The sequence below is a fragment of the Nocardia sp. NPDC050435 genome (genome assembly GCF_040655395.1).
GTDB lineage: Bacteria > Actinomycetota > Actinomycetes > Mycobacteriales > Mycobacteriaceae > Nocardia.
This window is the reverse complement of record NZ_JBFAJW010000004.1, coordinates 512,660-566,327: the sequence shown is the minus strand read 5'-3', so window position 1 is coordinate 566,327 and position 53,668 is coordinate 512,660. Positions and strand designations below refer to the sequence as shown.

Here is a 53,668-nt window from a genome sequence, read left to right as displayed (position 1 = left end):
GGCCACTCGGCGATCAGCACGGTGACCCGGCGTTCGCGTTCGGTGTGGCGCAGATAGCTGAAATCGACGTCGAAATGCTCGACCAGTTTGGCCAGCACGCGTTCGCTCGCCGCCACCATGGTCGTGGCGTCGACGCCCATCAACTCGGCGGCGACTTCGGTCACCAACGAGTCGAGCGTTCGGCGAGGCACCCTGTCTCCGATCGTGCTAGCGGCGGTCGCCCGCGCCCGGCTTGTCCGACCCGCCCCACCGCCGGCTGCCATCCCCGAAGGGAAGCCGCCTGCTGCGGACCGTGGCTGCTGCCGCGTAGCTCAGGCGAAGCACCAATGCCATGATCTCATGCTCCGGCACTCCCAGCAGGTCCTGGAAACGGCCCTGAAGTGAAGTCAGTGTATCCGCGAAATCGGGGGAAATCGCGATCAACTCTTCGGGACGCCGCGCGTAGAGGAATACGGGCGAGACCGGCTGCACCGCCAGACCGCGCCGGCCCGCCTCCAACCACACCCGTTGCGTGGCCGCCCCGGCCCGGGCGTAGTCGGCCGGGCCGGGCACCCGGCCCGGGCACGGGAGGGTCACCGCGAGCACCGCGGAGCTGGAGAGCACCCGGTCGCGGGTGTATTCGCCGAGGGCGTTGCCGGCCGACCACTCGTGCAGCCGGGCCATCACGTCGGTGCGCCGGGCCATGCGCATTTTCGCCTGTTCGACCGGGGAAAGTTCGAGACTGCGGATGTCTATACCGGTGAGCGGGTCGTCACCGGGAAACCGTAATTCCCCGAATAGCTCCTCGTGTAAGCGCGGCGTCAGATAGCGGATCCGGTCGGAGTTGCCGAGGATGTCGGCGGCTTCGGCGATATCGGCCGGTGCGGTGACATAGCGGACGTTCCCCTCCTCGACCCGCGCGGCCGCCGCCAGGGCGGCGAGCACATGGTCCGACAGCGCCCCGCCGTTGCCCAGGCGCCGGTTGGTCTCTCGGGTCAGCGCGGCCGGGTAGTCCCGGGCGAGCACCGGGTCCGCGCCGGAGTCGAAACGTAACCGCGCGCTCAATGCTCCGGCATCGTCGTCGACGACCTCGTGCGGGCCCAGGATGCCGTGCGCGGCCGCGGCGGCGCGGGCGTTGTGCAGGGCCGCGCCGATCGCGACGGCGCTGCCGCGGTAGCCGATGTCCAGCGCCGAGGATCTGGTGCGCACCAGATCCATCCGGAGACCGCCGTCGTCCTCGCGCAGCACCCACGGCTGGGTGTTGCCGCCCGAGGGTGCCCGCTGCGCGCATTGCAGGACGCGTTCGATCGCCGTCGTGGCCGGGCTGTCGCCGCCGGGCTCGCTCGCCTCGGCGGCCGTTTCCTCCACCGGCTCCGGCTCGGCCAGCGCGTCCAGGCCGCGCTCCAGATCGATGCGCACCCGGCCGGAGGACAGCTTCTGGCCCAGGCCGATCCGCCGCACCGCGCCCGCCACGATGGCCGCGCCCAGCTGCACCTCGCTGCCCAGTTGCGGCCAGGTGGTGACGGTTTCGTCGATCTCGACCAGGCTGGCGGCCATCCGGGCGGACAGTTCGCCCGGGTCGAGGATGCGCATGACGTGCGGGGCCTTGTCCTTGGTGCTGAGCCCGCGCAGATCCGCGCCGGTGGTCGCCCCGAGCAGGCCGTGGAAGGGCAGCCGCCCGGGTTCCAGGTCGTAGCGCTCGACGTCGAACAGGCCGCGGTCGCTGGTCTCCATGAGCAGCGGGACGCGGTGCCGGCGCGCGCCCTCGCGGACCGCGAATTTGATGTCGAGCGAATCGCATTCCTCGACGACGAGGGTCAGGCCGTCGAGGAACTCGTCCACCGACTCCTCGGTGACCCCGGCCGTGCACACCTCCACCGGCAGGTACGGATCGAGTTCGGCGATCCGGCGCGCGGTGACGATCGATTTGTTCACGCCGATGTCGAAGATGTTGCCCGGCACCCGGTTCAGGTTGGACAGCTCGATCTCGTCGAAGTCGGCCAGCCGCAGCATGCCGCAACCGCCCTCCAGGGCGATGGTGTAGGCGCAGGCGTGGCCGACGCTCTGCCCGACGACGCCGATGCGCAGCTCGCCGAGCCGTTCCTGTTCGGCGCGGGTGAGTTTGTTGCGGTTGCGGTCGAGCCGGATGGCGCGATAGGAGACCTCGTCCAGCAGACCCACCAGCGCGCGCCGCCACGGGTAGTAGACCCACCGATCGGAGCTGGTCGCGGTGGGTGGCTCGGTGATCTTGCCGAGTTCCAGGCGCAGCATGTCGCGCAGGTCGACGATCCGGACGCGCGGGGATTTCCGCAGCTGTGCGAGCACGGCGAGATCTTCCGGGGCCGACTCGTCGAGGATCAGCGGCCGATAGTCCACACCGGGACCAAGGTCACCGTTCATGCCTGCGCACGTCCTCCGATCCATGGCTGCCGGGTGTGGTGAATCCGCAGCGCACGAGTTTGCCTAGGGCAGTATCCGTCATCCGACAGGAATTGACCAGGCGTCTGGCTAATCTTCCGAAAACTCATCGCGGGACCGGAAATCCCTGCAGGTCAAACGATCATGGACGAACCGGGGCCGGAATCGAGAGACCAGTCGGTTCCAATTAGGTTAACTTTTGGCTATGTCCAGCGGGGCCCGCGGGCGCTCGGCGCTAGATCAGAATGGAGATGAACAGCTCCACCGACTGCGGACCGCGCCAGATCTCGATCTCCTCGCGGTAGGCGCGGGTGATCTCGGCGGAGGCCGTCGCGTCGTCGACCTGAGCCCAGACGTCCTCGACCGGATCGTGGTAATCGCCGTTGGGCTCGAAGCGCGCGTACACGCCCTTGGGCACCGAGACCAGCAGGTCACCGACCGGAACCTCGTCCGGCGCAGGGTATTCGAAGCTCACGATGGCGTTGTAGTTGCCGGCCGGATCGGGCACGTACACCGTGTACATCGGATGCTTGTCACCGGAGCGCTCGCGCAGCCGGTCCTTGAGGAACTCGATCAGATCGCTGTTGCTGACCTTGAAGCTCGGGCGCACCCGCGGCACCACCAGACCGCCGTAGATCGCCGCGTTGCGCACCGCGATGGTGTATGTCATGACCCCTCGACCGCGAGGTAGAGCTCGATCTTGTAAGCGTGCGGGTAACACTCGAAATCGCCGCTGTGCGTGCGCCGGATCTGCTTGTGCTCCTCGGCGTAGGCGATCTGCGTCCACAGGTCGGTCATCACCTGGGGGAAGTTACCCACTGAGGAGAAGCGCGCGTAGGTGCCGCGCGGCAGCCGGGCCACCAGGTGGCCGCGGGTGACCTCCGCGAACGAGCTGCACTGATACCCGACGATCTGGGTGTTGTAGGTGCCGAGCTCGCCGGTGTAATCGGTGAAGGCACTGGCCAGCGGGCCGCCGAGATCCTGGTGCAGGATCGCCGCCCAGGCCGCCTCGAGATCGTGATCGCGCAGTTCCCCGAGCGCGCGCTTGGGGCTGCGGACCGGCAATCCGGCGACCCACGTCTCGTCCCGCTCGACGATTTCAAACTGCATGGAAAGGACTCTCTCGCGGTGGCATTCCGGTCGCTGCCCGCATCCGGTCGGCTGGAAAGGCCATGCTATCAACCCGGGCCGACACGCAGTGTTCGCCGCCACGCCGCGTCGCCGAGTCGGCACCGGCGCTGAACTGGACGAATGTCCGGCAGAGGCTCCGGCGGCCCGCCGGCAACCGCTCCGGCGGACCCGCGGCCGACCGCCCCGATACGAATAGTCCTGGGGCAGAGGCAAATTCACGGCTATCGCCGATCGCGCCGGATTTTCCGCCGCGCCGTTGTGTCCCAGGCCACACTCGGGTACCTTCCGTAATTCGAGACTGAATAGTTTCACAAATTGCCGGGCCCCGCCGGGGCGCGATGGACAAGGTGGTCCAGATCATGAAATTTCGCGTGCTGCTGCGCCGGGCGACGGCCGCGGCGCTGACCGCTGTCGCGGTCTGTGCCCTGGCCGCCACGGCCACGGCGGACGACCTCGCTCCCGGCACCACGGCGCAGCGCCTTTTCGGCGGCCCCGGCCCACATCCGGTCGCCACCACGGTGCGGACGAACTCCTGCCAGGACTCGGTCTTCGGCATGATCCAGCACATCGCCGTGCACCTGTTCGGCAATCGCGACAGCCCGACCTGCACCCAGGCGTTCCCCAACGGACTGGAGTCGCCGATCGGCGTGAACACCTACTACCCGGGCGATCTCACCGCGCCCGCACCGCTGCTGGTGTTCACCCCGGGCATCAACTCCAACCCCGGCATGTACGACGCGCTCGCCCGGCAGTGGGCGAGCCACGGCTTCGTGGTGGTGCTGCCCTACGACTACGTCAACTCGCTCGCCCACGTGCCCACGCTGGGCCTGGCCACGGCGGTGCTCGCCGCCCGGGACCCGAACTCACCGCTCTACGGCCGGATCGACCTGAGCCGCACCGTCTTCGGCGGGCACTCCGCGGGCGGTCAGGCCGCGTTGCAGGCCGGGGCGCTGTTTCCCGGCGTCGCCGCCGCCATCGATCCGGCGCTGCGGATCGCCGGCGTGCTGGCCATCCAGCCCGGCCCCCTGGCCCTGGGCACGCTGCTCGAGGTGCCCACGCTGTTCCTCACCGGCTTCAACGACTGGGTGGTGCCCGATTTCGCCTGGGTGCGCTGGTGGCAGTACAACCTGACCGGCCGGGCGCCGGCCTGGATCGCCAATGCCCGTGGCGTCAGCCACTTCTCGCCGGTCGACGGCCTGGACGCCTACCTCTCCGCGGGCACAGCGCTGGCCTACCTGCGCTACCTCGCCTACGGCGACGACACCGCCGCGCGGTTCTTCACCGGATCGGATTGGCTGCTGCCCCAGGACAAGACGTACTTCAGCGTGCAGCGCAACGCCGCCGCCGCGGCCCTGGACTAGCCGGCCCGCAGCCGGCGCACCGCGCCCGGCGAGGTGCCGACCACCCGCTTGAACGCGCGGCTGAACGCCGCCTCGGAGTGATACCCGAGACGGTGCGCCAGCTCCGCGACCCCGATGTCCTCGCGCTCCAGGCTGGTGCGCGCGACATGCATCCGCCAGCGCGTCAGATACTGCATGGCCGGCTCACCGACCAGCTCGGTGAACCGGGCGGCGAACGCCGAGCGGGACATCACGGCCTCGGCCGCGAGCGCCGACAACGTCCAGGCGCGGGCCGGATCCCGATGGATCAGCGCGATGGCCGGGCCGATGCGCGGATCCCGCAGGGCGCCGAGCCATCCGGTCCGGGCCGCCGGATCCTGCTCCAGCCAGGAGCGGATGGCCTGGATGACCAGGATGTCGGCCAGCCGCGTGATCACCGTCTCCCCGCCGGGGCGCAGCTGTCTGGCCTCGTCGGCGATGAAGCGCACCGTCGCGTCGATCCAGGCGCCCTGCGGCGAATCGGTGCGCCCGACCCGGATCACCTCCGGCAGCAGCTCGAGCAGGTGCCGGGCCGCGGGATCGTCGAAGCGCACGGCGCCGCAGATCACCGTCGCGGGCGTGCCGCCGCCCCCGTGCCGCAGGATCTCGTAGCGCTCGCTCACGAGTTCGCGCGGCAGCGCGTCCAGCGGGGTGGCGTGCACACCGGGCGCGCTGGTCAGCAGGTGCCCGGCGCCGTGCGGCACCAGCGCCAGATCACCCGCGGAAAGCCACTGGCCCGCACCGGGTTCCACCTCCAGCCAGCAGGCGCCCGCCGCCACGAAGTGGAACATCACGCAATCCGGCCAGACCGGCAGCGCGACGCCCCACGGCTCGGTGAAATCCGAACGGCCGTAGAACACGCCGCTCATGCGCAGCAGGTGCAGCGCCTGGCCGAGCGCGTCGTCGGAGCGCCACAGAGGTTCGACCACCATGCTCACCAGTATGTGAACGTGCGCAGCGGCCGTCCACGGCGCTGGACGATCGGGCAGGAACCTTCGACGGGAGGGCATGGTTCGTCCCGGTTCCGGATTCGAGACTGGATGTCGAGCAACACATCTCAACTCGAAGGAGTCTCCGATGCAGGTTCTGGTAGTCGGTTCGACCGGTGGATCCGGCCGTGCCGCCATCGATCAACTGCTGGCCGCGGGCCACGAGGTCACCGCGTTCACCCGGACGCCGGGCGGCGCGCGGCGGCCGGGATTGCGCTACGCGATCGGCGACGCGCTCGCGGCCGGCGACGTCGACCGGGCGGTCGCCGGGCACGACGCGGTGGTCGTCACCCTCGGCATCAGCGAAAACCCGCTGCGGGTCCGGCTGCTCGGGCCGGCCGGGACGCCGATGGCGGTGCGCTCGCGCGGCACCGCGAACGTCGTCGCCGCCATGCGGCGGTACGGGGTCCGGAAACTGGTGGTGCTGAGCGCCTTCGGGGTCGGCGACTCCGCACCCGGTCTGACGCTGACGAATCGGCTGTTCTACCGGGTGATCCTGGCGCCGCAGATCGCCGACACCGAACGCCAGGAGGCCCTGGTGCGGAGCAGCGGGCTGGACTGGGTGCTGGCGCGGCCGGTCAACCTGACCGACGAACCACACGACGCCATGCCCGCCACCGCCGACCGACCGGCGGTGCACACGGTGCCCCGGGCGGGCGTCGGCCGGTTCCTGGCCCGCGCCGTCGCGGACGCGGCGCTGGTCGGGCAGGCGGTGACGCTGTCCACCCCCGGCTAGTCCCGGGATTCCACCGTCGTGCAGATGCCCTCGATGAAGTCGCCGAGGTCGCCCGGATTGCGCGAGGTGATCAGCGGCCAGCCGTCCTCGTCGGACCGGACCATCGACTCGTCGACCCATTTGCCGCCGGCATTGGTGATGTCGGTGCGCAGCGACGGGTAGGAGGTCAGGGTCTTGCCGGGCAGCAGCCCGGCCTCCACCAGCAGCCACGGGCCGTGGCAGATCGCCGCGATCGGCTTGCCCGCGCCGGCGAAATCCTTGGCCAGGGCCAGCGCGTGCTCCTCGATCCGGAGTTTGTCGGCGTTCACGGTGCCGCCGGGCACCACCAGCACCTCGAAGTTCCCGACCTCGACGTCGGCGAGGGTGGTGTCCGGCTGCAGCACCTCGTCCGGCTGGGTGTCGTGCCGGAAGGTCTGCACGCCTTCGTTCTTCGGCGCCGCGTGGATCACCTGGGCGCCGAGGGCGCGCAGCTGCCCCAGGGGCACCACCAGTTCGTCACGTTCCACCCCGGTGTTCGAGGTGGCGATCAGCACTCGGACGCCTGCCAGCCGATCCGCCATGGGAGCTCCTTCCGTCGCGAACATGTCTCCTGTCGAGCATGCCGCGATCGGCGGCGGCTAAACCTGCCGGACGCGATGGCACTGCCTGGGGCCGGTGTCCTAGCCGTAGTGGCAGACGTAGTGCACGGTGTCGAGGACCTCGATCTGGAAGGAGCTGTCGCCCGGCACGCTGAAGGACTCGCCGCCGCGGTAGGTGACCGGCTCGGTCTCGCCCGCGAGGGTGACCTTGCACTCCCCCTCGACCAGCTCCATCACCTCGGGCACGCCGGTGCCGAAGGTGAGCGTCGCGGGCAGGATGACGCCGACCGACTTGCTGGTGCCGTCGGCCAGGGTCAGCGCGTGGCTGACGCACTTCCCGTCGAAGTACACATTGGCCTTCTTCGCCACGCTGACGTTCTCGAACTGCGCCATGATCTCTTTCCCGAGGTTGAGGTGGAGCCGTCAGCTTACTGAGGCGCCCGGCCGGGCCGAACGTACCCTGATGTATGGCTTTGTCACGGCGTGCGCTGCTGGCGTTCGGGGTCGCCGGGCTGGCGGGCGCGGCGACGGCCTCCAGCGCGGTGTTCCCGGCGCCGCGCTGGCGCGGCACCTACCCGTTCGCGCTCGGCGTCGCCTCGGGCGATCCGCGGCCGGACGGCGTCGTGCTGTGGACGCGGCTGGCGCCGGAGCCGCTCGCGCCGGACGGGCTGGGCGGGATGCCGCGGCACCCGGTGTCGGTGGACTACGAGGTGGCCCACGACGCGAATTTCGAGCGGATCGTCACCCGCGGCGCGGCCGTCGCGACGCGCGAGCTCGGCCACAGCGTGCATCCGGAGGTGCACGGGCTGGAACCGGATCGGTGGTACTTCTACCGGTTCCGCGCGGGCTCGGCGATCTCGCCGACCGGACGCACGCGCACCGCCCCGGCGGCGGGCTCGCCGCTGGCCCGGCTGCGGCTGGGCGTCGCCTCCTGCCAGTCCTGGGCCTCGGGCTACTACACCGCCTACGAGCACCTGAGCCGCGAGGATCTGGATCTGGTGCTGCATCTGGGCGATTACATCTACGAGCGGGCCTGGAACCATCGCCGGGAAGGCACACCGCCGCACGCCTTTCCGCGCGGCGAGGCCGTCGACCTCGAGGGCTACCGCCTGCGCTATGCCCAGGCCAAGGCCGAGCTGCCGCTGCAGGCCGCGCACGCCGCGTTCCCGTGGCTGATCACGATGGACGATCATGAGGTCGACAACAACTGGGCGGGCGACAATCCCGGCCTCGGCTTCGACATCGCGCTGCTGCGCCCGCTGTTCCTGCGCCGCCGCGCCGCCGCGTTCCAGGCCCTGTACGAGCACCAGCCGCTGCGTCTGGAACAGCTGCCCAAGGGCCCGGACATGCGGCTGCACCGCCGCTACCGCTTCGGCGATCTCGCCGACCTGACCATGCTCGACACCCGCCAGTACCGCACCGCGATCCCGTGCAGTCAGACCCCGGTCGCGGGCTGCGACGAACGCTTCGCCACCGACCGCACCATTCTCGGTGCGCCGCAGCGGGATTGGCTGCTCGACGGCTTCACCGACTCCCCCGCGCGCTGGCAGGTTCTGGGCAATCAGGTGGCGATGGGCGAGGTCGACACCGATCCCGGGCCGGAGATCCGGGTGTCCACCGACGCCTGGGACGGCTATGTCGCCGATCGCAACATCGTGCTGGGCGCGGCGGCGCAACGGCAGGTCGGCAACCTGATCGTGCTCACCGGCGACAAGCACGAGCACTGCGCGAGCGATCTGCGCAGTGATTTCGCCCGGCCCGAGGCGCCGGTGGTGGGCGCGGAGTTCGTCGGGACCTCGATCACCACCAATGGCGACGGCGCCGAGATGACCGAGCACGGGCGGCGGCTGCTGGCGGCGAACCCGGACCTGAAGTTCTTCAACGCCCAGCGCGGCTATCTCCGGCTCACCCTGGACAACACGCTGTGCCGCACGGATTTCCGGGTGGTCCCCTATGTGACCCGCCCCGGCGCGCCGGTGCTGACGCGAGCGAGTTACGTCGTCGAAGACGGAATCCCCGGCACCACCGAGGCCTGACAAATCGTTTCCCCTTCTAAAGATATAGCGCACCCGGGGGCTTGCGGCAAGACCCGGTTCATCCCGCAGAATTGCCCGCCTACGGCTGAACAGCCACCGTGGAGATTGGGAGAACAGCTTGTCCGACATCGACGTGATCATCGTGGGCGCGGGCCCGGCGGGCCTGACCCTCGCCGCCGAACTGGCCCTGGCGGGCGTGCGGCCGCTGGTGCTGGAGAAGCATGCCCTCCCCCGCGACGTGCCCAAGGCCAGCGGGCTGGCGGGCCAGATCCTGGAGGTGCTGCACTACCGCGGCATCCTGGACCGCTTCGAGGCCGCGAGCAGCAATCCGCACCTGGCCGCCAAGTTCCCCTTCGGCGGCACCCATCTGGACCTGACCGAGCTGCCGGATCCGCCGCTGCGGGCGATTCCCTTGCCGCAGCGCGAAATCGAGCGACTACTCGGCGAGCGGGCGCTCGAGCTCGGCGCGGAGATCCGGCGGGGCCACCAGGTCACCGGCCTCGGCCAGGACGCCGCCGCGGTGACCGCGCAGGTGCAGGGGCCCGACGGCGAGTACGAACTGCGGGCGAAGTACCTGGTCGGCTGCGACGGCGGGCGCAGCCGGATCCGTGAGCTGGCGGGCATCGATTTCCCCGGCACCACCTATCCGGAGGTCAACCGGGTCGCCCAGGTCAGCGTGCCCGACTCGGTGCGGCTGCCCGACGGCGATCTGGAGGTGCCCGGACTGGGCCGGGTGCGGGCCGGATTCACCCGGACCGAGCGCGGCATGTTCGCCTTCGCCGCCAACCCGGGCGGGGTGTTCCTGCAGACCGTCGAGGACGAGACCGCCGATTACGACGACGACGTGCCGCTGACGCTGAGCGAGCTCGCCGACAGCGTGCGGCGCGTGCTCGGCGCCGAACTGCCGATGTCGGATCCGACGCGGCTGTCCCGCTTCACCTTCAAGGACCGGCAGGCCGAACGCTACCGCGCGGGCCGGGTCCTGCTGGCCGGTGACGCCGCGCACCTGCTGCCCGCCACCGGCACCGCCCTGAACGTGGGCATGATGGACTCGGTGAACCTGGCGTGGAAACTGGCCGCCGAGGTCCGGGGCTGGGCTCCGGCCGGCCTGCTGGACACCTACCACCAGGAGCGCTACTTCGCCGGGGCCCGGGCCCGGCTGCAGACCCGGGCACAGGTCGCGCTGCGCCGCGGCATCGATGACGCCGCCGACGCCTTGCGCGAGATCTTCCAGGAACTGCTCGCCGACGCGCCCGCGGCCCGGCGGGTGGGCGCGATGATCGCGGGCACCGACGTGCACTATCCGCTGCCCGGCATCGAAACGCAGCCGCTGATCGGCACTTTCGTCCCCGATCTCACTCTGCATACCGAATCCGGGACGACCAGCGTGGCCGCGCTGCTGCCCGCCGGCCGTGCGGTCTTCCTCGACCTGGCCGGCCATCCGGAACTGCGCGAGCTCGTCGCGCAGTGGAGCGCCCGCGTCGATGTCCACGCGGGTATGAGCGACGATCAGCCCGCCAACGCCCTGCTGATCCGCCCGGACGGGCAGATCGCCTGGGCGGCGACGGGCGACGGGGCCGCCGACACCGCGACCCTGCGCACGGCCCTGGCGCACTGGTTCGGCACCCCGTCCGTCTCGTAAAACGTCCGGGCCGGCCTGTTCGGCGCGATCGTGCCGAGCGGGCGTTCAACCGGGCGCGGCGGCGTGGACCGCGTCGGCGATCGCCGCGGGCCAGGCCCTGGCGGCGGTGCCGTCGGGGTGTTTAGGCCAGGGCCGAATGGTGGTGCGGGAGTAGCTCGCCGATTCCTACGCTGATCATCGCAAGCTGACCCAGGAGGCTGACGATGATGAACCAGGCAACCGTGCGTGCCGACGGGATGGCCCCGCTGGTGCTCGCGGACGGAATCGCCCAGGCGTGGCGGCGCGGCCGGGAGTGGTTGCGGGAGGCGCATTTCCCCCGCACCACCACCTCCGGCGCGGCGGAACCGCGATCGGTGCCCGAGATGCTGGTGGCGCTGGATCCGTTCAATCCCGCGCCGGGCCGCGGCCGGCGCTGAGCGCGCGTACCGTGACCAGGAAGAGATTGCGAGGCCCCGGATGAAGCGGCTGCACTTCACGCCCGAAGACTTGTCGCGGGTCCGGATCGGCGCGCCGCTGGGCGCGCTCGGCGAGACGCTGCTGGCCACCCGGACGGTCCAGCGCGGTCGCGCACCGCTGTTCGACGGCTGGCGGTCCCAGGTCGTCACCCGCATGCCCGAGAACTTCGGCGTGCTCGCCGATCTCGCGCCCGCCGACGGCTGTTTTCTAGACCTGATCACCCCGACCCGCGGTGCGCGGACCATGTCCGAGGGCATCACGGCACTGCACCTGGCCTCGCGCGAGGAGTTGCGCCGCGAGGTCGCGTGCCTGGCGACCAGCGAATGGGCCTCGCCCACCGCGCCTTTGCCGGCCTGGGCGGCCAACCTGCCGGACCGCGACAACCGCACCGTGGGCGAGGTCGCGGCCGCGTTCCAGTCGTTCCACTCGGTCGCCTTCGCCGACCGCTGGACGCATGTGGAGTCCTATCTCGACGTCGCCGTGGACCGGATGGCGCGCACCATGGCCACCGAGGGCGTGGAGGGCCTTTTCGCCGGCCTCGCGCCCTACGCCCGCTGGCGCGCACCGGTTCTCGAGGCCGTCAGCAGCATGAGCCACGAGGACCGGCACCTGCGCGGCCGCGGTCTGGTGCTGGTGCCCGCCCTGTTCGTCTGGCCGGAGCCGGTACTGCTGCGCTCCGCGATCGACGAGTCCGCGCCGCTAACCATGATCGTCCCGGCCATCCGGGATATCGGCGATTTCGCCGCCGCCTGGGGACCGCGCACACCCAACGAAGCGCTCAACGCGCTGCTCGGGCGCACCCGCGCCGCGGCGCTGCAGGAGATCGCCGAGGGTTGCAGCACAACCGAACTCGCGCGCCGGCTCGGCGTCAGCCCGGCGACCGCGAGCGAGCACGCCTCGATCCTGCGCGAGGCCGGCCTGATCGACAGTCGGCGCGAACGCAACGCCATGCGGCACCGCGTGACCACGCTCGGCGCGGCGCTGCTCGACGGCGATCTCGACACCGGCCTGCGAATCGCCTGAACTACGTCGCTGCCCCCGATTACCCAGGTCGACGGCCATAGTGTGAAGCCATGGGCAACACAGCGACCGTCGCCGAGACGTTGGAGCCCCTGCTCCGGACCGCGCTCGGAGACCAGCCGGCGATCACCTTCGAGTTCTGGGACGGCAGTTCGATCGTTTCGGGTCCGGACTGCCGGGGCGTGATGCGGGTGCGTTCCCGTGACGCGCTGAGCTATCTGGTCTGGGCGCCGGGCGAACTCGGCTTGGCCCGCGCCTATGTCTCGGGTGAACTGGAATTCGAAGGCGATGTCTTCACCGTGCTGCGCACGCTGCAGCAGTCGGCGCCGCACGACGCCGACCTCGGCTGGGACGCCGCGCTGCGCGCGGTCGGCGCCGCCGGGCGGCTCGGCGCGCTCGCCCATCACCCGAAGCCGCCGCCGGAGGAGGTGCGCCCGCTGCGCGGCGGGCTGCACACCAGGCGCCGCGACGCGGCCGCGATCAGTCACCACTACGACGTCGGCAACGATTTCTATCGCCTGGTCCTGGGCGCGAGCATGACCTACTCCTGCGCCCGCTTCGTGCGCCCCGACGACCGCGGCGCCGAGCCCGCGAACCCGACCGTGGCGCTGGCCGACGCCCAGCGCGCCAAGCACGATCTGATCTGCCGCAAGCTCGGTCTGCGGCCCGGGATGCGGTTGCTCGACGTGGGCTGCGGGTGGGGCTCGATGGCGCTGCACGCCGCGGCGGCCTACGGCGCGCAGGTCGTGGGCGTCACCATCAGTCAGGAGCAGGCCGAGCTGGCCCGGGAGCGGGTGATCGAGGCCGGGCTGCGCGGCGAGATCGAGATCCGGCTCTCGGATTACCGCGATCTGCGCGGCGAGCAGTTCGACGCGATCTCCTCCATCGGCATGTTCGAGCACGTCGGCACGAAACGCACCGGCGAATACTTCGACACGCTGCGCGCGCTGCTGCGGCCCGAGGGCCGGCTGCTCAATCACGCCATCTCCTCGATCGGCGGGTCCCGCATGCAGCATCGCTCGTTCATCGGCCGCTACGTCTTCCCCGACGGCGAACTGATCGATGTCGGCGCGGTCGTGCTGGCCATGGAGCGCGCGGGTTTCGAGGTGCGAGACGTGGAATCGCTGCGCGAGCACTACGCGCTGACCCTGCGGCACTGGGTCGCCAATCTCGAAAACCACTGGGATCGCGCGGTTTCCATGGTCGGTCCCGGCCGGGCCCGGATCTGGCGGCTCTACATGGCCGCCTCGGCGCTGGGTTTCGAGGACGGCGGGCTGGGCCTGCACCAGATCCTCGGCGTCGTCCCCGACGCGCACGGCCACGCGGGGATGCCGGGCACCCGGCGCGCCTGGCACTGATCGCGGCTGTCGGCGCACTGTCGGCGGGCTGTCAGCGCACCTCGGCATCGTGTGTTCATCGGGCAACCCGCCCGGTGCACAACGAGAGGAAAAGCCATGTCGGACACCGCATTGCAGGAGATCGCCACCGCCACCGCCACCGAGTTCGGCATCCCCGGCCTCGCGATCGGGGTGTGGGCCGGCGGCCGGGAGCGCTTCGCCTGCCACGGCGTCACCAGCGTCGAGAACCCGCTGCCGGTCACCACGGACACCCTGTTCCAGCTGGGTTCGGTGACCAAGCCGCTGACCGCGACCGTCATCATGCGCCTGGTCGCCGACGGCCTGCTGCGACTGGACGCCCCGGTGCGCGACTACCTGCCCGAATTCGTGCTCTCCGACGAGGCCGCCGCCGCGCGAATCACCGTGGCGCAGTTGCTCAACCACACCTCCGGGATGGACTGGAGCATTATCAACGACACCGGCGAGGGCCCGGACGCGCTGGCCGCGTTCGTGGCGACGCTGGCCGAACTGCCGATGATCGCCGCGCCCGGCGAACGCGCCTCCTACAGCCAGGCCGGGTACAACGTGCTGGGCCGGATCATCGAGAAGGTCACCGGCCAGAGCTACGAGCAGGCCGTCGCCTCGATCGTGCTGGAACCGCTGGGCCTGCGCGACACCGTGTTCACCGAACGCGAGGCGATGACCCGCCGCTTCGCGGTCGGGCACGACATCGGCGCGGACGGCGCGCTGAGCGTCGCGCGGCCCTGGAAGCCGACCCGCGCCAACAACGCCGGCGGCGGCGTCGCCTCCAGCGTGGCCGACCAGTTGCGCTGGGCCCGTTATCATCTCGGCGACGGCGCGCCGATCCTGCCGGCCGGCGTGCTGGACCGGATGCGGCAGCCGACGGCGCCGCTGCGCGGCAGCTCGCTGGGCGACGCCTTCGGCATCTGCTGGTTCCTACGCGAGATCGACGGAGTGGCCACCCTCGGGCACGGCGGTTCCAGCATCGGCCAGTTCAGCGAACTGCTGCTCGTGCCCGAGCGCGACTTCGCCCTGATCGTGGTGGCCAACGCGGGACCGGACGGCATTCCGGCGAACCAGGCCGTGGTGCGCTGGGCCCTGGAGCACTACCTCGGCCTGCTCGACCGCGACCCCGAGCCGATGGCCTTCGATGCCACCCGCGCCGCCGAGGTGATCGGCCACTACGAAAGTGACGCCATGACCTTCGACATCACCGCCGACGCCGCCACGCTGACCCTGGAGGTGCTGATCAAACCGGAGATCCGCGCCACCTCCGCCGAGGAACTGCCCGCCGATCACGCCCCCTTCGACTTCGGCCTGCTGCCCGGCCCGGGCGACGAGTACATCATCACCAGCGGCGCGTTCACCGGTCAGCGCGGCTTCTTCAGCCGTGACGAACAGGGCGCGGTGGTGGGCGTCGATCTGGCGGGCCGCCTGTTCAGCCGAGTGCGCTGAGCGGCGATGAGTTCGGCGGCGTCGCGCCGTCTGCACCGACGACACCACCGCGACGATGCGCGGCGGACCGACGACATCAGGAGAAGTCATGAGGAAGATCACCGCGGGCCTGTTCATCTCGGTCGACGGCGTCATCGCCGACCCGCAGGACTGGCACTTCCCGTACTTCGACGAGGAGATGGGCGAGGCGGTCGGCGCCCAGCTCGGCGCGGCCGACACCGTGCTGCTGGGCCGGGTCACCTACGACAGCTTCGCCGGCGCCTGGCCGGAGCGCGAGGCCGCCAGCGAGGAAGACGCCGCCATGGCCAAGGCGCTGGGCGACGCCCGCAAGATCGTGGTCTCGCGGCAGCGACTCGAGTTCACCTGGCGTAATTCCGAGCAGTTGCACGGCGATCTGCTCGAGGCGGTGGCGGCGCTCAAGCAGGAGCCGGGCGGCACCGATATCGCGATGAGCGGCTCGCCCTCGATCGTGCGGCAGTTGCTCGCCGCGGGTCTGATCGACGAGCTGCATCTGCTGGTGCACCCGATCGCGGTGCGCACCGGCGAGCGCCTGTTCGACGCGGGCGAGCCGATTCCGCTGACCCTGCTCTCGGCCCGGGCTTTCCGGACCGGGGTCATCCACACCGTCTACGGTCCGGGGCAGACCGAAACCGGCGGCTACGACGAGGCCAAGGTGCATCTGCCGCAGGCCGGGAGCTGAGCGCGGTTCAGACGGCGCCGCGCTCGCGCACCTCGGGGTACCGCGCGCGCAACTGCTCCAGGCAGCGCCGCACCTCCCGCAGTTCCCGTTGCAGCAGCTGGGATTCGGTGCTGGAGCGGGGCTGCCCCCGCTTGGTGAGCCGGGCCTCGACCGCGGCGCTCAGCACCGCGGCCTCCGCGCTGAGCAAGTCGTAGAACACCTGGGCCTGGGCCACATCCGATTCGTCCCGCACCGCGTCACACCGCCCGCGCCGGTCCGGTCGTTAGCCGGTTGTACACCGTGTTGTTGCCCATGGTTCATCGTTACCGGCCACGGGCGAATCGTCAATCGTGCGCGATGGTTCAGCTCGCGGCGACGGTCTCGTGCACAGAACGCCAGGACAGGGCGTTGCGGGCCGCCGGATCCGGCAGCAGCAGCGCCGTGGTCCAGCGGGCGGCGGGCCCCGCCGGGGTGTGATGCACCTCCCGGAACCGCGCCACGACGGACTCGGCGGTGTCGGCCAGGACCTCGACATCGGTGATATCGATCATCAGGCCCGGCAGGGAGTGGCCCGCGCCGCTCAGCCCGACCAGCAGCCCCGACCTGGGCACCAGCACCCCGTCGACGGTCACCATCGAGAAATCCGGGTGCAGCTGTGCGACGAAGCGCTCCAGCGCGCCGACCGCGTCCGCGGTGCCCAGCCACCGGGCCAGGTCTTCGTGCTGGTCGTGTATCTCACCGACGACGGTCTCGTATCCGATGCTCACCAGGGCAAGCTACCGGACCGGCCCGGAACTAACCGGGTACCGGCGCTGTTGTAAGTGGAGTACCGGACTCACTTCACCGAGGAGGAAGCGTGACCGACACGCGCAAAGCGATCCTGGCCGGCGGCTGCTTCTGGGGCATGCAGGACCTGATCCGCAAGCAGCCCGGAGTGCTCTCGACCCGGGTCGGCTACACCGGCGGCAGCAACGACAACCCCACCTACCGCAACCATCCGGGCCACGCGGAGGCCGTGGAGATCGTCTACGACCCCGCGGTCACCGACTACCGGGCCCTGCTGGAGTTCCTGTTCCAGATCCACGACCCGACCACCAAGGACCGCCAGGGCAACGACATCGGCAGCAGCTACCGGTCGGCCATCTTCTACCTCGACGACGAGCAGAAGCGGGTCGCGCTGGAGACCATCGTCGACGTCGAGGACTCGGGCCTGTGGCCCGGCAAGGTCGTCACCGAGGTGACCCCGGCGAGCGCGTTCTGGGAGGCCGAGCCCGAGCATCAGGACTATCTGGAGCGCTACCCCGACGGCTACACCTGCCATTACCCGCGCCCGGGGTGGAAGCTGCCGAAGCGGCAGAACGCCCAGTAGCGGTTTCCCCGGCGTTCACGCGCCGGTCCGATTGCCCGGTTAGTTTGGCGCGCATGCGAAGTCATGGGCCCCTGCTGTTGCTCCTCGCGTGCGCGCTGACCGCGGCCGCCGCGCCCGCCGGCGCGGCGCCGGACGCACCGGTCCGGCTGCTCGGCGAACGGATCGTCCCGTTCGGCTACGAGTTCCAGGGCACAACCGTCGGCGGGCTCTCCGGCCTCGACGCCCTGGCTACACCCGGCGAATACGTCCTGATCAGCGACGACCGTTCGGCGATGCAGCCCGCGCGGTTCTACACCGCGCGGATCGCGGTGGGCGACAACGGCATCGGCCCGATCGAGTTCACCGGCACCCGGCCGCTGCGCGGCGCGGACGGCGCGACCTACCCGCTGAACACCGTCGACCCCGAGGACATCCGGGTCGATCCCTGGACCGGCGACTACTTCTGGACCCAGGAGGGCGAGCGCGCCCCGGCCGCGCTGCTGGACCCGTCGGTCCGGGTCGCGGGCCGCGACGGCGCGTTCCGCGCGGAGCTGCCGATCCCCGCCAACGAGCGGATGCGGCCGGAGACGGGCCCGCAGCGCAACGGCGCCCTGGAGGCCGCGACCTTCGCCGCGGGCGGGACGCTGTTCGTCACCGCGCTGGAGGCGCCGCTGCTGCCGGACGGCCCGATGCCCACCGCGACCACCGGCGCGCCGACCCGGATCACCGTGCAGGCCCGCAGCGGCCAGCTGCTCGCCCAGTACGCGTATCCGCTCGACCCGGTCTTCACCACGGGAACCGGCAGCAACGGCATCACCGCCATTCTCGCCGCGGACCCGCTGGACCCGGCGAAATACCTGGTCGTCGAGCGCAGTTTCGTCGAGGGCGCGGGCAACCGGATCCGGATCTACGAGGCCGACCTCGGCGCGGCCACCAATGTCCTGGACGCCCCGCTGGGCGACGCCCGCCCGGTCGCCAAGCGGCTGCTCGCCGACCTGAACGACTTCGGCCTCAGCACCGTGGACAATATCGAGGGCATCACCTGGGGCCCGCGCCTGCCGTCCGGCGAACGCACCCTGCTGCTGGTCAGCGACGACAACTTCAGCGATCGGCAGAGCACCCAGTTCGTCGCGCTCGCCCTGCGCTGAGCCGCGGCGGATACGCTGGGAGAATGCGGATCGGACAACGGCTTTCCGGTTTCCTGGCGTTCGCGGTGCTGGTGCTGGTGGCCGTCGCCACCGCCTGGGAGCAGCAACCGCACGGCCATCGCGACGAGTCCGCGCCAGCCGAGGTGTTCAGCGCCGGGCGGGCCCTGCGCGTCGTGGAATCCATCGCTCGGCAGCCGCATCCGGTCGGCACCGCCGAACATGCCCGCGTGCGTGACGATCTCGTGCGGCGGCTGCGAGACCTGGGGCTGCAGACCGAGATCCAGTCCGGTGTCGGCCGCTATCCCGGCGCGCTCGTGCGCGATGTGGTCGGCATGGCACGGGTCGACAACATCGTCGCCCGGCTACCCGGCACGAATTCGACCGGGACGATCTACCTTTCGGCGCACTACGATTCCGTCCCCTCCGGTCCGGGCGCGAACGACGACGGCGTCGGCGTCGCCGCGGTGCTCGAAACCGTGCGGGCCCTGCGCGCGAGCGGCGCGCTCCGCAACGACGTGGTGGCGCTGCTGACCGACGCCGAGGAACCCGGCCTGCTCGGCGCGGAGGCCTTCGCCGCCGCGCACCCGGACCTGCGCGGCAGCGTCATCCTCAACCACGAGGCGCGCGGCGCGGGCGGCCCCGTCCTGATGTGGCGCTCCACCCGGCCCGACGGCGGGCTGATCCGCGCGCTCACCGTCGTCCCGGATCCGAACTCCGACTCACTGTCCACGGCCCTGATCGACACCCAGACCTCCAGCAATACCGATTTCGCCGCCTTCGAGCAATCCGGGCCGCAGGTCATGGATTTCGCCTACGCGGGCCGGAGCGCCTACTACCACAACCGGCTGGACGACCCGGCCCATGTCAGCCTGGCCACACTGCAGCAGATGGGCGACAACAGCGTCGCCCTGACCCGCGAACTGGCCGGACGCGATCTGACCGCCCCGATCGCGGACGACGACCCCGCCTATTTCCCCTTACCTTTCGGCACCTTGGTGGTCCTGCCGATCTGGGTGATCGTCGCGTGCGCGGTACTCAGCGTCTTGGCGGCCGGCTGGGTCCTGTGGCGCGTCCGCCGGACCGGTGCGACCAGCCTGAAGCGGGTATTCGGTTCCGCCGCACTGCTGTTCGCCGCGGTACCGGGCGCGATGGCCGCGGTCTACGGGCTCTGGGAACTCGTGCTGGTCCTGCGGCCGGAGTACCAGCCGCTGTTCGTCGATCCGTACCGGCCGGAGTTCTACTACGCGGCCGTGCTCACGCTCTGCGTCACGGTCCTGGCCGTCTGGTTCGCGCTGTCGCGCCGCTGGTTCGGCGGCGCCGCGACCGCCGCCGGCGCGCTGTGCTGCCTGAGCGTGCTCGGCATACTGTTCGCGGTGCTCGCGCCCGCCGCCGCGCAGGTGATGGTGATCCCCACCGTCGCTGCCGCCCTGGGTGTTTCGGCGGGGTTCGCGGTGCCGGACCGCTGGCGATTGCCCGCGCTCACGCTGTCGCTGGTCCCCGCGGCCGTCTTCCTCGGCAGCAACGTCTGGGCGGCGCTGCAAGTCGGTGTCGCCACGGCCCCGTTCCTGGTCGTTCCCATCACGGTGCTGCTCGGCGCCCTGCTCACCCTCGTGCTCGCCCACGTGTGGCCGTCCCGGCGCGGCTGGCTGGTCCCCGGGACCGCCCTCGCGCTCACCGCCGCGCTCACCGTGGCCGGACTGACGGTGGACCGCTTCGACGCCGAGCACCCGCTGCCCGCGCAACTCATCTACGCGCTCGACGCGGATCGCGCCCAGGCGCAATGGATCTCGCGGACGCCGCCCGACCGGTGGACCGAGAACTTCGTGCGGCCCACCGCACCCGGCGCGCCCTACGCCGCCCTCTGGCCGGACGCCGTCGCCAGCGGCACGGCCCCGGCACAGGCGATTCCGGCTCCGACGGCCGAAATCCTCTCCGACACCACCGAATCCGGAATCCGCACGATCCGCCTGCGGCTGCGTTCCCCGCGCGGCGCGCCAGGCATCGCTCTGCGCTACCCGGCCGCGCCGAAGACCCTGCGGGTGGCGGGGCGCGAACTCACCCCGGTGCCGGACCTGGGCGTCATGTTCCACGCGCCGCCACCCGAGGGCCTGGAGGTGGAGCTGACCACGGCGCCCGGACCGCTCGAGCTGACCGTGGCCGACTACACCTTCCTCGCCGATTCCGGCATCGAGTCCTACCGCGGCCAGCCCGCCGACATCTACCTGCGCCAGGACAGCACCGGTGCGGTGTTCGCCCGGGTGCCGGGGCTGTGATCAGTCGTCGGCGATCAGATCGAATTCCTTCATCAGCTCGCCGATCTCGGTCGCGTCGAGCTTGGCGACCAGCTTCTTGCGCACCAGCTTCGGCACCGGCAGCCGCAATTCCTTGCCGTCGCGCAGCCGGCTCGTCGCCGCCAGCAGCTTGCGGACGTCATAGGTGGAGTTGAAGACCTCGGGCACGCCGCGCTCGACGCCGAGCAGTTGATACGCCGCCTCCATGCCCGTGCGCACCGAGTACTCGGTGGTGAAGATGCAGTCGCGGGTGGTCTCGGCGAACTGGCCGATGAAGGCGAAATTCGTTGCGCCTTCGGGCACCACATTCGGGCGGTCACCGGCTTGACGCGGCATGAAGAACGCCGTCACGTAGGGCATCATGCACGGCACCGTCTTCGCGCCCGTCGCGGCGAGCTCGGCGATATCGGCCTCGGGGACGCCCAGGTGATACAGCCACTCCTGGGTGATCTCCTCGCCCGTGCACTCCTGCATCGGCTTCTTCACGTAGTCGCCCGGCTTGTCGACGAACAGCGAGTACACCCACACCACGATCTGATCTTTGGGCTGCTGCTTGAAGTGCGGCTGCCGATTGACCGTCCAGCTCATCAGCCACGCCGAATCCCGCACCGTGACAATGCCGCCCGTGACGACCTTGCCGCTGAACGGGTCGCGCTTACAGATCTTCTGGATGTAGCGCGGGATGCGCTCGTCGACGGTGGTGACGGTGGCCGACTCCCACTTGGTCTTCGAGATGTCGCCCGCGAACACCTCCGGGCGGCCGAAGGCCCTGTCCTTGGCCGAGATCCGCCGCCACAGGTCCCACGCCGGCGCGGGGCCCTCGTTCAGCCGCGCCGGCGTGTGATGGTCGCCCTCGTCGGAGTTCTCGGTGAGCGAGCCGATGGTCATGAACAGCAGATCGTCCGGGCTCAGATCGACGCCGCCGGTCTCGCCCTCGGAGACCCAGTGCAGGCGGGTGGCCTGCTTGCGGTCGGCGGTCAGGTCGAAGTCGACATCGGTCACCGTGGTGTCGAAACGGAACGTCACGCCCTGGTCGAGCAGCCAGCGGTAGAGCGGCAGGACCAGGGACTCGTACTGGTTGTACTTGGTGAACTTGAGCGCCGAGAAGTCGGGCAGGCCGCCGATGTGGTGGATGAAGCGGTGCAGATACAGCTTCATCTCCAGGGCGCTGTGCCACTCCTCGAAGGCGAACATGGTGCGCCAGTACATCCAGAAGTTGCTCTCCAGGAAGTTCTTCGAGAACACCTCGTCGATCCGCTTGTTCTCCATCTCCTCGCGGGTGGCGAGGAAGACCTTGACGATGTCCTTCTGCGCGTGGTCGTCGAGGGCGAACAGGCCGTCGGTGTGCGCGTCCTCGCCGCGTTTCACGGTGGCGCGCTGCAGCGAGAAGTTCGGGTCGTCCTTGTTCAGCCAGTAGAACTCGTCGAGCACGCTGGCGTCGTCGACCTCCATCGACGGAATCGAGCGGAACAGATCCCACAGGCACTCGAAGTGGTTTTCCATCTCGCGGCCGCCGCGGATCACGAACCCCTTCTTCGGCTCCTTGATGCCGTCGAGGGCGCCGCCGGGCAGCTTCAGCTCCTCGAAGATCGTGATCTTGTCACCGGCCATCCGCCCGTCCCGGATGAGGAACGCCGCACCGGACATCGAAGCCAGCCCCGCCCCGACGAACCAGGCCCGCTTGTCCTCGACGCCGTCGGGTTTGCGCGGTCTGGCGAAGGCCTCGTAGTTCCCGCTGCTGTAGTACATAGGACTCCTCTTCCGAAACAGTCGAAGTACGCAGAGATCCCTCCACCTTGCTACAGAAGCAGCGATTAGCCAAGAAATAGCTATCGGTCAGGTCTGGCGGCGCACCATCTCGGCGATCCAGACGGGCGCGAACGGCGAGGTGCAGTTCGGCGGCGTCGGGTAGTCCTTCAGCACCTCCAGCCGCTCACCGATGTCGACGGCCCGGGCGCGATACTCCGGGTGCTCGATCCCGATCTGGGCCAGGCAGTGGTTCATCGCCCACTGCAACCGCTCCGGCGCGGCCCGCATGTCCGCCTCGATGGCATCCAGCAGGCCCGGCAGATCCAGGCCCTCGGGCCGCTTGGCCACGCGCTCGGTGGTCAGCGCCCACCCGGCGCTCGCCACCACCGGATCCGGATCGGCGAACCAGGCCCGCCGCAGCTCTTCCGCGTGCGGACCCTTCTTCACCACGTAGTTCACCAGCCAGTCGTGCACCTTGGGCGTGCGCGCCCGCCGCAGCATGCCGTCCAGCTCGTCCCGCTCGAAGGCCTTCGGCCGGCAGATCAGCAACGCCAGCAGTTTCGCCGCCGTGTCGTCGGTCGCCCACAGCTCGCGCGCGAGTTCCTGCTGGGTCTTCAACCGCTTCGCGACCGCCCGCAGCGCGGTGAGGTTCACCTCGTGATCGTCACCGTGCTTGGCGTTGACCGCCCCGATCTTCGGATCCCGCAGCGCGTCCAGCTCGGCCAGCACCTCGGCCACCGTCGTCTCGGGCATCGTGGCCTCCTGTCCGTGGTATCCGGACCAGCCTACGGACGCCCCGCGCCCACCACGAATTGCTGCATGATTGCTTCGACCCACCCTGCCGGCCGCCCCGTGTCGGGCAGGCCAGGTTGCCGTCCGGTCGGTACGCTCGCGCCTGACCGTCGGAAGGAGCGTTCATGAATATCGCCGGCACCGTGGACCGGTTGGCAGACATCGCGTTTCCGCTGCCTGCCTGCGGCGACGAGAGCCGCGCCTTCCACGAGCAGTGGCCGGTGCGGCTCGGCGACACCGACGGCGCGCAGCGGCTGCGGCTGGACGCCATCGCGCGCTACCTCCAGGACATCGGCTACGACCATCTCGAGGCCGTCGAGGAGGGTGACCTGCACCCCGGCTGGATCGTGCGCCGCACCGTGATCGACGTGCTGCGCCCGATCGAATTCGGCGATCAGGTGCACCTGCGCCGCTGGCCCGCCGCCCTGTCCAACCGCTGGTGCAACATGCGCATCAAGGTGGACAGCGAGAACGGCGGCCTGGTCGAGACCGAGATGTTCCTCATCCACGTCGACATCGAAGCCGGCCGCCCGGCCCGCATGAGCGACCGCTTCATGGCCCCCATGCTCGCCGCCACCACCGACCACCGGCTGCGCTGGCGAGCCGCCCTCGCCGAACACAGCAACGCCGACGCCACGCGGCAACCCTTCCCGCTCCGGGTCACCGACGTCGACCACTACGGCCACGTCAACAATGCCGTGCACTGGGAGGCGGTCGAGGAGGCCCTCGCCCACCACCCCGACCTGCGGGCCCGGCCGTACCGCGTCATCGTCGAGCACGCCGGACCGGTCATGGGCGGCGACCAAGTCGAGATCCGCTTCTGGCGCACCGGCCCCGCCCTGCACGTGCAACTCGAAGTCGACGGCGGCGCACGCACCTTGGCGCGGGTGACACCGCTCTAGCCTGCGTACCACCAGGATTCGATCGGGTCGTCGTCGTAGTACTCCGGCGGCGGCCGCAGCCCGTCCGGCAGGTCGTAAACGGCCGCACCGGTGCGATGGGCGATGTCGTGAATCTCCCGGACCGCCGGAGTCTCCCGCGGTTCCTCGACCCAGACATCCGCCAGCACCTGGTAGCCGAGCGCGTGCCACATCGCGATCAGCTCGACGTCCCGCACCTTTTCCGCGGCGCGCACCACCTCGAGCACCACCTGCGCCAGCGGCACCCGCCGCAGCGGCTCGTCACCGACCATGGTGCGCCACAGCGCTGTTCCGGCATCACAGTAGAGGTGCGGCGGGTCGACATACCCCTGATCCAGCCAGTCCGCGTCGCCCTCGCCCAGGGCCGTGAAATCGGTCAGACCATCGAAAAACGCACGGCGCGAATCATATTCGGGATGCTCGGACACCGCGAAGCGATAGCTGAACCGCCGCGCCAGCAGAATCTCCATCACCCGAAAATGCGTGAACGAGCAGTCGTAGCCGTCCTGGAAGTCGTACAGCACCGCGATCCGGTCGCGCACGCCACCGTCCGGCGCCGGCGCCACGGCATGCAACACCCGGATCGATCCCTCGACCAGATCCTCTATCACGTGCATGGACACGGCGCACTCCTCGATCAACTCCGGCCGAGCGTAGCCGCGCACTCCGACATCCCGCGCCGCACGCTGTCCCGAAGACCACGACATACTGGGCCGATGCCCGGAAACCCCGATGTTCGACGGCGCACGCAGCAGGAGCGGCGCGAGGCGACGATCGCCAAGCTGATCGACGCCACCATCGAGTCGATCGTCGAGGACGGCTACTACCGCACCTCGGTGGCGGCGATCAGCGAGCGCGCGGGCCTGTCCGGCGGCGCGATGTTCCGGCATTTCAGCACCCGCATGGAATTGATGGCCCGGGTCGCCGAGGAGATCAGCGAGCGGGCGCTGACGGCCGCGCACGCCATGGTCGAACCGGTGCGGTCGGCCGCGGACCCCCTGCACGCCGCCACCGAACTGCTGGCCGGACTCACCCGCTCGCCGCTGGTCGCGGCGTGGCACGAACTCATGGTGGCGGCGCGCACCGACGCCGAGCTGCGCGCCCAGATCGCGCCGGCACTGCCGAAGTTCTACGACGCGATCTACCGCATCGCCGACTCGCTCGGCGTCCTGGAACCGCTTCCGGAGCCGATGCGCGAGATCGCCCTGTTCTCGATGGTGCACATGTTCTCCGGGGCCGCCCTCACCGGCAGCGTGCACCCCCGCCCGGACCTGGACGCCCAGCGAATTCCCTTGGCCGCCTGGTACTTCCAGCACACGCCGGACCTGTGACCGGTCAGGCCGGGGTGTCGACCCATGCGCCCGGGCAGCGATCGTGCAGCGCGTCCACGATCGCGGCGATCACCACCGGGTTCTTCGGTTCGTCGGCATGCGGACCACCATCGATGCCGTTCGCCACACAGGACCGGCCCTCCAGCGCGCGACTGTCCCGGGGCGAGTGCAGCGGCCCCGCGTCGTCGGCGATGGCACGCAGCGTGGTGTAGGCGACCTCCCCAGGAGTGTCGTCCCCCTCGTTCAGCGTGGTGAGGAACCGGCTGGCCGGGCACATCTCCCCGCCGCCGTCCAACGGCAGGACGCAGGTCGGCGCATAGCCGTACTGCCCCGTCCCGATCGATACGTAATGCTCCGTGAATTCCTGCCCGCCAAGATATTTGACGAAGTACCGCGCCGAGAGCCCGCCCATACTGTGCCCCACCACATCGATCGCGCGACCACCGTGCTCCCGCGACGCCTGCCGCGCCACCGCTGCGATCGCCTCCGCGTTCGGCACATTCCGCTCCCCCGGCAGATCCACGACATACACCGGATGCCCCTTCGCCTCCAGCGCGTCCCGCAGCGCATCGGCCCAGTCCGCGTCCACCGGCAGCAACCCGTTCGCCGTCCAACCATGCACCAGCAGCACCGGATTCGCCGCAGGCGCGGCCTCCGCCACCACCGGCACACCCAGCACCGCCGCACCCCCCACCGCCACCGCGCCCACACCCCGCGCCACCCTGCTCCGGACTCCGATCATCAGCCGCTCCCTCGATTCTCGCTCCGACCCGGACTCCCGGAACGCTACCCACCCCGGCTGCCCGAAGCGCGGAACGACGCCTGCGCAAAAGGGACTCAGGTCGCTCGCACCTCGGCCGGCCTCGGCAGTTCACGCTGCTCGCTGTGTGCGACAACCCCGTCCGCCCAGGAACGGAGAAGCTCGTCCACCGGCTGGTGAGTAATGCCGAGAGCGCTCGCGACCGCGTCCGCCGCGCTGGTGTCGTACCGATCTCCGGCGATGAAGGCCAGCGATTCGGGGTCAGCCTTGGTCAAGGCGCGCGGCAGCAGACGGAGCACGGGCACCGGAATGCTGAAGCGGGGCGCACGAACACCCAGGTGATCCGCGATCAGCCGCGTCAGATCGGGGAGGTCGGGGGTGGCGGGGTCCAGGAGCGTGTACGCCTGACCCGCGGTGTCCGGCAATCCGGGCACCGCGGCCAGAAACCGTGCCACATAATCGATTCCGACGACCGGAACGAAGGTATCCCGCCGTCCCGGCAGCGCCGGGAGCTTGCCGCGCCACAGCTGCTCGACGATGTCGGCGAGCCCGAAATACTGCCCCGGCCCCAGCACCGACGCCGGGTTGGCGACGGTCAGCGGCACTTCCAGCTCAGCGGCGAGCGCGCGCACCGCCGAATCGGCATCGGCCTTCGACGCCTCATACGCCCCGGACCGATAGTCGCCCTTCGCGCCACCGCTGACGCGATACCCGCTGATGTGAACCAGCCGTCGCAGTTCCGGCTGTGCGCTCGCCCAGCGCACCACCGCCAGCGCCCCGGTGAGATTGACCCGCTGCGCCTGCCCGGCATCCAGACCGAACTTCATCAGGGCCGCGGTGTTGTAGACATCCCGGATACCCGAGAATTCCTCCGCGAGCCCGAGATCCGGCTCGGTGATATCGGCGTCGACGATCCGCAACCGTTCCTGGTCCACCCCTTGCTCGGCGAGCCAGGGGACCAGGCGTTCGCGCCCGCCGGCCCGCACCGCGGCGATCACCGCCCGCCCGTCCCGCAGCAGTTCGGCGACCAACGCGCGTCCGATGAATCCGGCAGCGCCGAAAACGATCGAGTCGGCATGCATCACAACCCTCTTCTTTCAGTAGACCGATTTACATATTTTCTAGATCTGACACGAGCAGCAGCGCTCGCGCACCTTCACACCAGAGTCGCCATCGTGTCCGAAACCCGCCGCAACGGCCCCCGATCCCGATAGGTCCGGCTCAAGATCATCCCGCCCTCGACCAACGCCAGCACCGCCGTAGCCACCCGCTCGGGCTCCGGATGCCCATACCCCGCCAGCCGCCCCCGCAGTAACGCCTCCCACTCCCGATACACCCCCGAACACACCCGCTGCACAGCATCATTCGACGAAGCCGCATCCAAGGCGACCCCCGCCACCGGACACCCCGCCGTCCACCCCGACCCCTCCAGCCGATCCCCGAGCAACTCCACCAACCGCTCCAAATACTCCCGAGCATCCCCACCCTCGGCCCCCTGAATCACCGCCCCGATCTCCACCCCCGCCTCTTCCACAGCCGCCGCCACCAACTGATCCTTCCCGCCGGGAAAATGAAAATACAACGACCCCCGCGGCGCCCCACCAACTTCCAGCACCTGATTCAGCCCGGTCCCGTAATACCCCCGCGACTCGATCAACGACCGCGCCGCCGCCACCAACCGAAACCGCGTCTCCGCACCCTTCTTACCCACGTCTCAAACAATAGACCGATCTTCATATTCCTGCCACCGCAGAGTGCCGACTCGATCGACCTAGCACCGCTGCCCGGGAAGCTGCTGGTGGATTCGCCCTCCGCATTCCCGTGTCGGCAATAAGCGCACAGTAGTAGCGGCAGAACGCGCACAGCCTCTGCGGCAGAACGCGCACTCCCTGTGCACTTGCGCGCGAGCGCACACGACGTTCCCAGTTCTCCACCCGGGCGGGCGGGCACTGTTCGGACTTCCGCGCCGACACGGTCCGATCCCGCCGGGTCCGAGTGCAGTCTGCGCGCATTCCGATCCCGTCATCTTGGCAACCATCCAACGCCGGGCCACTCGTCATGGTCGATCCATGGAAGCCGAAGTGCGAGACATCCTCACTCGCGCCGCCACCGACGACGACACTCCGACAACCAACCCCCTGTCCGGGGCCGCCCTCTTCATCCGGCTCGCCGAACTTCGACAGGGCCTTGATGATAATGTGCCGGAAATCGGTGTACGCCAAAAGAATTCGAAGCAGTGATCACTGCGGCGATGATACGGAAAAGTATCCGATCGTCGCCGCTTGGCCGGTCACCCAGCCGAACGTCTACACCACTTCCGTGACGGTCATAGAGACCCTCAACGGCATCTACGCGCTCGACACGGGCAAGAAGCGCGCCGCACTCGATGTCGCGGCGGATGCAGTGTTCGCCCCCTCCAGGCAGCCGGCCGGGTACTGACATTCGACTACACCGCCGCCTTCTACTACGCGACATTGATGGTCAAGCGCCCCAAACCTACAGCGGGGAGGTCCTCGATCGCGGCTATCGCCCTGGCCCACGACGCGCCCCTGGCAACCCAGAATGTGAAGGACTTCGCGGGCAAGGGTGTGAAGGTGCTCGCCCCGTCCACGGGCACCCAGCACAGATAGACACATCTCGAACGGACACAACTCGACTCCTCGGCGTCGAGACGAATATGGAGAAGTCTGGGATTGGCGACCCAGCAGGGTGAGGCGGGAAGGCGAAGCAGCAGCGGGATAGGCGAGCAAGCAGGGGTCCGGGGGCGAAGCCCGCTGGGTGAGGCTGCGCCCCAAGTGGCGCCAGAACAGGGCAGGTGAAACGGTGGCCGCACAGGCCGGGGGCGCTAGCCGCGCTGTAGGCCGGCGGCAGGCGTAAGCGGATCGTCGCCGGGTAAAACGGCCTCTCCGAATCGTCAGAATCCGTGTCCCACTGCCAGCGACGACGGCGTCTCGCCCATGTTTTGCGCGTCCTGCCGTGGGCACGAAAAGCGACTACGGCGACAGATATATGGCACGCGCAACCGCACGGACCCAACAAACCCTGAACCAAAGCGGGAGTAGGCACGGGGCCAGACACAAATAGCACATCAGGCCCGGTCGGAGACCGGGCCTGATGTGCTATTTCTGTGGAGCTAAGGGGAATCGAACCCCTGACCTTCTCGATGCGAACGAGACGCGCTACCAACTGCGCTATAGCCCCGTGCGATTCCCTGGGGAACCGCGCTGGAACACTGTATCAGGCCGGTACCCGAGATACCGAATCGCGCATCTGAGCTGGGAAGATGTCAGCCGACGGCGCGGCGGTAGTCGCCGGCTCCGTGGCGGTCGCGCAGGGCGCGGGCGGTGGCCGGATCGAAGGTCTCCAGGTGTTCGAACATGGGGTCTTCGTCGTCGGCTTCCAGGAGGGTGGAGCGGCGGCGCAGGGCGCGCGCGGTCTCCCGGTCGATATTGCGCCGGTGCGCACGGGCCTCGGCCTGGCGCGGATCTTCGGCGGGGGTTTCGCCGCGCTGCTGGGCGCGGGTGAGGCGGGCGGCGCGGCGGCGGCGGATGTCTTCTTCGATCCGGACCTGCTTGCGTAGGTAGCCCAGGTAGCCGGCCAGGACCAGGGTGCACAGGCCGGAGAGCCACCAGCAGGCGGGGGTCAGGACGATGCCCAGGGCGCCGGTGGCGATGGCGCCGAGCAGCAGGCCGAGCACGGCGCGCTGGCGGAAGGTGTAGCGGGCGGCGCGGGCGATGGCGTCGGCTTCGGGGTCGAAGCCGCCGCGGCCGCGGCGCGAGGGCACGAAATCGGGATCGGCGTCCTCGGATTCGGCCTCGTCGTAGTCGAAGTCCTCCAGGCGGGCAGGCGGCATGGCGACCGTCTCCGGCTCGCCGCGCTCATCGCCCACGTCGTCATCATCGGCCGAATCGGCGACATCCGCAGCGGTTCCGGCCGTTATGGTCCGCGCGGAGTCGAATTCTTCCGCGTCGTCCTCGAATTCGACGGTCTCGGCCGCGAGGGTTTCCTCGGCCGATTCGACCTCGGTGCGGTCGGATTCTTCGGCCGAGCTCGGGCCGGCCTCGAGTTCTGGTGTGGCACCGGCCAACTCGTCCTCTAGGTCGGTGACTTGCTCGGCCGGGTTCATCCGGTGCTCCGCATCATCGCTGGGGAAGAACTTTCTTTTGGCACGGCTGGGTCTGTGGCGCAGTCTGCTCCGGCGGCTGGCTTTCATACGCCGCTTGGAACCACCTCTGTGCAGCACTCTGGTGGCCAGCGCCGCATCGGTGGTCTGGCGGATGCGCGGGTGGCGGTCGGCGAGGATCGGGAACAGCACGAACACCCACAGCACCACCAACCCGATCCACAGAATCGAATTCGGCATGTCCCGTCTCACCTCCGTCCCGCTCGTTTTCCGTTGGCGCAGGGCGCACCACTGACGTCCGTAGGTTAATTCGGGGACGCATCAACATCCGGCAGGCGCGCCGTGCACATACGCCACACCTGTCACAACATTCCCCATTTTCGCGCGTTTCTCACCGTTATATTGGGATCGCGGGGATATCTTGTGCGGTTACGAGCAGTCCGAGTTCGATGTCAGGGCAGGATGACCCGGCCGTCACGCGCCAGCCGATCGATGACGGTGCCCGCCACTTCCTCGATGGTGAGGCCGACCAGCAGGTGATCCCGCCAGGCCCCGTCGACATCGAGATACTTACGCAGCAGGCCCTCTTCGCGGAACCCGGCGTTGCGCAGCACGGCCTGGCTGGCCAGGTTCTCCGGCCGCACGGTGGCCTCCACGCGGTGCAGGCCGACGGGCCCGAAGCAGTGGTCGAGCCCGAGCCCCAGGGCGGCGGTCGCCACACCCTTCCCGCTCAGATCCTTGGCGACCCAATAGCCGATCCAGGCCGAACGCAGCGCGCCGCGCACGATATTGCCGACCGTCAACTGCCCGCTGAAGGCGCCGTCGACCTCGATCACCAACGGGATCATCGCGCCCCGCCGCGCCTCGGCCTTCAGGCTCGACCACAGCGCCGGCCAATTCGAGGCGTGATTACGCGCCTCCCAGGCGCCCCGTCCGGTCGGCTCCCAGGGTTCGAGATGATCGCGGTCGCGCAACCGAAGCCGGCTCCACGCCGCGGCGTCACGCAGGCGCACCGGCCGCAACGTCACCGCGCCGGCCGCGCAGCGCACCGGGCCCAGGCGCGCGGGCCACCCCGGATGCTGCGTGACCCGGAAAACGTTCATCGACTCCATCAGCTCCCCAGTCGCGCCGCGAGCTCAACGCCCACGGGAGGCAGGACAGCGTAACCACGCCGGGCGTTGCGCGGGGCGTGAATCGGATACCCCATCAGCCACGCTGGGCGAGGAACGCGACCCGGACCTCGTCACCGGTCCGGATTTCGGTGTCGTCCGGGTCGATCATGATCAGGCTGTTGGCCTCGGCCAGGGTGGCCAGCAGATGCGACGAGGAACCCGCCGCGCCACCCAGCGGCTGCACCAGGTAATCGCCGGTCGTCTCGTCCCGCATCAGCTGGGCGCGCAGATAACCCTTGCGACCCGCCATCGAGGAGATGGGCGTGATGGTGCGGGCCCGGATGACCCGCCGCATCGGGTGCCTGCGGCCCAGCGCGATCCGGATCAGCGGCCGCACCATGACCTCGAACACCACTAGCGCGCCAACCGGATTGGACGGTAGTAGGAAGGTCGGGACCTCGTCCCGCCCGAGCCGGCCGAAACCCTGCACGGAACCGGGGTGCATGGCCACCCGCGCGATCTCCAGCTCGCCCAGCCCCTCCAGCGCCTCCCGGACCTGCTCGGAGGCCCAGCCGCCGACCGCGCCCGCGATCACCACCACCTCCGAGCGCACCAGCTGACCCTCGACCACGTCGCGCAGCTGACCCGGATCGGTGCTGATGATGCCGACGCGGTTCACATCGGCCCCCGCGTCGCGCGCGGCGGCGGCCAGCGCGTAGGAGTTCACGTCGTAGACCTGGCCGGGACCGGGCGTGCGATCGATATCGATGAGCTCGCCGCCGACCGAGATGACCGAGAGCCGGGGCCGCGGATGCACCAGCACCTTGTCCTGCCCGACCGCGGCCAGCAGGCCGACCTGCGCGGGCCCGATGATGGTGCCCGCGCGCACCGCGACATCGCCGGGCTGCACGTCGTCGCCGATCCGGCGCACGTAATCGCCGGAGCGCACCGTCTCGTAGACCTTGATCCGGGCCCGGCCGCCGTCGGTGAAATCCAGCGGCAGAACGGCATCCGCCAGCGTCGGCAGCGGCGCGCCAGTATCCACCCGCACGGTCTGGCGCGGCTGCAGGCGGATCGGCTGCCGCGAACCCGCGACCACCTCGCCCACCACCGGCAGCGTGAGATCGACGAGTTCGCCGTCCTCGTTGCGAATGTCGGTGCCCGCGGCGGCGACGTCGACGCTGCGCACCGCGTAGCCGTCGATCGCGGCCTGATCGAAGCCGGGCAGCGGCCGTTCGGTCACCACGTCTTCGGCGCACAGCAGGCCCTGAGCCTCGGAGATCGCGACCCGGACCGGCCGGGGCGCGACCGCCGCCGCGGTCACCTTGATCTGCTGATCCTCAACCGAGCGCATCGAGCCCTTCCCTGATCTGGCGTCGCCGATCCCGCCGCGCCATCCGATGGTGTCACCGCGGCACCACGAAAGCGGTCCGGCGCGCGGACGGGTGAACTTTCATTCGTACCCGACCGCGCGCCGACAGTCGAAACCGACGAGCAGCAGCGCGTCGGGCTCCAGTATCAGTCGTAGGGCGTCAGTTGCGGATCCCACTCCGCACTCAGCCGGTGCTGCAACCACTCCCGCAGGGCCGGGCCGTATTCCTCACGTTCCAAAGCGAAATCGACCGCAGCTCGAAGATAGCCGCCCGGGTTGCCCAGATCGTGGCGCGACCCACGGTGCACCACCACATGCACCGGATGACCCTCGGCGATGAGCAGCGCGATGGCGTCGGTGAGCTGCAATTCGCCGCCCGCGCCCGGTTCGATCCGGCGCAGCGCGTCGAAGATGGCCCGGTCCAGCAGGTATCGGCCGGCGGCCGCGTAGGTGGAGGGCGCGTCCGCGAGGGCGGGCTTCTCGACCATCCCGTTGACCCGCAGCACATTCGGGTTGACCGCGTCCGGCACGGTGGCCACGTCGAAGACGCCGTAGGCGCTGACCTGGTCCTTGGGCACGTCGATCGCGCACAGCACGGTGCCGCCGCGCTTGCGCCGCACCCGGCTCATCACATCGAGCACGCCGGACGGCTGCACGAGGTCGTCGGGCAGCAGCACCGCGACGGCGTCCTCGTCGTCGTCGAGCACGCTCTCGGCCTGCGCGACCGCATGCCCGAGGCCCAGCGGCTCCTCCTGGATGACCGAGACGACGTCCAGCAGCCCGGGCGCCTTGCGCACCTTCTCCAGCAGCTGGAACTTGCCGCGCTCGGCGAGGGTGCTCTCCAGCACCAAATCCTCGACGAAGTGCGCGACGACACCGTCTTTGCCGGGCGAGGTCACGATCACCAGCCGGTCGGCGCCGGAGTCGGCGGCCTCGGCCGCCACCAGCTCGATACCCGGGGTATCCACGACCGGCAGCAATTCCTTGGGCACGGTCTTGGTGGCGGGTAGGAATCGCGTCCCCAGTCCGGCCGCGGGCACGATGGCCGTGCGGAAGCACGACACCGCACCGTTCGCGGATTGTCCGGTATTCGCTGTCATGGGCATACCCTATCCATCCATCACATGGCCCCAACGCCTTCGGGCGGTGGGGCATTGGGCGTGAGCATATGGTGATCACCATGGAGATGCCCGGTGAGGCCGATAAACATGCATGGCGCTCCGAAATTCTCAGCCGACGGAGTGCCCTGCCCGCTACCGAGCATGCCGAAGAGGCTCGCCTGCTCGCGGAAACCGCGGGCAAACTTCTGGTGACCGGGTGGGTGTGCGCCTATGTGCCGGTGCGCGGCGAACCGGGTTCGCGCGCGCTGCTCGACGCGCTGTGCGTGGGCGGGGCGCGGGTCCTGCTGCCGGTCACCGGGCCGCCCGGCCCACTGCACTGGGCCGAGTACACCGGGCCGGACAGCCTGCGGCCCGCGCGATTCGGGTTGCTCGAACCCACGGGCGAGGTACTCGAGCCGGCGGCGGTGGCGCGAGCGGAGTTGGTCCTGGTGCCCGCGCTGGCGGTGGATCTGCGCGGCGTGCGGCTCGGGCGTGGCGCGGGGTACTACGACCGCACCTTGGCCGCTGCGCGACCCGACGCCCGGCTGACGGCCGTGGTGCGCGACACCGAGCTCGTGCCCCGGCTGCCCGAGGAGGCGCATGACCTGCGCATGGGCTGGGCGCTCACGCCGCACGGTGGCCTGCGGCGGCTCGGTGCCCCGGAATGAATGCAGGATTGGCGATGTTGGCACTGTCGCCTGTAGAGTGCCAGTCTGACGAGACCAGCGGAGGATCCTGTGCCAACTTATTCGTACGCGTGCACCCAGTGTGACAACCGCTTCGACATCGTGCAGTCCTTCAGCGACGATGCGCTGACCGTGTGCCCCGAGTGCTCGGGCAAGCTGCGCAAGCTGTTCAACTCGGTCGGCATCGTGTTCAAGGGCAGCGGCTTCTACCGCACCGACAGCCGCGGCGGCGCCAGCACCGCGAGCGAGCCCGCCAAGTCCGAAGGCAACGGCTCGAGCAAGCCTGCCGAAACGAGCTCGTCGTCGAGCAACGATTCCGCGAGCAGCACCACCAGCAGCAGCCCCGCGGCCGCCGCCAGCTGAGTTATCCACAGCTCGCACGTTCTCCACAGGTAGAACTTTTCCCGGGCGTGGCGGGCTCGCCGCGACCCTAGGCTCCGGCTCATGAAGTCGCGCACCGATCTCGGCCGGGAGAACCCGCTGCGCGCGGTCCTGGACAACCGCCCGCCCTGGCTCGATCTCCTGCTGGTCCGCCGACTGCTCGCCGCGGCCCTCGCCGTGCTGGCGGTGGTGCTGTATCTCCGGGGCGATCCCGATTCCCGCGCGGCCGAGGTGGTGGTCGCCCGCCATGATTTGGCTCCGGGCCGGTTGCTCACCGCCGATGATCTCGGCACCGCCCCGCACGCCGCGGGCACCCTGCCCGCCGGTGCGGTGCAGGACTCCGCCGAACTCCTCGGCACCACCCTGACGGGCGCGATGCGCGCCGGAGAGGTGTTCACCGATCTACGCGTCCTCGGGCCACGCCTGGCCGCCGTGGCCGCAGGTGCGACCGATGCCCGCATCGTGCCGGTGCGCTTGGCCGATACCGCTGTCGCCGAGCTGCTGCGCCCCGGTGATCGCGTCGACGTGGTGGGCGGCGCGGCCGAGGGCCCGGCCCAGGTGCTCGCCAAAGACGCTGCGGTGGTCCTGGTTTCCCGCCCCGCCGACCGACGCGGGCAATCGGAACCGGTACTGCTCGTCGCCCTGGCGGCCCAGCACGCCATCGCCGTCGCAGCCGCCTCGCTGCACAGCACCCTGACGGTCGTGCTGCGCTGAGGCCCACCTTGTGCGGATGGCACTACCCGCCGGTGCGGTCGCCACGCGGCGTTGGTTTCGCACTGCGGTCGAGCGGCTAAACCGACGAGAGCCGGTGCTCCCGGTCACCACACGCTGCCATTGTGGGGGCGGCTCGCGGGCCCGGCTCCGGCTGTCGTGCCGTACGGGGTGCCGCTAGCATCGGCTACCGATCGCGGCTCCCCACAGCCACTCAGTTCATCCGACCAGGAGAAATTCGGGCATGCTCAAAGGGTTCAAAGACTTCATCTTTCGCGGCAACGTTCTCGACCTGGCCGTGGCCGTGGTCATCGGCACCGCGTTCACCGCCATCGTGAACGCCTTCACCAACGGGTTCGTCAAACCGCTGCTCGCCGTGTTCGGCGGTACCGAGGAACTCGGCTGGGGTTTCCGGCTGGTGCCGAGCAAGCCCGCCACCTTCGTCGAACTGGGCACCATCGTGGGCGCGGTCATCGACTTCCTGCTCATCGCGGCCGTGCTGTACTTCGTGCTGGTGACGCCGGCCAACCGGGTGATGGCGCGCTTCGGCTCCAAGCAGGCCGCGGCCACCGAGATCGCGCTGCTCACCGAGATTCGTGATCTGCTCGCGGCGCGTGAGGCGGAAACCGCTTCCGCCACCGGCGCGGGGACCACGACCGGAGGGCACAGCACCGGCACGGCGGCTGGAGCGGCGATCAGCACCGACACCGGGCGCGAGGCGTAAACGCTGGTGTGACAAGACAAAAGAACGGGCCCGCCGCGAAAGCGACGGGCCCGTTCCGGTATTCGTCTCCGGTGAGCCGAATCAGCCGATGCTGAAGGGCTGGCCCCAGATCGTCACGTAGGACATGACGTTGTCGGTCTCGACCTTGACCTTCACGAAGGTCCGCGCCTGCGCGTAGCCCGCGCAGCCGTTGACGGCGATCGTGGCATCGGACCAGCTCACCGAACCGGTGTTGCCCTTGAACCGGTTGTTGGTGGAGTGATCCTCGTTGCCGTAGTCGTCAGCGACCTCGCGGTCGAGGACGTAGATGGCACCGGCCTGGCCGGGGCCGAGCGACAGGCTGCCGCCGCCGTTGGCGCTGGGGCTGGCCTTGGCAACGCTCTCGCCGTTCGGGCCGGTACCGCCCGGCTCGAAGTCGACACCGGCGCCGCCGTCGACGCCGAAGCCGCCGATGTTGACCTGGCAGCCCACGATGTAGCCGGGGTAGATACGGCCACCGGCCGCATTGTCACCCGACAGCTCCACGGAAACCGTGCCCGAGCCCCACGCGTTGCGGTGCATCGGGGTGGCGCCCATGGACGGGTTGATGTTGGCGGATTCGCCGGACAGGTTGATGTTGACCACGGTCCCGTCGGACAGGGTCTTGGTCAGGGCAGCACCGGGCAGCGGGACAAAAGTATCCGCGTTGGCGGCACCGGTGGAGAACAGGCCCATGGCGACGGTGGCAGCGGCGCCGACACCGGCCACCCGCGCCAGGTTCTTGCGGTTGATCATGTTTTTTCCCTCAGAGGTTTGAAGTTGACTTCAGCGAGAAGAGGATTCGACGATTCGAAGACGTCAGCCGATGCTGAAGGGCTGGCCGTACAGGGTGGTCTTCGAGTAGTGATCGCCGATGATCTCGACCACGGTGTAGGAGCGCGCCTGGGCGTAGCCTGCGCAGCCCTGAATCTCCATCTGCATGTCCTGGTACTCGATCGAGTAGACGCCGGGCTTCAGGATGTCCTTCAACTCGATGGCAACCCACTTCACCTCGCCGGGGCCAAGGCCGAGGCTGAAACCGCCGGAGAGGCCGAGGCTGTCGGGCTTGACGCTCACGCTGCCGCTCAGGCTGACGGCCTCGTCGCTGATGCTGACCTGGCAGCCCACGATGTAACCGGTCGTGAGGACCGAGGAGCCGTGCGTCGACGAGTTGTTCGAGCCGGGAGCGTTGGACGGGCCGTTCCAAGGACCGGGCGAGCCCTCGGGCGTCACGGTCACGTCGGCGGTCGCGTTACCCGAAACCCAGACGACGCGGCCCGCGCCATTGGCGGCCAGCGACGGCGAAACGACAGCGTGCTCACCCGTGCGGGTAATGGTCACGCCCGGACCCGTCTTCTGACCGTCCGGCAACGGTACGAAGACATCGGCGTTGGCAGCACCGGTCGAAAACAGACCCATGGCAACGGCTGCGGCGGCGGTGACGGCGCCCGCGGCACCGGCACTGCGACGCAGACCGTTGGTGCGGTTCTCGCTCATACTTCCCCTCATCAGGTTCTAACAGTCAACCTCGACCATCGAGGCTGGATGGTCCTCTCAGGCCCAGCTCAGTTTGTCGCCCCTTTGTTGCCGATGTGTAACCGGCCGTTATTTCGGCGCAACGGCCTCAGCTGGCAACGGATCCCGAGCCAGGGTTCCGCCGGGTCGGCAACGTTCGTGACGTACCCGGGCCTGTGTGGTCCATTGTTGGGTGGCTCTCGGCGAAGATTAAACCGTAGGTAACAGCGCTGCAACGCGGGCTTTGGTAAAGAGCAATGTGATGTAGATCACATGGTGAAACATCGTCATATCACTTGACGTGCATAGATGCAGGAGGGGAGCCTCCCTCGACTACTTATTGATCGACGCGCGGCACAAGAAGGCCATTCGCGGATACGAGTCAGCCCCGTAACGAAATGGCTTGGATCACAGTCGAAATAGAAAAACGGTGAGGGTGGCACTGCCATTTATCCGCGCGTTATACGGAGCGCGACCGTAGATAAAAGCTCAACCGTGGTGCGGAGGCACCTGGGAGCGCAGCCAGTCATCGCCGGAACCCGGCGCATCGGAATCGTCACCGCGCTCGTCGCGCGTGGTCTCGGGCAACGCGTCGCCGAAGATCTCGGCCAGACGCGCGGCGTCCCTCGCCCGGCTGCGCGCCGGGCGAGGGTCGTCGGAAGAACTAGCGCCGCTGATTATTCGGCCAATCCGGAGAGCTCGTCGATCGCCTTGCTGGCGAGCGGGCCGAGGGTTGCCATGCCGTCGCGGACCGCGGCCCGCGTGCCCGGCAGATTCACGACCAGGGTGCTGCCGGAGATGCCCGCCAGCCCGCGCGAGAGGCCCGCGTCCAGCGACCCGGCCACCCGGCCGGAGGCGCGCAACGCCTCGGTGATGCCGAGCAATTCGCGATCGAGCACCTGGGCGGTGGCCTCCGGGGTGACATCGCGCGGGGACATGCCGGTGCCGCCCACCGAGATGACCAGATCGACACCGCCGATCACCGCCGTGTTCAGCGCGTTGCGGATCTCCACCTCGTCGGCCTGCACCGACACCGATGCGTCGACTAGGAAACCCGCCTCGGTGAGCAACTCGGTGACCAGCGGGCCGAGCGAATCCACACCTCCATGCGCCGTTCGATCGTCGACGACCACCACCAGTGCACGCCCCGCCACAGGAGCATCGATTTCCATGCTGCTCACCGTAGCGCCTGCGGCCGTCAGCTCGACGGCTGAGTTGGCAACAGCACTGAGGTCCGAAGCTGACATCATCATGATCATCCGGCCTTACGCGGGCGCGCCGCTGAGCGTGACCTCGACGGTCTTGGGATTGTTGCCCTGCTCGTCGGTGTAGGTGACCTTCACCCTGTCGCCGGGTTGGTGCGAACGCACCGCCGCGATCAGCGAGTCGCCGGAGTCGATCACCCGATCATCGATCTTGGTGATGACCACGCCCGCCGGAATACCGGCCTTGGCGGCCGGGCCGTCCGGCGTCGCTTCCAGCACCAGCGCCTGATCGCCCTGCGGGCGCAGCTTGATGCCGATCTGGGCGTAGGTGGCGTGCCCGGTCTTGACCAGCTGGTCGGCGACCCGGCGCGCCTGATCCACCGGGATGGCGAACCCCAGGCCGATGGAACCGGTCTGCTGACCGGTCATCTCGCCGCCGAGGCTGGCGATGGCGGTATTGATGCCGATCAGCTTGCCGCTGGAATCGACCAGCGCGCCACCGGAATTGCCGGGGTTGATGGCGGCGTCGGTCTGGACGGCGTCGATCACCGGGTTGGGCACGTTGGGGTTCTGGTTGCCCTCGCCGCTGGTGGAGACCGGGCGATTGAGCGCGGACACGATGCCGGTGGTGACCGTGCCGGCCAGGCCGAGCGGCGAGCCGATCGCGATGACCGGCTGACCGACCTGCAGATCCGCCGAACTGCCCAGTTCGATCGGGGTCAGACCGGTCTTCTCGGCCTTGATGACGGCGAGGTCGGAGACCGGGTCGGTGCCGACGATGGTGGCCGGGGCGGTGCTGCCGTCGCTGAAGACGACCTGCATCTTCGAGCCCGCGCCCGCGCCCGCGGCGACATGGTTGTTGGTCAGGATCAGCCCGTCGGAGGACAGCACGACGCCGGAGCCCTCGCCCTCGGCGCGGTTGCTCGCGACCTTGATCATCACCACGCTCGGCAGCACCTTCTGCGCCACCGCCTGGGTCGAGCCCGCGGGCGCGTTGGCGACGTCCTTGACCTTGGGGCGCGGGGCGTCCAGCGCGTTGGTCACCGAGGCGCCGGAGCCGTTGTTGTCGCTGACCGCCGCGCCGACCACGCCGCCGATGCCGCCGCTGACCAGTGCCAGCGCCACCGCGCCCGCAACCAGGCCGGTGCGGATCGGCTTGCGGGGCGGCTGCTGGGGCTGCTGCACGCCGTAGGGGGCGCCGGGCGGCGGATAACCGCCCCCGCCGTAGCCGACGGCGTATTCGGGACCGGATTCCGGGCCCGGGAATGGCTGGCCCTGGTAATGCGGCGTCGAATAGCCGCCCGTGGAATGGGCTGCGGTGGAATAGGGCCCGGTATGCGCATACGGCTGTGCGGGGGCGTCCCAGCCGGCCTGACCCGAATTCTCCGGATGTGCGGCCGGGCGCTGTTCCGCCGACTGCGGGCCGTCGGCACCGGGGGTGCCGCCCGCCTTTTCCTGGTCCCCTTGGCGTCCGTGGAATTCCTCGGTCATGGCTTCTCGTTTCTCCCTAGCGTCTGCGACCTACCTTGGCGGCGACGGATAAGAGTGGACTGAGATCCTGCTTTGACCCTGCTTTCAGTTTTCCGGGAGCTCCGCGGCGGCCTCGTCGATTTCCGGAAGCACACCGGGCGCGGCGCCCTCACCAGGTAACACAATACGGATCCGGGCGCCGCCGCGATCGGAGGTGTCGATGGTGATGGTGCCGCCGTGTTTGGTGACGACCTGTTTGACGATCGCCAATCCGAGGCCCGACCCGGGCATCGAGCGCGCCGCGGTGGTCCGGTAGAAGCGCTCGAAAACCAGCTCGCGCTCCGGGGCCGGAATGCCGGGACCGGCGTCGTCGACCTCCAGCTCCAGCAGGCCGCGCCCGGTCTCGCGCATGGCGACGTGCACCTGCGCCCCGGCTGGGCTCCATTTCGCGGCGTTGTCGAGCACGTTGAGCACCGCGCGCTCCAGCCCCGCCTCGTGGCCGTACATGAACCACGGGCGCAGCTCGGCCACGAACTCGATGGACCCGCGCCGCCGCCGGGCCCGCTCCAGCGCGCGCTCGGTCACCTCGCCCAGGTCGATCCGGTCGTAGACCGTTTCCGGGGCGTCCTCGCGCGCGAGGTCGACCAGGTCGCCGACCAGCTGGGACAGTTCCTCGATCTGGGCCACCACGTCCGAGCGCAGCTCGGCCATGTCCTCCTCGGGGATGCTCGGGGCGCCCGGGCGGCTGGAGGCGATCAGCAGCTCCATATTGGTGCGCAGCGAGGTGAGCGGCGTCTTCAGCTCGTGGCCGGCATCGGCGACCAGCCGGCGCTGCCGGTCCCGGGATTCCGCGAGCGCGCGCAGCATGGTGTTGAAACTGTCGGTGAGCCTGGCCAATTCGTCGTCACCGGTGACCGGGATGGGGGTCAGGTCGTCGGTGCGGGCGATCCGCTCGGTGGCCGAGGTGAGCCGGGCGATGGGCCGTAAGCCGGTGCGGCCCACGGCGGTTCCGGCCGCGGCCGCCAGCACGACGCCGCACCCGCCGACCACGAACAGCAGCCAGGCCAGCCGGTCGAGCACCTCGCGGGTGGGTTCCAGGCGCTGCGAGATGATCAGCGTCGCACCGGAATGCGTCGGCATGGCCAGCACGCGCTGGTTGTGCACGGTGCGCAGCGAGGAGGGCAGCTTGCCGTCGGCGACCGCGAGTTCCTGATTGCCGACCGGCGGAATGGTCTGCTGCGGCGGCATATACGGCTTGTGGTCGGCGAATATCAGTGCCACGCCGACGTCGTTGGAGAACAGGCCGGCCAGCACGATGGACTGGAAGCCCAGATTCTCGAAGTTGTTCGTGATCATCGTCTCCGCGCGCGCTTTGAGCTGGGAGTCGACGTCGTTGTAGAGGGCCCGCTCCACCATCGCGTAGGCGGCGATGGAGGTGACGGCGACCGCGATGGCCACCACCGAGGCGGCGAGCAGGGTCACCCGCCAGCGCAGCGACACCGAGCGGGTGAGCGGCATCGGCGGGCGCATCTCGGCGTCGGTCGGGCGCTGGCCGAGCGTGGCCACCACCGGGCGCCGGGGCGTACTTCGTGCCATGTCTCCCGGCCTACGGAGGGGTCTCGCGTAACACGTAGCCGACGCCACGCACGGTGTGGATCAGCCGCGGCTCGCCCTCGGCCTCGGTCTTGCGGCGCAGATAGCCGATGTAGACCTCGAGCGCGTTACCGGAAGTGGGGAAGTCGTATCCCCAGACCTCCTCCAGGATCCGGCTGCGGGTCAGCACCCGGCGCGGATTGGCCATCAGCATCTCCAGCAACGAGAACTCGGTGCGGGTCAGGCTGATCGAGCGGCTCTCGCGCCACACCTCCCTGGTCACCGGGTCCAGCGAGAGATCGGCGAACCGCATGGCCTCCGAGGCGTCCTCGCTGTCGGTGGCACGCCGGCGCAGCAGCGCGCGCAGCCGGGCCAGCAGTTCCTCCAGCGCGAACGGCTTGGGCAGGTAGTCGTCGGCGCCGGCGTCCAGGCCCGCGACCCGCTCGGAGACCGAATCGCGGGCCGTCAGAACCAGAATCGGCAGGTCGTCACCGGTGCTGCGCAGACGACGGCACACCTCGAGGCCGTCCATGCGCGGCATCATCACGTCCAGGACGAGCGCGTCGGGACGCTGCGCGGCGACCTTCTCCAGGGCGTCGACCCCGTCCACCGCGAGGTCGACGGAGTAGCCGTTGAAGGTCAGCGACCGGCGCAGCGATTCCCGGACGGCGCGATCGTCGTCGACTACCAGAATGCGCATGCGACCAGTCTGGCCCTATCGACTGAGAGTGCACTGAGAGGGGCGGTCGCGACACGCCGGACGGCATTGGCCACTATCCAGCAATCTGTCGTATTTCGGGGCTGAACTGCGCACGCGGCACGGCGGGACGAAAGCGGAACTCCATGGCAATTGAGGAGCGAAAAGCACTCTGCCCGTGCGAGATTGCCAGCGGGTGCACGCTCCCGGTTTCAATTGCCGCCACCCACCGGACACGGTATGTTTCACGTGCCATTTAACAAGACCTCTGGTTGGTTATGGACTAGGCATCGCGGCCGAGCGCGAGCCGGTGGACACAATCGAGAGAGCTGAGGGATAGAGGCGGGATGGAAGCTGCACCGCGATCCTGGCAGACAATTTTCTCCAACTGGTCAGTTGCCCGCAAAGTCGCCATCGCGCTGCTCCCCCCTGTGATCCTGGCCATGTCCTTCGCCGTCCTGCGCGTCGACAACCACCTCGACGGCATGGAGCAGGTGCGGCAGGCCAGCGAATACAACGCCGCCGTCCACCAGATCATCGAATTCGCTGGCGCGACCACGGAATTGGCCGTCACCGCGGTGAACACGGTGGGTGTCGAGGCGACCGATCCGCGGATCGGCAAGTCCAACACCCGATTCGATCGCGCGGTCGCCGATCTGGAGTCGGTGCTGCGCTTACCGAAGACCGATCCCGGGCTGCTGCGCGAGATGAATCAGGCGATCGCGGGCGCGAAGACGATGCGCGACAAGGCCCGCACCACCGCGCCGCCGGAGCTGACCACCCAGCTCGACAGCGTGCTGGGCTTCGTCGACAAGGCCATGGCCTCCTCCGACGGCGTCGCCTCGGCCTACAACGGTGTGCAGCGCTACATGCTGCAGGTCACCGCGATCATGGTGGCCCGGCGCGCGTTCGCCCAGGAACAGATGATCATCGGCATGATGACCTCGGGCAAGAACAACGCCTCCCAGCAGGAACAGCTGGCGGCCCGGGTGCTCACCGTGAGCGGCTCGGAACTGGCGCTGATCCAGGTCTACGACCAGGTCATGCCGACCGACTCACCCTTCAAGGAGCCGCTGATCGCCGGCGCGACGGCCCGGATGGCGGCCGTCGCCGACCCGACCAGAGCGGCGGACCTGGTGGAATCGATGCGTACCAGCATCGCCACCTACGACCTGGTCGCCACCGATCGGGCCCGCGCCGTGGAGCGGGTGCTCGGCGCCGCGCTGACGGTCGCGCGCAAGGACGCGATGCGTGACACCTCGATCATCATCGGCACCCTGCTGGCCGGCCTGGTGCTCGCGCTGTGGGTGGCCCAGGCGCTGGTCATGTCGATCCGGCGGCTCCGGCACGACGTGCTCGAGACCGCGCACGTCCGGCTCCCCGACGAGCTGGCGGTGGTCTACGCCGGCGGCCACACGCCCTCGATCATTCCGGTCGGGGTGTCCGGCCGCGACGAGATCGGCCAGCTCGCCCGCGCCGTCGACGAGATGCACGAGCAGGCGCTCAATCTCGCGGCGCTGCGACTACAGATCGGCAAGATGTTCGAGACGCTCTCGCGCCGGAGCCAATCGCTGGTGGAGCAGCAGTTGACGCTGATCGAGGAGCTCGAGCGCAACGAGGAGGATCCGGCCCGGCTGCAGAGCATGTTCCGGCTCGATCACCTCGCCACCCGCATGCGCCGCAACGGCGACAACCTGCTGGTGCTGGCCGGGACGCCGCTGCGCCGCGGGCCGCTGGAGCCGGTCGGTCTGGGCGACATGCTCTGGAGCGCCATCTCCCAGGTCGAGGACTACCAGCGCGCCGAGATCGGCTCCGTGCCCACCGGTGTGGTGGGCGGCGCCGCCGCGGTCGACATCGAGCACCTGCTCGCGGAGCTGATCGACAACGCGCTGCGCTACTCGCCCCCGGACCGCCGCGTCGGCGTCGGCGTGGGCCGCACCGTGGACGGCGGCTATCTGATCGAGATCACCGACCGCGGCCTCGGCATGTCCGACGAGGATCTGAGCACCGCCAACGAGCGCCTCGCCTCGGGCGGTCAGGTGAACTTCGAAACCGCCCGCCGCATGGGCCTTTTCGTGGTCAGCAATCTCTCGGCCCGGCACGGTATCTCGGTCAGCCTGCGCCGGACCGCCTCGAGCTCGGGCATCACCGCCGCGGTGCACCTGCCCGCGCGGCTGGTCTCGCTGCCCGAGTCCGACCACCCGACCGCGCCCGTGGTGCCGCTGCCCCAGGCCCAGCCGCGGCTGGCGCCGGTGCCCGATCCGGAACCGGCGGAGCCGCCGCAGCTGACCGCCTACGGCCTGCCCCGGCGGCTGCCGCTCACCCCGGACCCGGACCCGGAGATCGCCACGCCGGCCGGATACGAATCCCGCTTCTCGCTCGACACCGACCCGCGCGGTATCGAGCCGGTGACCGACTCCGGCGCGCACGGCGCCGAACCGGCCACCGATCCGGCCCCGACCGCGGCGCTGCGCCCGGTCGCCGACGAGCCGGACAGCGGCTACGAGCTGCCGCCGAGCGCGGAACCCACCACCGGCGAGCACCGGATCGCGCCGCCGGCCGACAGCGACTCCGACGAGTCGCCGAGCCCGTTCGGCCCGCGGACCACCTTCGACCGCCCGGAGAGCAGCTCGACGCCGAGCCCCTTCCCGGCCCGGCCCACCCGCGAACCCGAAGGCGGCCACGAACCCGAACCCAGCTACGACACCGAAAGCACCTTCGGCCCACCGATCTTCGAGCCGGTGCCCGCCGACCCGGAGGACGGCGGCGGCGCCGCACCCATCTACCAGCGCATGGTCTCGGAGTGGCTGGTCGATTCGGCGGCCTCCGATTCCGCGGGCTCGCACTGGAGCTCGCCCGCCGACTCGGGCTGGCAGGCCGCGGCCGAAGCCAGCACCCCGGCGCCGTCCGGGCGCACCCGCGGCGGTCTGCCGATCCGCCGGCCGGGCGCCCAGCTCGTCCCCGGCAGCGTCGACCCGAGCGCCGAGTCCGGGATCCGGGACCCGGAAGAGATCCGCGAGAACCTGACCCGGCATCTGAACGGCGTCTTCAGCGGGCGACGCGCCGCCGATGCCAAAAACGAACATGGGGAATTTGTATGAGTGAGTCCAACAACGCGAATCTCAACTGGCTGGTCGCGCGGTTCGCTCGCGAAGTACCCGGCGTCTCGCACGCGGTCCTCGTCTCTGCGGACGGCTTACTACAGGCGACCAGCGACAATCTCCCCGAAGAACGCGCCGAGCAGCTCGCCGCCATCACCGCCGGGCTGGCCAGCCTGGCCACCGGGGCGGTGCAACTGTTCGACGGCGGCAAGGTGATGCAGTCGATCGTCGACATGCAGCGCGGCTACCTGCTGGTGATGAGTGTCGGCACCGCCTCGCACCTGGCGGTGCTGGCGACCAAGCAGCACGACATCGGCCGCATCGGCTACGAGATGGCCCTGCTCGTCGACCGGGTCGGGACGGTCATCCAGGCCACCGCCCGATCTACCGTGTGAGTCCGCCGGTGCCCAGCCCTGCCGACCCGTACCACCCCGGTGAGTCGCCGCGCCGGCCCGGCCGCGTCCGGCCCTACGCCCTGACCGGCGGACGGACCGCGTCGTCCATCGACTTACCGCTGGAGGCGGTGATCGAGACGGTGTCGTTCCCGTCGTATCCGAATTGGCCGGCCGGCGATGTCCGGATGGAGATCCTGCACCTCGGCACCCAGCGACTCTCGGTCGCCGAGATCTCCGGCCGCCTGGATCGCCCGCTCGGGCTGGTCCGGGTGATGATCGGCGACCTGGTGGTCGCCGGTTCGCTGCGCGTGCATTCGACCTTGACCGACGACGCGAGTTACGACGAGCGCCGTGCCCTGATGGAGAGGACCCTGCGTGGAATCCGCGCCCTTTAGCACCTTCGGGCTCGAAGAAGCCCGTACCGCCTCGACCAAGATCGTCATCGCGGGTGGGTTCGGCGCCGGCAAGACGACCTTCGTCGGCGCGGTGTCGGAGATCGTGCCGCTGCGCACCGAAGCCCTGGTGACCGACGCCTCCGACGGCGTCGACGACCTCGCGGCCACCCCCGACAAGACCACCACCACGGTGGCCATGGACTTCGGCCGGATCATCCTGCCGAACAACATGGTGCTCTACCTGTTCGGCACGCCCGGCCAGCGCCGGTTCTGGTTCATGTGGGACGACCTGGTGCGCGGCGCGATCGGCGCGGTCGTGCTGGTGGACACCCGCCGGATCGAGGACAGCTTCGCCCCGGTCGACTATTTCGAGTCGCGCAAGCTGCCGTTCCTGGTGGCGATCAACCGTTTCCCGGGCGCGCCGCGGTTCCCGCTGAACGAGGTGCGCGAAGCGCTGTCGATCCGCGAGGGCGTACCGGTGATCGATATCGACGCGCGCAGCGCGGAGGAGGTGCGGCGCACGCTGGCCGCGATCACCGAGTACGCGCTGATGCGTTTGACGGCACAGGAATTCGAGCGGACCGGGCGTCATGTCTGAGATCGACTACTTCGCCATGGGCACCTGGATGCTCGTGCTGGCCTTCGCGGTGTCGGCGGCGGGGACCTTGATCGGACTGATCTGTATCCGGCACGCGGGCGCGACCGATATCTCGGCGCGGGCGGGCCTGGCCTGGCTGGCGGTGGGCGCGGCCTCGATCGGCGGCGTCGGGTTCTGGCTGGCGAGCCTGGTGCTGCTGCTGGGTTTCTCGGTCTCGGACAGTCCGGTGCGCTACGAGCTGTTCCCGGTGGCGGCGGCGCTGGCGCCGGCCACCCTGGGCTGCCTGCTCGGCCTGGTGATCGCGGGTAACCGCTCGCATCTGACCAGGTCGCTGGCGGGCGGCGCGATCGCGGCGCTCGGTTTGGTGACCACCGTCATGCTCGGGGTGAACGCGGTGCGGGTGCGCGGTGTCGTGACCGTGTCGTCGCTGCCGCTGTCGTTCGTCGGCGTGATCGCGGTGCTCGGGTTCGTGGGCGCGCTCTGGCTGACGCTGACCTACCGGGAATCGGTGCGGGCCCGGGTGGGCGCGGCGCTGATCGCCGGGGTGACGGTGACCAGCGCGCAGCTGCTGGCGATGTCGGCGATCGAGGTCGACATCGAGCCCGGCGTGCCGGTGCCCAATGGCATCGAGCTCTTCGATTTCGCCTATCCGGCGTTCGTGATCGGCCTGCTGGTGCTGGCGATTCCGATCGCCGCGGTGCTGCTCGCGCCGCTGCGGCGGCCGTTCGAGTCCACCCTGGCCGAGGAAGCGGCACTGGGTCAGCCGGGCTGATCGGCGCGAAGCCGCGCGCCCCGTCCGGGCCGCCACTTACAGTGGGAGACATGCGGTTCGGCTTGGACTACGCGGGTGGGCGGCCGGGTGGCGCCGCCATCCGGGCCGCCGGTTTCGATTTCGTGGTCCGGTATCTCACGCCCGGCGGCACCTCGCTGCCGGGCAAACTGCTGACCCCGGCCGAGGCCGACGACCTTCGCGCGCACGATATTTCGATCGTCTCCAACTGGGAGACCTGGGCCGACCGGATGCTCGACGGCTACGACGCGGGCGCGCGGGACGCCGAGGCCGGGCTGGCGCAGGTACTGCGCTGCGGCGGGCGCACCGACCGGCCCATCTACTTCTCGGTCGACTTCGATGCCACACCGGCGCAGCAGATTCCGATCAACGCCTATCTCGACGGCGCGGCGACCGTGCTCGGCCGCGCGAATATCGGCATCTACGGCGGGTATTGGCCGCTGCACCGGGCGCTGGATTCCGGGCACGCGCGGTGGGCCTGGCAGACCGATGCCTGGTCCGGCGGAAATGTGGAGTCGCGCCGCAATATTCACCAGACGCTGCGGCAGGTGGTGGTCAACGGCGTGGTCTGCGATGTGAATGTCGCCGAGACCGACGATTTCGGGCAGTGGGATTTCCTACAGGAGGACGACGTGACACCGGAACAGGACGCGGTCCTGCGCGATATCCAGGTGCAGCTGCGGGGGCCGGATCTGGCGGGCTGGCCGCAACTGGGCACCGACGCCGAGGGGCGCTATCTCACACTGGTGGACGGGGTGGCCTCGGCGCTGCGCCGGATCGATGAGCTGGAGAGCGATACCGAGGCGTTGCGCACGCAGATCGGCGAATTGGAGGCCACGACCGAGGAGCTGGTGACGGAGGTGCAGCGGCTGGAGCGCTCGCGCTGGCCGTGGCCGCTGTCGCTGATCGAGGGGCCGGCCGCGGCGGTGGGGACCAGGCTGGAAGCGCTGATTCCGGACCTGCCCCGACTCGGGGAACGCGACCGCAGAGAGACCGAGTAACGGGGATCGACGCCAGATTTGGCGATGAGCGGGTTCTCTCGGTTTCCCGGGAGAACCCGCCCTCCCGGATGAATGTACCGGTGGGACGACACGATTTCATCACTGCATGAGGACTTTTACGGTCACCAAAAACCAACTAGCAGTACGCAATTCCCCCAATGGTTATCGGCCCGCTAGCTGGGCTTTCGGAAAAGCTCCAGGTAAATTCCTCGCCAAAGATTGCTGATCAGTTGCTTGGATCGACGAGGCCCAGCCGTACCGCTTTGACCAACCGGCGCGGCACCCGGTGCGTCACACCGGCGACGGTCACCTCCACCAGGTCCGGCGCGGTCGCCTTCCACTGCGCCCGCCGGCTGCGCGTGTTCGACCGCGACATCCGCCGCTTCGGCACCGCCATCTCAGCCCTCCTTGCCCCGGCGCGGCGTGCGCCGGCCGTATTTGCGTTCGAACTTCTCCACCCGGCCCTGTGCGTCCAGCACGCGGCTGGTGCCGGTCCAGAACGGATGCGAATCCGCGGTGACGTCGACCACCAGCAGCGGATAGGTGTTGCCGTCGGACCATTCGACGGTGCGGGTGCCGGTGGCGGTCGATCGGGTCAGAAACCGCTTGCCGGTGCTCTGATCCTCGAAGACCACGGGATGGTAGTCCGGATGGATTCCTGGTTTCACTTGCCTTCTCCTCTCTGAGATTTGGATTGCGCCGGCGCCGATTCCGGGTCGGCGCAGGGATCTTCGTGCCAGGCGCCGAACGGGTCGGACCATTGCGCCACCCGCTCGGGGGCGCGCTCGACCAGGCGCAACTCGTCGTCCTCGACCAGCGCCCAGTGCAGGGCGTGCCGGATGTCGGCCGGATCGGCGTCGTGCGCCAGGATCACCAGCGAGACGTCGCGGTCGCCGAAGGTGTCGTCCCAGCGCAGCGCCGCCAGCGCCCGCCGATCCGGATCCGCCCGCGCCACTTCGTCCGCCGTCATCGCGGCCAGCCAGCGCCCGGCGCCGCCGACGCGCAGTCCGCCGCCCGCCGACTCCAGCCACACCACCTCGTCCGGCTGGGTGGCCAGCCACATCCGGCCGCGGGCGGTGACCACGCCCTCGAACAGCACGTCCAGGGCCTCGTGCAGCCGTTCGGGATGGAACGGGCGGCTCGCGGCGAATTCGACGAGGGTGACGCCGTGTTCGGTGTGCAGCGGCGGCAGGCCGCGCAGCAGCGGCGCGTGCGCGTCGAAGGTGCGGCCGCGGCGGGAACCGGCGGGGATGCGCGTCAGGAGCGTCTCCACGTCCGCGGTGGTGACGGTGGCGAGGTCATCGGTCCAGCGGACGGGCGCGTCGGGCACCAGCCGCGCCAGCACCGCCGTGAGCCGATCCTGGTCCAACGCGTCGACGGGCGGGCCCAGCGCGACCAGCGCATCGGCGAAGTCCACCTGGCCGAGCGCCACCTGCGCGACCGTGCGATCGTCGTCGGCGGCGGCCAATCCGCGCTCGGCCAGCGTCTCGTCGCCGGTCGCGTCGGCCAGCCAGCTCTGGGTGTCCAGGCAGGTCAGCACGGCCTGGACGCGGACCTCGCGAGCCGCGGGCCCGTCGACGCGACCGACGACGCCGGTCACCACCACGCCCTCGATGGCCTGGCACACGGCCTCGGCCTCGAACGCCGGATCCAGCGCCAGCACCACGCGGCGCACCGAATCCCGGGCGGCCAGCCGGCACAGCAGCGGCAGCAGGTCGGCGCGCAGCGTGCAGGAAACGCACCCGTGCGCCAGCTCCAGCACCTCGGTGCTCTCCTGTCCGTCCTGCCAAGTCGTGCGGCGCACGATGCCTTCGCGCAGCGCGCTCAGATCGTGGCGGACCACGACCGTGCCCGCCTGCTCCCCCAGCGCCGCGGCCAGGTGCCGCACGCCCGCGGTGGCGCGTCCCGCGAAGCCCGCGATCAGCACGACCGGCGTGCGTTCGTGAACAGCCACCGGAACTCCTTTCGACAACGATTTCCATTAACCGAAGAGCAACGGTACAGTCTGAATCAGTCGTTGTCGAAAATGATTGTCATCTACTGGAGGGAGCCCGCATGTCGGCCCACTGCCAGGTCACCGGGCGTAAACCCGGTTTCGGCAAGTCCGTGTCGCACTCGCACAAGCGGACGAACCGGCGCTGGAACCCCAATATCCAGCGCAAGACCTACTACCTGCCCAGCGAGGACCGGCGCATCACGCTGACCGTCTCCACCAAGGGCATCAAGACCATCGATCGGGACGGCATCGAGGCGGTCGTCGCCCGGCTGCGCGCCCGCGGCGAGAAGATCTAGGAGGCCGCGATGGCATCGAAATCGACCGAGCTGCGGCCGATCGTCAAGCTGAAGTCCACCGCCGGTACCGGCTACACCTACGTCACCCGCAAGAACCGGCGCAACGACCCGGATCGCATGGTGCTGAAGAAATACGACCCTGTCGTGCGCAAGCACGTGGACTTCCGGGAGGAGCGCTGATGGCGAAGAAGTCGAAGATCGCGCGGAACGAGCAGCGGCGAGAAGTGGTGGCTCGCTACGCGGCTCGCCGCGCCGAGCTGAAGGAACTGATCCGCAAGCCCTCCACTCCCGAGGAACAGCGGGCCGAGGCGCGGAGCGCGCTGCAGCGCCTGCCCCGCGATGCCAGTCCGGTACGATTGCGCAATCGGGACGCCGCGGATGGACGTCCGCGCGGTCACCTCCGGAAGTTCGGACTCTCCCGTGTGCGTGTGCGCGAGATGGCCCACCGGGGCGAGTTGCCCGGTGTGAGCAAGTCGAGCTGGTAAACCACCGATCCCGCCAAAAGGAACCCGATATGGCAGTCAAACGAGCACCGTCGAAGAAGGTTCGCGCCGAGCAGGCCCGCAAGCCCAAGAAGAACCCGCTGATCGCCGCGGGGATCGAAACCGTGGACTACAAAGACGTGAACCTGTTGCGCACCTTCATCTCCGACCGCGGCAAGATCCGCAGCCGGCGCGTCACCGGGCTGACCCCGCAGCAGCAGCGGCAGGTCGCCGTCGCGGTGAAGAACGCCCGCGAGATGGCGCTGCTCCCGTTCACCAGCCGGTAGTCCCACACCGACGACAGCGGGCCCCGAACTCCTTCGGGGCCCGCTCGTTCGTTTCCGGGGTTACGGAATCTTGAGTTCCTGACCCGGCTGGATCGAATCCGGGTTGTCGATGCCGCTGGCGTTGGCGATCTCCTGGTAGCGGTTGCCGTCGCCCAGGAAGCGCTCGGCGATCGCCCACATGGTGTCGCCCGGTTCGACGGTGTAGGTCTGGCCGCCACCGCCCGCCGGTGCGGCCGCCGCCGCGGGCTCCGGCTCCGCCGCGATCGGATTGTCGGTCTTGGTGTCGGTGGCCCAGACCGCGCCGCCGTCGCCGCCGTACAGCACCACGTTGCGATCGGCCTGCACGGTCAGCCGGTCGACGCTCTTGCCGTTGGTCTCGGTGGACCAGGCGGCCGAGCCGTCACCCTTGTAGAGCACGAAGTTGCCGTCGTCCTGCAGCACCGCCCGCTGCACGTCCTGGCCGTGAGTCTGGGCCGCCCACACGACGTTCCCGCCCGGCTCGGACAGCACCAGGTTGCCGTCCGGCTGCAGCGCGAGCGTGTAGGCGCCGCCGGTGAGGGATTGACCGAGCCCGAGTTCTTCGCCGACGCGCAGTGTGTCGCCCATGATCGTCCTTTCGCCGAAATGCGGAATACCTGCCAGGGCGCCGCCCGCTCGGGGCGCGCACGGGGGCGAATCTAGCGTGCACCGACGGCCGCGCCGGGGATTCCGCCCAGCGATTTGCCGAACAATAACCGCCGTGCCGGATCCGGGGGCTGCGGCGAACTGGATTAGGCTCGCCCCCATGCATCGGACGCGGGCTGCCCGCACTCTCCTGCCCGCCCTGGTCCTGGCGCTGGGCCTCACCGGCTGCGGCGATTCCGGTACCGATGGCGCGCAGCGGAATTCGAGCGCGACGAGCAGCAGCGCCGCGGCCACGCCCACCGAGGACGCCGACGCGAAGCCGGGCAAGATCTTCACGGCGGACCCCACAATCGTTACCCCGCACCCGATTCCGTTCACCTCGTGGCAGCGCGTCGTCCCCGACCGGATCGCGATCAACTTCCAGACCGGCAACCCCGCCTGCTACGGCGTGGACGCCACCACCACCGAATCCGGCGAGACCGTCACCATCGAGCTGCGCTCGGGCACCCGCGCCGACGCCGTCGGCCGGATGTGCACCATGGAGGTCGTCTTCGGCACCCTGGAGGTCACGCTGCGGGCGCCACTCGGCGACCGGAAAGTGCTGAGCGCGAGCTGAATCAGGAGATCGGTTCGGCGATCGCCTCGGCCAGCGCCGTGAATTCCGCGTAACCGGTGGGATGGGGCGGGCCCCAGGTCTTCTGCGCCAGCACCCGCAGCGGCACGGTGATCGCCGCCGCGATCTGCTCCGGCGTCCGCGCGGTGGGATCGTCGCACCAGACGTGCAGACCGGAACCGAGATTC

At 69.6% G+C, this 53,668-nt stretch carries 61 protein-coding genes and 1 tRNA gene (2 of these 62 cut by a window edge); 31 read left to right on the top strand and 31 right to left on the bottom strand.

The window, feature by feature from the left end:
• The 4 genes from AB0I43_RS15010 to AB0I43_RS14995 all read right to left on the bottom strand — a co-directional run.
• Nucleotides 1-164 carry the 5' end (the start) of an EAL domain-containing protein gene (locus AB0I43_RS15010; protein ID WP_356973709.1) on the bottom strand. The gene continues 1,678 nt to the left of window position 1, outside the view, so only the first 164 of its 1,842 coding nucleotides appear in the window; its start codon is at nt 162-164; the stop codon falls past the left edge of the window.
• A gap of 43 nt (nt 165-207) precedes the next feature.
• Nucleotides 208-2,379, bottom strand: coding sequence for an Rv1355c family protein (locus AB0I43_RS15005; RefSeq protein WP_356973328.1), 2,172 nt, complete (start codon nt 2,377-2,379; stop codon nt 208-210).
• A gap of 253 nt (nt 2,380-2,632) precedes the next feature.
• Nucleotides 2,633-3,067, bottom strand: a complete 435-nt coding sequence (locus AB0I43_RS15000) for a GyrI-like domain-containing protein (RefSeq protein ID WP_356973327.1) — start codon at nt 3,065-3,067, stop codon at nt 2,633-2,635.
• Nucleotides 3,064-3,507 (bottom strand): GyrI-like domain-containing protein, encoded by a 444-nt coding sequence (locus AB0I43_RS14995; RefSeq protein ID WP_356973326.1) that lies wholly within the window; start codon nt 3,505-3,507, stop codon nt 3,064-3,066. Before AB0I43_RS14995 ends, AB0I43_RS15000 begins: the two co-directional genes overlap by 4 nt.
• Nucleotides 3,508-3,887: 380 nt before the next feature.
• Between AB0I43_RS14995 and AB0I43_RS14990 the strand changes: the two genes are divergently transcribed.
• Entirely contained in the window at nt 3,888-4,889 is a 1,002-nt protein-coding gene (locus AB0I43_RS14990) for an alpha/beta hydrolase (protein ID WP_356973325.1), read from the top strand.
• On the opposite strand, the gene AB0I43_RS14985 is transcribed toward AB0I43_RS14990, so the two are convergent.
• Nucleotides 4,886-5,839 carry an AraC family transcriptional regulator gene (locus tag AB0I43_RS14985; protein WP_356973324.1) on the bottom strand — a complete coding sequence of 318 codons (954 nt, stop codon included), beginning with the start codon at nt 5,837-5,839 and terminating at the stop codon, nt 4,886-4,888. The genes AB0I43_RS14990 and AB0I43_RS14985 overlap by 4 nt on opposite strands.
• Before the next feature lie 145 nt (nt 5,840-5,984).
• Here AB0I43_RS14985 and AB0I43_RS14980 point away from each other — a divergent pair, with 145 nt between their 5' ends.
• Nucleotides 5,985-6,632, top strand: a complete 648-nt coding sequence (locus AB0I43_RS14980; RefSeq protein WP_356973323.1) for an NAD(P)-binding oxidoreductase — start codon at nt 5,985-5,987, stop codon at nt 6,630-6,632.
• Here AB0I43_RS14980 and AB0I43_RS14975 read toward each other — a convergent pair.
• Entirely contained in the window at nt 6,629-7,192 is a 564-nt protein-coding gene (locus AB0I43_RS14975) for a type 1 glutamine amidotransferase domain-containing protein (RefSeq protein ID WP_356973322.1), read from the bottom strand. The genes AB0I43_RS14980 and AB0I43_RS14975 overlap by 4 nt on opposite strands.
• Nucleotides 7,193-7,291: 99 nt before the next feature.
• Nucleotides 7,292-7,603: a pyrimidine/purine nucleoside phosphorylase gene (locus AB0I43_RS14970; RefSeq protein ID WP_356973321.1), complete on the bottom strand. Its 312-nt coding sequence runs from the start codon at nt 7,601-7,603 to the stop codon at nt 7,292-7,294.
• 74 nt (nt 7,604-7,677) lie between these two features.
• On the opposite strand from AB0I43_RS14970, the gene AB0I43_RS14965 reads away from it, so the two are divergent.
• The 7 genes from AB0I43_RS14965 to AB0I43_RS14935 all read left to right on the top strand — a co-directional run bounded on the left by AB0I43_RS14965 (nt 7,678) and on the right by AB0I43_RS14935 (nt 15,877).
• Nucleotides 7,678-9,246, top strand: a complete 1,569-nt coding sequence (locus AB0I43_RS14965) for an alkaline phosphatase D family protein (RefSeq protein WP_356973320.1) — start codon at nt 7,678-7,680, stop codon at nt 9,244-9,246.
• Between the two features lie 118 nt (nt 9,247-9,364).
• On the top strand, nt 9,365-10,888 hold the full coding sequence (locus tag AB0I43_RS14960) for an FAD-dependent monooxygenase (protein WP_356973319.1): 1,524 nt from the start codon (nt 9,365-9,367) through the stop codon (nt 10,886-10,888).
• A gap of 203 nt (nt 10,889-11,091) precedes the next feature.
• Nucleotides 11,092-11,304: a hypothetical protein gene (locus AB0I43_RS14955; RefSeq protein ID WP_356973318.1), complete on the top strand. Its 213-nt coding sequence runs from the start codon at nt 11,092-11,094 to the stop codon at nt 11,302-11,304.
• A 40-nt stretch (nt 11,305-11,344) separates the two neighbouring features.
• A complete protein-coding gene (locus tag AB0I43_RS14950) occupies nt 11,345-12,367 on the top strand; it encodes a winged helix-turn-helix domain-containing protein (protein ID WP_356973317.1) in 1,023 nt (340 codons plus the stop codon).
• A 50-nt stretch (nt 12,368-12,417) separates the two neighbouring features.
• Nucleotides 12,418-13,722: a cyclopropane-fatty-acyl-phospholipid synthase family protein gene (locus tag AB0I43_RS14945; protein ID WP_356973316.1), complete on the top strand. Its 1,305-nt coding sequence runs from the start codon at nt 12,418-12,420 to the stop codon at nt 13,720-13,722.
• 96 nt (nt 13,723-13,818) lie between these two features.
• Nucleotides 13,819-15,177, top strand: a complete 1,359-nt coding sequence (locus tag AB0I43_RS14940) for a serine hydrolase domain-containing protein (RefSeq protein ID WP_356973315.1) — start codon at nt 13,819-13,821, stop codon at nt 15,175-15,177.
• A gap of 88 nt (nt 15,178-15,265) precedes the next feature.
• Nucleotides 15,266-15,877 carry a dihydrofolate reductase family protein gene (locus AB0I43_RS14935; RefSeq protein ID WP_356973314.1) on the top strand — a complete coding sequence of 204 codons (612 nt, stop codon included), beginning with the start codon at nt 15,266-15,268 and terminating at the stop codon, nt 15,875-15,877.
• Nucleotides 15,878-15,884: 7 nt separating this feature from the next.
• Here the strand turns inward: AB0I43_RS14935 and AB0I43_RS14930 are convergent, their stop codons facing one another.
• Both AB0I43_RS14930 and AB0I43_RS14925 read right to left on the bottom strand, forming a co-directional pair.
• Complete coding sequence (locus AB0I43_RS14930) at nt 15,885-16,109, bottom strand: hypothetical protein (protein ID WP_356973313.1); 225 nt, start codon at nt 16,107-16,109, stop codon at nt 15,885-15,887.
• Nucleotides 16,110-16,218: 109 nt separating this feature from the next.
• On the bottom strand, nt 16,219-16,623 hold the full coding sequence (locus AB0I43_RS14925; protein WP_356973312.1) for a hypothetical protein: 405 nt from the start codon (nt 16,621-16,623) through the stop codon (nt 16,219-16,221).
• A gap of 89 nt (nt 16,624-16,712) precedes the next feature.
• On the opposite strand from AB0I43_RS14925, the gene msrA reads away from it, so the two are divergent.
• The 3 genes from msrA to AB0I43_RS14910 are packed head-to-tail and all read left to right on the top strand — an operon-like array spanning nt 16,713 to nt 20,625.
• Nucleotides 16,713-17,225, top strand: a complete 513-nt coding sequence (msrA, locus tag AB0I43_RS14920; protein WP_356973311.1) for a peptide-methionine (S)-S-oxide reductase MsrA — start codon at nt 16,713-16,715, stop codon at nt 17,223-17,225.
• 53 nt (nt 17,226-17,278) lie between these two features.
• Nucleotides 17,279-18,352 carry an esterase-like activity of phytase family protein gene (locus AB0I43_RS14915; protein WP_356973310.1) on the top strand — a complete coding sequence of 358 codons (1,074 nt, stop codon included), beginning with the start codon at nt 17,279-17,281 and terminating at the stop codon, nt 18,350-18,352.
• Nucleotides 18,353-18,375: 23 nt separating this feature from the next.
• Entirely contained in the window at nt 18,376-20,625 is a 2,250-nt protein-coding gene (locus tag AB0I43_RS14910) for a M28 family peptidase (protein ID WP_357432172.1), read from the top strand.
• On the opposite strand, the gene AB0I43_RS14905 is transcribed toward AB0I43_RS14910, so the two are convergent.
• A complete protein-coding gene (locus AB0I43_RS14905; RefSeq protein WP_356973308.1) occupies nt 20,626-22,392 on the bottom strand; it encodes an oleate hydratase in 1,767 nt (588 codons plus the stop codon).
• An 87-nt stretch (nt 22,393-22,479) separates the two neighbouring features.
• On the bottom strand, nt 22,480-23,145 hold the full coding sequence (locus tag AB0I43_RS14900) for a DNA alkylation repair protein (RefSeq protein WP_356973307.1): 666 nt from the start codon (nt 23,143-23,145) through the stop codon (nt 22,480-22,482).
• A gap of 164 nt (nt 23,146-23,309) precedes the next feature.
• On the opposite strand from AB0I43_RS14900, the gene AB0I43_RS14895 reads away from it, so the two are divergent.
• Nucleotides 23,310-24,086 (top strand): acyl-ACP thioesterase domain-containing protein, encoded by a 777-nt coding sequence (locus AB0I43_RS14895; protein WP_356973306.1) that lies wholly within the window; start codon nt 23,310-23,312, stop codon nt 24,084-24,086.
• Here the strand turns inward: AB0I43_RS14895 and AB0I43_RS14890 are convergent.
• Nucleotides 24,083-24,727 (bottom strand): hypothetical protein, encoded by a 645-nt coding sequence (locus AB0I43_RS14890; RefSeq protein WP_356973305.1) that lies wholly within the window; start codon nt 24,725-24,727, stop codon nt 24,083-24,085. The genes AB0I43_RS14895 and AB0I43_RS14890 overlap by 4 nt on opposite strands.
• A 93-nt stretch (nt 24,728-24,820) precedes the next feature.
• Here AB0I43_RS14890 and AB0I43_RS14885 point away from each other — a divergent pair, with 93 nt between their 5' ends.
• Nucleotides 24,821-25,435 carry a helix-turn-helix domain-containing protein gene (locus tag AB0I43_RS14885; protein ID WP_356973304.1) on the top strand — a complete coding sequence of 205 codons (615 nt, stop codon included), beginning with the start codon at nt 24,821-24,823 and terminating at the stop codon, nt 25,433-25,435.
• Nucleotides 25,436-25,439: 4 nt separating this feature from the next.
• Here AB0I43_RS14885 and AB0I43_RS14880 read toward each other — a convergent pair whose 3' ends face one another.
• The 3 genes from AB0I43_RS14880 to AB0I43_RS14870 all read right to left on the bottom strand — a co-directional run bounded on the left by AB0I43_RS14880 (nt 25,440) and on the right by AB0I43_RS14870 (nt 27,906).
• Nucleotides 25,440-26,177 carry an alpha/beta fold hydrolase gene (locus tag AB0I43_RS14880; RefSeq protein WP_357432170.1) on the bottom strand — a complete coding sequence of 246 codons (738 nt, stop codon included), beginning with the start codon at nt 26,175-26,177 and terminating at the stop codon, nt 25,440-25,442.
• 95 nt (nt 26,178-26,272) lie between these two features.
• The gene (locus AB0I43_RS14875; protein WP_356973302.1) at nt 26,273-27,277 is read right to left on the bottom strand and encodes an SDR family oxidoreductase; all 1,005 of its coding nucleotides are present in this window, start codon (nt 27,275-27,277) and stop codon (nt 26,273-26,275) included.
• Between the two features lie 74 nt (nt 27,278-27,351).
• Nucleotides 27,352-27,906 (bottom strand): TetR/AcrR family transcriptional regulator, encoded by a 555-nt coding sequence (locus AB0I43_RS14870; RefSeq protein WP_356973301.1) that lies wholly within the window; start codon nt 27,904-27,906, stop codon nt 27,352-27,354.
• Between the two features lie 358 nt (nt 27,907-28,264).
• Between AB0I43_RS14870 and AB0I43_RS14865 the strand changes: the two genes are divergently transcribed.
• A complete protein-coding gene (locus AB0I43_RS14865; protein ID WP_356973300.1) occupies nt 28,265-28,435 on the top strand; it encodes a hypothetical protein in 171 nt (56 codons plus the stop codon).
• Entirely contained in the window at nt 28,407-28,634 is a 228-nt protein-coding gene (locus tag AB0I43_RS14860) for a hypothetical protein (RefSeq protein ID WP_356973299.1), read from the top strand. Before AB0I43_RS14865 ends, AB0I43_RS14860 begins: the two co-directional genes overlap by 29 nt.
• Before the next feature lie 689 nt (nt 28,635-29,323).
• On the opposite strand, the gene AB0I43_RS14855 is transcribed toward AB0I43_RS14860, so the two are convergent.
• From AB0I43_RS14855 to AB0I43_RS14835, 5 genes are all read right to left on the bottom strand, one after another.
• Nucleotides 29,324-29,396 (bottom strand) — tRNA-Ala (locus AB0I43_RS14855).
• An 85-nt stretch (nt 29,397-29,481) separates the two neighbouring features.
• Nucleotides 29,482-30,558 carry a gephyrin-like molybdotransferase receptor GlpR gene (glpR, locus tag AB0I43_RS14850; protein WP_356973298.1) on the bottom strand — a complete coding sequence of 359 codons (1,077 nt, stop codon included), beginning with the start codon at nt 30,556-30,558 and terminating at the stop codon, nt 29,482-29,484.
• A gap of 212 nt (nt 30,559-30,770) precedes the next feature.
• Nucleotides 30,771-31,421, bottom strand: coding sequence for a GNAT family protein (locus AB0I43_RS14845; protein WP_356973297.1), 651 nt, complete (start codon nt 31,419-31,421; stop codon nt 30,771-30,773).
• Nucleotides 31,422-31,524: 103 nt separating this feature from the next.
• Nucleotides 31,525-32,784, bottom strand: coding sequence for a gephyrin-like molybdotransferase Glp (gene glp / locus AB0I43_RS14840; protein ID WP_356973296.1), 1,260 nt, complete (start codon nt 32,782-32,784; stop codon nt 31,525-31,527).
• A 164-nt stretch (nt 32,785-32,948) separates the two neighbouring features.
• On the bottom strand, nt 32,949-33,902 hold the full coding sequence (locus AB0I43_RS14835) for a UTP--glucose-1-phosphate uridylyltransferase (protein WP_356973295.1): 954 nt from the start codon (nt 33,900-33,902) through the stop codon (nt 32,949-32,951).
• Nucleotides 33,903-33,982: 80 nt separating this feature from the next.
• Between AB0I43_RS14835 and AB0I43_RS14830 the strand changes: the two genes are divergently transcribed.
• The 4 genes from AB0I43_RS14830 to mscL all read left to right on the top strand — a co-directional run bounded on the left by AB0I43_RS14830 (nt 33,983) and on the right by mscL (nt 36,404).
• On the top strand, nt 33,983-34,570 hold the full coding sequence (locus AB0I43_RS14830) for a 5-formyltetrahydrofolate cyclo-ligase (protein ID WP_356973294.1): 588 nt from the start codon (nt 33,983-33,985) through the stop codon (nt 34,568-34,570).
• A gap of 69 nt (nt 34,571-34,639) precedes the next feature.
• Nucleotides 34,640-34,951: an FmdB family zinc ribbon protein gene (locus tag AB0I43_RS14825; RefSeq protein WP_356973293.1), complete on the top strand. Its 312-nt coding sequence runs from the start codon at nt 34,640-34,642 to the stop codon at nt 34,949-34,951.
• 81 nt (nt 34,952-35,032) lie between these two features.
• Nucleotides 35,033-35,683, top strand: coding sequence for an SAF domain-containing protein (locus tag AB0I43_RS14820; RefSeq protein ID WP_356973292.1), 651 nt, complete (start codon nt 35,033-35,035; stop codon nt 35,681-35,683).
• Nucleotides 35,684-35,924: 241 nt separating this feature from the next.
• Nucleotides 35,925-36,404 carry a large conductance mechanosensitive channel protein MscL gene (mscL, locus tag AB0I43_RS14815; protein ID WP_356973291.1) on the top strand — a complete coding sequence of 160 codons (480 nt, stop codon included), beginning with the start codon at nt 35,925-35,927 and terminating at the stop codon, nt 36,402-36,404.
• 81 nt (nt 36,405-36,485) lie between these two features.
• Here mscL and AB0I43_RS14810 read toward each other — a convergent pair whose 3' ends face one another.
• From AB0I43_RS14810 to AB0I43_RS14785, 6 genes are all read right to left on the bottom strand, one after another.
• Complete coding sequence (locus tag AB0I43_RS14810; protein WP_356973290.1) at nt 36,486-37,178, bottom strand: MspA family porin; 693 nt, start codon at nt 37,176-37,178, stop codon at nt 36,486-36,488.
• 63 nt (nt 37,179-37,241) lie between these two features.
• The gene (locus AB0I43_RS14805; protein ID WP_356973289.1) at nt 37,242-37,919 is read right to left on the bottom strand and encodes an MspA family porin; all 678 of its coding nucleotides are present in this window, start codon (nt 37,917-37,919) and stop codon (nt 37,242-37,244) included.
• Nucleotides 37,920-38,614: 695 nt separating this feature from the next.
• Nucleotides 38,615-39,184, bottom strand: coding sequence for a MogA/MoaB family molybdenum cofactor biosynthesis protein (locus tag AB0I43_RS14800; RefSeq protein ID WP_356973288.1), 570 nt, complete (start codon nt 39,182-39,184; stop codon nt 38,615-38,617).
• Nucleotides 39,185-39,202: 18 nt separating this feature from the next.
• The gene (locus AB0I43_RS14795; RefSeq protein ID WP_356973287.1) at nt 39,203-40,633 is read right to left on the bottom strand and encodes a trypsin-like peptidase domain-containing protein; all 1,431 of its coding nucleotides are present in this window, start codon (nt 40,631-40,633) and stop codon (nt 39,203-39,205) included.
• Nucleotides 40,634-40,717: 84 nt separating this feature from the next.
• Nucleotides 40,718-42,142 carry a HAMP domain-containing sensor histidine kinase gene (locus tag AB0I43_RS14790; protein WP_356973708.1) on the bottom strand — a complete coding sequence of 475 codons (1,425 nt, stop codon included), beginning with the start codon at nt 42,140-42,142 and terminating at the stop codon, nt 40,718-40,720.
• A 76-nt stretch (nt 42,143-42,218) separates the two neighbouring features.
• Nucleotides 42,219-42,905 (bottom strand): response regulator transcription factor, encoded by a 687-nt coding sequence (locus tag AB0I43_RS14785; protein ID WP_356973286.1) that lies wholly within the window; start codon nt 42,903-42,905, stop codon nt 42,219-42,221.
• Nucleotides 42,906-43,345: 440 nt separating this feature from the next.
• Between AB0I43_RS14785 and AB0I43_RS14780 the strand changes: the two genes are divergently transcribed.
• From AB0I43_RS14780 to AB0I43_RS14755, 6 genes are read left to right on the top strand one after another with little or no spacing between them, the layout of a single operon-like run.
• A complete protein-coding gene (locus AB0I43_RS14780; protein ID WP_356973285.1) occupies nt 43,346-46,003 on the top strand; it encodes an ATP-binding protein in 2,658 nt (885 codons plus the stop codon).
• Nucleotides 46,000-46,398 (top strand): roadblock/LC7 domain-containing protein, encoded by a 399-nt coding sequence (locus AB0I43_RS14775; RefSeq protein WP_209887038.1) that lies wholly within the window; start codon nt 46,000-46,002, stop codon nt 46,396-46,398. The genes AB0I43_RS14780 and AB0I43_RS14775 overlap by 4 nt, the downstream gene beginning before the upstream one ends.
• An 8-nt stretch (nt 46,399-46,406) precedes the next feature.
• The gene (locus tag AB0I43_RS14770) at nt 46,407-46,793 is read left to right on the top strand and encodes a DUF742 domain-containing protein (RefSeq protein WP_356973284.1); all 387 of its coding nucleotides are present in this window, start codon (nt 46,407-46,409) and stop codon (nt 46,791-46,793) included.
• Nucleotides 46,774-47,391 carry an ATP/GTP-binding protein gene (locus tag AB0I43_RS14765; RefSeq protein ID WP_356973283.1) on the top strand — a complete coding sequence of 206 codons (618 nt, stop codon included), beginning with the start codon at nt 46,774-46,776 and terminating at the stop codon, nt 47,389-47,391. Before AB0I43_RS14770 ends, AB0I43_RS14765 begins: the two co-directional genes overlap by 20 nt.
• Nucleotides 47,384-48,163, top strand: a complete 780-nt coding sequence (locus tag AB0I43_RS14760; RefSeq protein WP_356973282.1) for a signal protein — start codon at nt 47,384-47,386, stop codon at nt 48,161-48,163. Before AB0I43_RS14765 ends, AB0I43_RS14760 begins: the two co-directional genes overlap by 8 nt.
• A gap of 50 nt (nt 48,164-48,213) precedes the next feature.
• Nucleotides 48,214-49,182 carry a glycoside hydrolase domain-containing protein gene (locus AB0I43_RS14755; protein WP_356973281.1) on the top strand — a complete coding sequence of 323 codons (969 nt, stop codon included), beginning with the start codon at nt 48,214-48,216 and terminating at the stop codon, nt 49,180-49,182.
• 226 nt (nt 49,183-49,408) lie between these two features.
• Here AB0I43_RS14755 and rpmF read toward each other — a convergent pair whose 3' ends face one another.
• Genes rpmF through AB0I43_RS14740 form a run of 3 tightly spaced genes read right to left on the bottom strand, consistent with a single transcriptional unit; the run spans nt 49,409 to nt 51,136 of the window.
• Entirely contained in the window at nt 49,409-49,579 is a 171-nt protein-coding gene (rpmF, locus tag AB0I43_RS14750; protein ID WP_356973280.1) for a 50S ribosomal protein L32, read from the bottom strand.
• 1 nt (nt 49,580) lies between these two features.
• A complete protein-coding gene (locus tag AB0I43_RS14745; RefSeq protein WP_356973279.1) occupies nt 49,581-49,850 on the bottom strand; it encodes a type B 50S ribosomal protein L31 in 270 nt (89 codons plus the stop codon).
• On the bottom strand, nt 49,847-51,136 hold the full coding sequence (locus AB0I43_RS14740) for a GTP-binding protein (RefSeq protein ID WP_356973278.1): 1,290 nt from the start codon (nt 51,134-51,136) through the stop codon (nt 49,847-49,849). The genes AB0I43_RS14745 and AB0I43_RS14740 overlap by 4 nt, the downstream gene beginning before the upstream one ends.
• A gap of 101 nt (nt 51,137-51,237) precedes the next feature.
• Here AB0I43_RS14740 and rpmB point away from each other — a divergent pair, with 101 nt between their 5' ends.
• Genes rpmB through rpsR form a run of 4 tightly spaced genes read left to right on the top strand, consistent with a single transcriptional unit; the run spans nt 51,238 to nt 52,243 of the window.
• On the top strand, nt 51,238-51,474 hold the full coding sequence (gene rpmB / locus AB0I43_RS14735) for a 50S ribosomal protein L28 (protein ID WP_356973277.1): 237 nt from the start codon (nt 51,238-51,240) through the stop codon (nt 51,472-51,474).
• A 9-nt stretch (nt 51,475-51,483) separates the two neighbouring features.
• Nucleotides 51,484-51,654 (top strand): 50S ribosomal protein L33, encoded by a 171-nt coding sequence (rpmG, locus tag AB0I43_RS14730; RefSeq protein WP_194815936.1) that lies wholly within the window; start codon nt 51,484-51,486, stop codon nt 51,652-51,654.
• A complete protein-coding gene (gene rpsN / locus AB0I43_RS14725; RefSeq protein ID WP_356973276.1) occupies nt 51,654-51,959 on the top strand; it encodes a 30S ribosomal protein S14 in 306 nt (101 codons plus the stop codon). Before rpmG ends, rpsN begins: the two co-directional genes overlap by 1 nt.
• Nucleotides 51,960-51,988: 29 nt before the next feature.
• Nucleotides 51,989-52,243: a 30S ribosomal protein S18 gene (gene rpsR, locus AB0I43_RS14720; protein ID WP_036540059.1), complete on the top strand. Its 255-nt coding sequence runs from the start codon at nt 51,989-51,991 to the stop codon at nt 52,241-52,243.
• A 60-nt stretch (nt 52,244-52,303) separates the two neighbouring features.
• On the opposite strand, the gene AB0I43_RS14715 is transcribed toward rpsR, so the two are convergent.
• A complete protein-coding gene (locus AB0I43_RS14715) occupies nt 52,304-52,849 on the bottom strand; it encodes a LysM peptidoglycan-binding domain-containing protein (RefSeq protein WP_356973275.1) in 546 nt (181 codons plus the stop codon).
• Nucleotides 52,850-53,027: 178 nt separating this feature from the next.
• On the opposite strand from AB0I43_RS14715, the gene AB0I43_RS14710 reads away from it, so the two are divergent.
• Nucleotides 53,028-53,483: a hypothetical protein gene (locus tag AB0I43_RS14710; RefSeq protein ID WP_356973274.1), complete on the top strand. Its 456-nt coding sequence runs from the start codon at nt 53,028-53,030 to the stop codon at nt 53,481-53,483.
• 1 nt (nt 53,484) lies between these two features.
• Here AB0I43_RS14710 and AB0I43_RS14705 read toward each other — a convergent pair whose 3' ends face one another.
• Nucleotides 53,485-53,668, bottom strand: the 3' end of a protein-coding gene (locus AB0I43_RS14705) for a family 20 glycosylhydrolase (protein WP_356973273.1). The gene runs 1,388 nt beyond the window's last position; the window shows 184 of its 1,572 coding nt (coding positions 1,389-1,572); its start codon lies beyond the right edge, outside the window — the gene reads right to left on this strand; it ends in the stop codon at nt 53,485-53,487.

What these genes read in the sequence shown, in the direction of transcription:
- AB0I43_RS14755 (WP_356973281.1), top strand. Translation starts at nt 48,214, where the DNA reads ATGCGGTTCGGCTTGGACTACGCGGGTGGGCGGCCGGGTGGCGCCGCC.
- AB0I43_RS14895 (WP_356973306.1), top strand. Translation starts at nt 23,310, where the DNA reads ATGAATATCGCCGGCACCGTGGACCGGTTGGCAGACATCGCGTTTCCG.
- AB0I43_RS14810 (WP_356973290.1), bottom strand. Translation starts at nt 37,178, where the DNA reads ATGATCAACCGCAAGAACCTGGCGCGGGTGGCCGGTGTCGGCGCCGCT.
- AB0I43_RS15000 (WP_356973327.1), bottom strand. Translation starts at nt 3,067, where the DNA reads ATGACATACACCATCGCGGTGCGCAACGCGGCGATCTACGGCGGTCTG.
- AB0I43_RS14800 (WP_356973288.1), bottom strand. Translation starts at nt 39,184, where the DNA reads ATGTCAGCTTCGGACCTCAGTGCTGTTGCCAACTCAGCCGTCGAGCTG.
- AB0I43_RS14975 (WP_356973322.1), bottom strand. Translation starts at nt 7,192, where the DNA reads ATGGCGGATCGGCTGGCAGGCGTCCGAGTGCTGATCGCCACCTCGAAC.
- AB0I43_RS14785 (WP_356973286.1), bottom strand. Translation starts at nt 42,905, where the DNA reads ATGCGCATTCTGGTAGTCGACGACGATCGCGCCGTCCGGGAATCGCTG.
- glpR (WP_356973298.1), bottom strand. Translation starts at nt 30,558, where the DNA reads ATGCCGAATTCGATTCTGTGGATCGGGTTGGTGGTGCTGTGGGTGTTC.
- AB0I43_RS14950 (WP_356973317.1), top strand. Translation starts at nt 11,345, where the DNA reads ATGAAGCGGCTGCACTTCACGCCCGAAGACTTGTCGCGGGTCCGGATC.
- AB0I43_RS14955 (WP_356973318.1), top strand. Translation starts at nt 11,092, where the DNA reads ATGATGAACCAGGCAACCGTGCGTGCCGACGGGATGGCCCCGCTGGTG.
- AB0I43_RS14875 (WP_356973302.1), bottom strand. Translation starts at nt 27,277, where the DNA reads ATGCATGCCGACTCGATCGTTTTCGGCGCTGCCGGATTCATCGGACGC.
- AB0I43_RS14790 (WP_356973708.1), bottom strand. Translation starts at nt 42,142, where the DNA reads ATGCGCCCGCCGATGCCGCTCACCCGCTCGGTGTCGCTGCGCTGGCGG.
- AB0I43_RS14985 (WP_356973324.1), bottom strand. Translation starts at nt 5,839, where the DNA reads ATGGTGGTCGAACCTCTGTGGCGCTCCGACGACGCGCTCGGCCAGGCG.
- AB0I43_RS14795 (WP_356973287.1), bottom strand. Translation starts at nt 40,633, where the DNA reads ATGACCGAGGAATTCCACGGACGCCAAGGGGACCAGGAAAAGGCGGGC.
- AB0I43_RS14845 (WP_356973297.1), bottom strand. Translation starts at nt 31,421, where the DNA reads ATGAACGTTTTCCGGGTCACGCAGCATCCGGGGTGGCCCGCGCGCCTG.
- AB0I43_RS14710 (WP_356973274.1), top strand. Translation starts at nt 53,028, where the DNA reads ATGCATCGGACGCGGGCTGCCCGCACTCTCCTGCCCGCCCTGGTCCTG.
- AB0I43_RS14910 (WP_357432172.1), top strand. Translation starts at nt 18,376, where the DNA reads ATGCGGATCGGACAACGGCTTTCCGGTTTCCTGGCGTTCGCGGTGCTG.
- AB0I43_RS14865 (WP_356973300.1), top strand. Translation starts at nt 28,265, where the DNA reads ATGGAAGCCGAAGTGCGAGACATCCTCACTCGCGCCGCCACCGACGAC.
- AB0I43_RS14775 (WP_209887038.1), top strand. Translation starts at nt 46,000, where the DNA reads ATGAGTGAGTCCAACAACGCGAATCTCAACTGGCTGGTCGCGCGGTTC.
- AB0I43_RS14880 (WP_357432170.1), bottom strand. Translation starts at nt 26,177, where the DNA reads ATGATCGGAGTCCGGAGCAGGGTGGCGCGGGGTGTGGGCGCGGTGGCG.
- AB0I43_RS14995 (WP_356973326.1), bottom strand. Translation starts at nt 3,507, where the DNA reads ATGCAGTTTGAAATCGTCGAGCGGGACGAGACGTGGGTCGCCGGATTG.
- rpmB (WP_356973277.1), top strand. Translation starts at nt 51,238, where the DNA reads ATGTCGGCCCACTGCCAGGTCACCGGGCGTAAACCCGGTTTCGGCAAG.
- AB0I43_RS14965 (WP_356973320.1), top strand. Translation starts at nt 7,678, where the DNA reads ATGGCTTTGTCACGGCGTGCGCTGCTGGCGTTCGGGGTCGCCGGGCTG.
- AB0I43_RS14940 (WP_356973315.1), top strand. Translation starts at nt 13,819, where the DNA reads ATGTCGGACACCGCATTGCAGGAGATCGCCACCGCCACCGCCACCGAG.
- AB0I43_RS14935 (WP_356973314.1), top strand. Translation starts at nt 15,266, where the DNA reads ATGAGGAAGATCACCGCGGGCCTGTTCATCTCGGTCGACGGCGTCATC.
- rpsR (WP_036540059.1), top strand. Translation starts at nt 51,989, where the DNA reads ATGGCAGTCAAACGAGCACCGTCGAAGAAGGTTCGCGCCGAGCAGGCC.
- AB0I43_RS14835 (WP_356973295.1), bottom strand. Translation starts at nt 33,902, where the DNA reads ATGACAGCGAATACCGGACAATCCGCGAACGGTGCGGTGTCGTGCTTC.
- AB0I43_RS14990 (WP_356973325.1), top strand. Translation starts at nt 3,888, where the DNA reads ATGAAATTTCGCGTGCTGCTGCGCCGGGCGACGGCCGCGGCGCTGACC.
- AB0I43_RS14715 (WP_356973275.1), bottom strand. Translation starts at nt 52,849, where the DNA reads ATGGGCGACACACTGCGCGTCGGCGAAGAACTCGGGCTCGGTCAATCC.
- rpsN (WP_356973276.1), top strand. Translation starts at nt 51,654, where the DNA reads ATGGCGAAGAAGTCGAAGATCGCGCGGAACGAGCAGCGGCGAGAAGTG.
- rpmF (WP_356973280.1), bottom strand. Translation starts at nt 49,579, where the DNA reads ATGGCGGTGCCGAAGCGGCGGATGTCGCGGTCGAACACGCGCAGCCGG.
- AB0I43_RS15005 (WP_356973328.1), bottom strand. Translation starts at nt 2,379, where the DNA reads ATGAACGGTGACCTTGGTCCCGGTGTGGACTATCGGCCGCTGATCCTC.
- glp (WP_356973296.1), bottom strand. Translation starts at nt 32,784, where the DNA reads ATGCGCTCGGTTGAGGATCAGCAGATCAAGGTGACCGCGGCGGCGGTC.
- AB0I43_RS14780 (WP_356973285.1), top strand. Translation starts at nt 43,346, where the DNA reads ATGTCCTTCGCCGTCCTGCGCGTCGACAACCACCTCGACGGCATGGAG.
- AB0I43_RS14900 (WP_356973307.1), bottom strand. Translation starts at nt 23,145, where the DNA reads ATGCCCGAGACGACGGTGGCCGAGGTGCTGGCCGAGCTGGACGCGCTG.
- AB0I43_RS14760 (WP_356973282.1), top strand. Translation starts at nt 47,384, where the DNA reads ATGTCTGAGATCGACTACTTCGCCATGGGCACCTGGATGCTCGTGCTG.
- AB0I43_RS14830 (WP_356973294.1), top strand. Translation starts at nt 33,983, where the DNA reads ATGGAGATGCCCGGTGAGGCCGATAAACATGCATGGCGCTCCGAAATT.
- AB0I43_RS14915 (WP_356973310.1), top strand. Translation starts at nt 17,279, where the DNA reads ATGCGAAGTCATGGGCCCCTGCTGTTGCTCCTCGCGTGCGCGCTGACC.
- mscL (WP_356973291.1), top strand. Translation starts at nt 35,925, where the DNA reads ATGCTCAAAGGGTTCAAAGACTTCATCTTTCGCGGCAACGTTCTCGAC.
- AB0I43_RS14905 (WP_356973308.1), bottom strand. Translation starts at nt 22,392, where the DNA reads ATGTACTACAGCAGCGGGAACTACGAGGCCTTCGCCAGACCGCGCAAA.
- AB0I43_RS14885 (WP_356973304.1), top strand. Translation starts at nt 24,821, where the DNA reads ATGCCCGGAAACCCCGATGTTCGACGGCGCACGCAGCAGGAGCGGCGC.
- AB0I43_RS14805 (WP_356973289.1), bottom strand. Translation starts at nt 37,919, where the DNA reads ATGAGCGAGAACCGCACCAACGGTCTGCGTCGCAGTGCCGGTGCCGCG.
- AB0I43_RS14970 (WP_356973321.1), bottom strand. Translation starts at nt 7,603, where the DNA reads ATGGCGCAGTTCGAGAACGTCAGCGTGGCGAAGAAGGCCAATGTGTAC.
- AB0I43_RS14980 (WP_356973323.1), top strand. Translation starts at nt 5,985, where the DNA reads ATGCAGGTTCTGGTAGTCGGTTCGACCGGTGGATCCGGCCGTGCCGCC.
- AB0I43_RS14820 (WP_356973292.1), top strand. Translation starts at nt 35,033, where the DNA reads ATGAAGTCGCGCACCGATCTCGGCCGGGAGAACCCGCTGCGCGCGGTC.
- rpmG (WP_194815936.1), top strand. Translation starts at nt 51,484, where the DNA reads ATGGCATCGAAATCGACCGAGCTGCGGCCGATCGTCAAGCTGAAGTCC.
- AB0I43_RS14945 (WP_356973316.1), top strand. Translation starts at nt 12,418, where the DNA reads ATGGGCAACACAGCGACCGTCGCCGAGACGTTGGAGCCCCTGCTCCGG.